This window comes from Providencia sp. PROV141, assembly GCF_028481645.1.
Lineage (GTDB): Bacteria > Pseudomonadota > Gammaproteobacteria > Enterobacterales > Enterobacteriaceae > Providencia > Providencia rettgeri.
This window is the reverse complement of sequence record NZ_JAMPPR010000006.1, coordinates 173,015-230,685: the sequence shown is the minus strand read 5'-3', so window position 1 is coordinate 230,685 and position 57,671 is coordinate 173,015. Positions and strand designations below refer to the sequence as shown.

The following is a 57,671-nucleotide window of genomic DNA, read 5'->3' as shown; positions in this document are numbered from 1 at the left end:
AGACTTACCTTCAGGCACGCAGGTTGCCATTGTTGGGGAGTCAGGGGCAGGAAAAAGCACGTTATTACGGACAATTGCGGGTTTATTCAGCCCACAGCAAGGAATATGCGAGTCCAACGGTGAGGCCGTCAGTGTGCAGCAGCTTACGCAATTGGTTTGCTTGCAAAGCCAAGAAGATATTTTATTTAATGCGACCGTCTTAGATAACATCACGCTATTTGACCCTAACTTCCGCGAAAAAGATAAAAAAAGAGTCGAAGTGCTGCTTGATAAATTGGCACTCGGTGCAGTGATTAATCAATTACCTGGTGGGGTTAATGCGTTGATAAGAGAAAGCCATGCGGCGCTGTCGCTTGGGCAACGTCAACGTTTGTTATTGGCTCGTTCGTTATACAGTGCCCGTCCTATTTTATTATTGGATGAGCCCACTGCCAATTTGGATGAAGAAACGGCGAAAATAGTCATGGCGACCATTCAGTCACATTGCCAGAAAACGGGTAAAACATTGATTGTTGTCACTCACAGTGAAGAGCTGGCGGCTAATTTCGATGCACTTTACCGAATCGTAGATGGGAAATTAAGTCTTGAGAACAACCCCAATAAAGCCCCTTGTGTGGCAACAGGCATGCCTCAATCTGAACCTTCTTTGTTAGCGGCAATAGAAGGAACTTCCTTATGACCTCTCGCCACGTAGCACCAAAATTGGGTTTAACGACTCAACGATTACGCATTTTAGGTGGGTTGGTAGCACTACTTGTGCTGATCGTGGTGATCGGCCGTTTTGTTTGGGAATCACCCGCGCCAGCGTTGCATGAAAACGTAATTTTATCGGTGGAACGTGGCGATATTGAAAAAGTTGTCATGGTCACGGGGACATTAAAGCCCTCAATGCAAGTTAACGTAGGGGCTCAGGTTAACGGGCAAATCAAAAAACTGTATGTAAAACAAGGCGACAAAGTAGTTAAAGGGGAATTGTTGGCAGAAATCGACCCAACTATCCAGCAGTCTGAGCTCAAAAATGCAACCGCTCGGTTATCCAGTGCTCAGGCGCAAAAACGGGCTGCAGAAGCGACATTAATACAGTATATCAAAGCCTATCGGCGCCAAGTGGTGATGCAGAGAGATGGCTCTGGTATTCGCAGTGAATATGAACAAGCACAAGCCCAATATGAGGCGCAATTACAGCAGGTTAATGTCAATGAGGCGTTAATCACGCAATCAGAAATGGACGTGCAAACTGCACAAGCTAACCTCAATTTTACACGGATCATCGCGCCGATTAGTGGCGAAGTACTGGGTATTGTGGCGAACGAAGGGCAAACCATTGTTTCTTCACAGACAGCACCGACCATTTTAGTGCTGGCGAACCTAGATAAAATGCAGGTTCAGACACGAATTTCGGAAGCGGATATTCAAAAAATTCGCCCAAGCCAACCCCTCACATTCTATGTGATTGCGGACCCTGAAACGCACTACGAAAGTACCATGGGGTATGTTCAACCCATTCCTCCCGAAGCCCTTGATGAAAATAACAATAATTCTGGGGGGCAACAGAACAGTGCAATTTATTACAACGGAACATTTGAGGTTGATAACACCGATCGTGCATTAAAGACATCAATGACAGCGCAAGTATTTATTCGTGTTGCACAAGCAAAAGATGCCATACGACTCCCCGTTAGTGCGCTGGGGCGAGCGGTGGGTGCAAACCAATATGAAGTGACCGTGATCAACAATCAAAAACCGGAAATTCGCACTATCAAAGTGGGGATTAATGATCGCCATTTCGTCGAAGTACTTGAGGGGATTAGCGAGGGTGAACACGTTGTTATTCAATCAGATAATGTGGCGAGTTAATGATGGCGACGACACGAAATGTATCTTTAACCCGTCCTCTGATTGAACTTCATCATGTTTACCGTGAGTTTTCAGCCGGTACGCAAACTATTCCTGTTTTGAATGATATTTCGCTATCAATTAACCAAGGAGAAATGGTCGCGATTATTGGCGCATCAGGTTCAGGTAAATCGACTCTGATGAACATCATTGGTTGTTTAGATAAACCTTCTCAAGGAGAAGTGTTTATCAATGGGATTGCGGTTCATGAGGTGAACAGTGACCAGCTGGCGGAATTGCGTAGCCAATATCTTGGATTTATTTTTCAACGTTATCACCTGATGCCCTACCTGACTGCAGAGGAAAATATTGCGATCCCAGCTTTGTATACGGCAATGCCAGAAGATGAGCGGAGCGCACGAGTTGCTTTATTAGCAGAAAAGTTAGGGTTACAAACACGCTTGGATCACAAACCTTATCAGTTATCTGGTGGGCAACAGCAGCGTGTTAGTGTCTGTCGCGCCTTGGTCAATGGTGCACAAATCATTCTTGCGGATGAACCTACAGGGGCATTAGATAGCGCCAGTGGCCACGCATTGATGGATATTTTACATCAGCTTCATCTCGATGGGCACACTGTTGTGATTGTGACCCACGATAAAAATATCGCCCAGCAAACTCAGCGAATTATTGAAATTAGTGATGGAAAAATTGTTTCTGATAAGCAGAACCAAGCGCAGACAGACACAAAACAGCGGCATCAGCTTCCTGCTGTTGAAGATAATGGCCGTGCATCGATGTGGCGCAATATTATTGAGTCCATTCGTATGGCATGGCGGGCCTTACTCGGTCATCGCATGCGTGCATTTCTGTCGATGTTGGGAATTATCATTGGTATTTCTTCGGTGGTGTCATCAATGGCCGTGGGGGAAGGAGCAAGACGCTCCATCATGGATGAAATCGGGAAGCTCGGCAGCACGACTCTGGAAATTCGCCCCGGTACTGGGTGGGGGGCTAAGCGGCCTGATATGGAGCGTGCGTTATCGTTAAATGATGTTAAAAGTTTAAAGCAACTGCCATGGATTGAGTCTGTTTCCCCCGTCGCGAGTAGCATGACGATGGTCGTTAATAAAGGCTTGGATAACTCCATCATGCTTAATGGTGTTTCAGAAGAGTATTTTGCGGCACAAGGGTTTCAGCTTTTACATGGCAGTTTATTCAGTACGCTCGATATGGCTGACAGCGAGCCCGTTATTGTATTGGATGAAGGAAGCCGAGAAGTACTTTTTCAGCCAGAAGAAGAACCGTTAGGGCAAATTGTGCAGATTGGCCATTCACCATGGCGAATTATTGGTATTGCCCGTAAACCGGGGCCCAAAATGTCGAGCGGCTTTGTTATGGGGTGGGTACCATACTCATCGTTGCAGCAACGTGTGGTCGGGGACAAACCCATTGAGTTTATTTCATTGCGCTTCCCTGAAAGCTTAACCTCTCAACAAGCTGAATTACAGGTTGAGCGTTTGTTACTACGCGAACATGGTAAAAAGGACTTTTTTATTCAGTCGGATGACCAGCTCGCCAATGCATTACAAAAAACATCCGATTCGATGTCATTACTGATCACTTCGATTGCCGCGATTTCTTTATTGGTTGGGGGGGTTGGGGTGATGAATATCATGTTGGTTTCTGTAACGGAACGAACTCATGAAATCGGGATCCGCCTTTCCGTCGGTGCGCGTCCTCAAGATATTATGAACCAATTTCTGATAGAAGCCGTGATGATTTGCTCGCTTGGCGGGTTAATTGGTATTGTCGGTTCATGGTTAACGGGGTGGATTTTCTCTTATTTCACCACTGAATTTACGATGGTGTTTACTCTGTTCCCTGTTTTATTAGCGTGCGGTTTCTCAGCTTTAATTGGTTTGGTTTTTGGTTATTTTCCTGCTCGCCGAGCTGCCAAACTCAACCCAACGGAGGCATTGGCACGCGAATGAATATCAAATCACTTTATATTATTTCTGCTTTATTTTTGCTTAATGGCTGCGGCAGTTTTACGCGTACCGAATACCAACGCCCTGAACTCACATTGCCTCAGAAGTGGGATGATAAAATACGCCAATCTGGTGCGAATGACGTGATTACGTCAGTGCAGGGGGGGAATGTTGCTGGAAATTGGTGGGATAAGTTTAAAGATCCTCAGCTATCCCAACTGATCAATCAGGTATTAGAAAATAATAATGATTTAGCCACAGCGGCAATTAAATTAAAGCTTGCGCGAAGTACTGCCGGGCTAGCAAATACCAATATAACCCCAGATTTCTCCCTTGGGGGTTCAGCAAGTAATACAAAATCTATACGCCATGGAACCTCCCCTCAAGAGAGTTATAGCTCAAATCTAACCTTAAATTATGAAATCGATTTATGGGGAAAACTGGCACGTATTCGTGAAAAGAATGAGTGGGAAGCAATAGCAACCGAACAGGATTACCATGCAACAGCATTAGTGGTTATTAATACGACCGCACAATTATATTGGAATATTGCACTGTTAAATCAACAGATTGATAACCTGATAGCGAGCCAAAAGATTGCAGAAAAAAGCCAGCAGCAAATTAAGTCATGGTATTTAGCAGGAAAAGTTAGCCAGCTGGATTTCTTACAATCACAGCAAACGGTGATTAGTCGAAAAAATGAATTGCGACGACTCATTAAAGAACGTGACAGTTCCCGCAATGCATTAGCGCTATTGTTAAACCGCCCTGCGGAGCAGCATGTGCGTGAGCTTAGCGCACTTAATCGAAATCAACGGATTGAAATTCTTAACGCGACACCGTTGGCCGTATTAGCACAGCGACCGGATATTCAAGCTGCCGAGTCACGTTTACGTTCCGCGCTTGCTGATTCTGACGCTGCTAAATTGAGCTTCTACCCGACACTCTCTTTGCAAGGTGCGCTTAATGCGGGTAGCCAGCTGTTTTCTCAATGGTTTAGTGACCCGACACGTGTTGTTGGGGGGGCGATTTCTTTGCCATTTATTCAGTGGAACACCGTGAAATTGACCATTGAACAATCCGACTTACAAGTACAACAAGCTGCGGTGGCATTTCGTAGCGCGGCTTATACCGCCTTGTCAGAAGTCGATAATGCGATGGAAGCCCGTTTTGCCGCGGATGAAATTCGTCAGCAATTGCAACAGTCATTATCACTTAGCCAGCAGCGGCTAAAACTAACCAACAGCCGTTACCGAGCCGGTGCTGTGGATTATCAAACACTGCTTAATGCGCAAGATGACCTTTTAACTATTGAGAACTCATTAGCGCAAAATCAATACGATTATCTTTATGCAACGCTACAACTTTGGCTAGCACAAGGTGGCGGTAGCACTCGACAGGAGGACAACCCATTATGAACCAAAAATCTCACTTTAAACGCGTTGTTGTCACAGGCTATGGGGCTGTCACTCCTTTGGGGGATACGGCTTCAGCATGTTGGCAAGCGATTATGGATAAAAAGCTCGGTTATCGTTACGTTGATAAAACTGCGCAAAATATCCACAGTCATTTTTTAGGGCTTATTGATAATGAACCCAGCTTAAAAGGGGTTCCCGCGGCTATTCGTCGTCGTTTACCACGCCATACGCGTTTAGCCTTGGGGGCAGCGCGGGAAGCCATGGATATGGCCTTCGCAGGCACGCCATTAACTGATTTTTATGACCCACTGATGTGCGGTGTCATTATGGGAACGGGATGGGCAGGGCTTGATGAAAGTTATATGTCAGTAAGTGAATTTGAAGCGACAGGGATGACCTCGCCTTTCAACTGTTTTTATGCAATGCCAAATGTGACAACGGCGGCTTGCAGCCAGTTTTGGAACCTGCGTGGATATCAAAATACCACCATTGCGGCTTGTGCGACAGGCACTATTGCGATTGGTGATGCTTTTGAAGCAATTCGTCATGGACGAGCCGATATGATGCTCGCTGGTGCAGGGGAGTCCTTGCGGACAGATTGTGCTGTATGGAATATCGATGTCCTTGGCGCTTTAACTCGTGAAGCGGAAGACCCGACTCGTGCCAGTTGCCCATTTAGCGCAGACCGTAGTGGTTTTGTCCTTTCTGAAGGTGCGGCTGTGTTGTGTTTAGAAGAGCGTGAGAGCGCTATTTCTCGTGGCGCCACTATTTTGGGCGAGATTACGGGGTATGCAAATTTTTCTGATGCCTTTGATTTTACCTCACCAGCAGAAGATTGTGTTGCCCGAGTGAAAACCATTGAAATGGCTTTACAACAAGCGGGAGCCGCTCCTGAATCTCTCGATTATATCAATGCCCATGGAACCTCAACGGCTCTTAATGACTTAAATGAAACAGAATCATTGAAAAAGGCATTAGGCGCGGCAGCTTACCAAGTCCCAATATCCAGTACGAAATCCTATACCGGACATTTAATTGCCGCTGCTGGCAGTTTTGAAACCATTATTTGCTTGCAAGCGATGGCGCATGGTGTGATGCCCGCAACCGCGAACTTGCACCACTCGGACCCGCAATGTGACCTCGATTATATCCCTAATGAGCACCGCATTGGTGAAGTTAAGCGTGCACTAAACCTGAGTTTTGGTTTTGGTGGGGCAAATGCGGCACTGATTTTAGAGAAAGCGTCATGAGGACTTTACGCTATACCCTTGAGGATGCAAAACAGTGGGCCTCATTTTCTGGTGATGATAACCCTATTCATTTCGATCTTGAATGGGTCAAAGCAAAGGGTGGAGATCAACTGAGTGTGCATGGCATGCGTGCACTACTCGATGTAAAACAATTCGCAAGTGAATCATTAAATCACCCATTATTGGCTTCAAAAGAGGTTACCGCCCCTGAGTTTATCAAATGTGTTGTGCGGCTGCGCAATCCCCTGTGGAACGATAAAGATTATCAATTAGTTGCACGAAATAAAGCGGGGTCTGTGGCTTTACTCTCTTCTGATGAACAACAAAATTGCTTAACTTGCCAATTGTCTATCACCCCTCCACCGCTATTACATGAAATTGCGAATGAAATAATGATTTCGACCGCAGAGATGGTGAAATTGCAGTCAATATTTTCTCAGTTTTCCAACGAAATGTATGAATGGCAGTTTATTGACGCAGTTTTGTTCTGGTACTTAATTCATGATAGCTCGTTATTTGAACAACAAGAGATTGCACAATGGCTGCCGGTCGGCTCAACATTGAAAGATATTTTTTGCCGTTATCCTATCGTACAAACCCATCAAGAGGTGGTGTTTGACCGTGAACTTCTAACGAAATGGGTTCCTATCACCTCTCCTGAGCCTATTTATCTACGTATTTTACCGGCCTTAGTGATCGCGGATAGTGAGAGTGGTCGATTAGTGAGTATCAGTATCGCTGCTCGTTACAAAGAAAAAATAATAAATAATTCAATAACATTGAAAGTTAATTCAATAACTCAATAAGAATGCAAGGATAAAACAAATGAGCCAATATCAAGAAATTTATACCAAAATTAGTGACATGATCTGTGACGCAAAAGATTTAGAAGCAGAAGAGCTGAATGCGGATATGACTTTAGTCCAGTTAGAGTTCGATAGCTTAGATTATGTTGAACTGATGGTGCTTGTTAAACGTGATTTTAATGTTGCTTTAGATGCGGAATTTTTCCTAGAACATCCAGAAATTTCGGTGAAAGCGTTGTGTGAACATATTGATAAGGAGTCGAAATCTTAAAATGACAAATAATCAATGGATACTCGTGACGGGGGGAAGCCGAGGAATTGGGCTTGCACTGGTTAGCGAATTGCGACGCCACTGGAATGTGGTTTTTACTGGGCGTAGCGTTGATGGTGTTAATGAAACTCAAGCGAACCTTGAAAACCCCGATTTAGGTACATGGGTGAAAGGATCCCCGTGTGATGGTAAGAATGAAGCACAAGTTGATGCGCTTTCTAGCTCGTTATTGGAACAATTTGGAGCGCCTACGGCGATTATTCATAATGCAGGTATCACTAGGGATGCCTTACATATTCATCAAGATGCTGAAATCTGGCGAGACGTGCTAGAGAATAACGTCATTTCCGTGATGAATTGGCACCGTAAATTATTACCTGCCATGTTGATGGCGGGGAGTGGCTCAATCGTATTGATGTCATCAATTACTGGGTTAAAAGGCAATATTGGCCAAACAGCTTATGCGGCGAGCAAATCGGCGATGATGGGGTTGACACGTTCATTGGCTCATGAAGTTGGGCGTTTTGGGTTACGTGTGAATTGTATTGCTCCGGGGCTTATTGATAGTGATATGACCCGATCAATGCCTGAAGCTAAATTAAAAGCGATGTGCCAAAACATCCCTTTACGTCGCTTAGGGCAACCTCAAGAGGTGGCAGAGCTAGTTGAATTTTTGATTGGTAATAACAGCCAGTACCTAACCGGGCAAACATTGGTCTTAGATGGTGGGTTAACGGCGTAATCAACGGTTTTAAGTGCTGTTAAAAGAAAAAAGCAACTAGATTCGGTTGGTTTCTATGTTTCCCCTTAAACGTTTCAGTAAATTTTCGTTTAAGGGGATTTTTTATGTGTTTAAACAACCTTATTTAAGGTGACTTATTCGCCTGGTGTATGGCTTTCATGCAGTGATGTGTGGGTAGTAAAGAGCTGTAATATGACACCAAGTAGTGCGCAGCCAGCCATCGCAAAGAAGGTATAAATATAACCTAAAGAGCTATTCCAGCCGCCCCCAAGATTAATTAACCAGCCCATTAATAACGGTGATAATGCGCCCCCAATAAACATGGATGTGGTGATAATACCATTTGCAGTAGAAATGGATTGGTCATTAGCATTATCAGATGCCATGGCGTAGTAAATTGGCCAAACGGCATTGGCTACCAAGCCGAAGAACAGTTGTATCGCGATAATTTTTGGCATTGACGTTGCGAAGTAAAATAAAGCGATACCAATACTCATCCACAAACCGCAAATAATTAAGGTTCTTTTTCTACCGAGAATGTCGGATAACCAAGGCCAAATAATTTGCCCGAGCACGCCTGTTAATGTGAAAATAATACTCAGCCCTGCTGAGGCGGCTAAAGATAACCCAGAGACATGATATAAATAGGAAGGCAATACCATGCTGATCCCCATATAAACAATCTGAGTTAATAATGTGTTCCCTGCTGTTAGTGCAATATTTCTATTTTTTAATGTGGCGAGAAAAATTTTAACACCTTGGCCTTTTTGTACTTGGGTGCTACTACTTTCTGCGGGTTTGGTCATGCCTGATTTTTCAATATGTTCATATAATATTGAAATTCGTGCCGCGGTCGAATATTTAGCCCAAAAAATCATAATAGGCAGCGCGACCACGAGTGGTATAAAGAAGCTATATCGCCAGTTCGCTTCCCCAAATTCAGAAATAATAAAACTTGCTACAACGCCACTTAATAAAGCCCCGATGGGATATCCAGTATGGTGTACACCGAGAGCAAAACCTCTTTTTTCTTTCGGCCACCATTCTGCCGTATTACTTACTCCAACCGGCTCACCCCAACCTGCGCCGAGATTCACACCAAACCGTAATAGGATAAAATAGGTTAAGTTATGGCTAATGGCTTTAAAACCAGAAATAAATGAAATAGCGGTATAACCTAATACTAAAGGAACTTGAAAACGAGCGCGTTTCCAACCCGAACCATATCGGTCACTGAGAACTGAACCGGGTATATCTAAAATAGCGAGGGCTATCATAATAATAGCGACAATATTCCCCCATTCCTCAGGGCTTAAATTAAATTCCTGAGAAATAACAGGGCCTAGCCTTAATATCATTTCTCTATCATAAGCATTTAATAACCAAATAAGCCAACAAACAAATAATGAAACCCATGAGAAACGGTGTATTTTTTTAAATGATATTTTATGATTTGAAGCGTTATTTTTAATCATAATTGCAGCTCTTTTATAAGTATAATAATTTGAGAACCCGTGATATTCACTTGTGATTTAAACGTTATTTAACCCCCAAATCGTTTTTCAGGAATACCGGTTACACCAAGATTATGTATAGAGAAGACACTTCCGCGTAACTGGCCATCTTCAGGAAAGCGCGGTAATGGTGGTCTTGCCATTGATGTGACATATAAAATATCTAAGTTTTCACCACCAAAAGCGACGCTGGTGACTTTCTTAACAGGCATTTCGATAATTCTGTCAATCTCGCCAGAAGGGCTATATCGAACAATTTTTCCTGCATAAACAAGGGCATTCCAAAGATAGCCTTCACTGTCAACGGTCGCACCATCAGCAGCCCCGCCCGATGAGGTGTCAACGGCACAAAATGTTTGGCGGTTACTGATATTGCCTGTTGAGCCGTCATAATCGTATTTCCATATTTCACCTGTCCATGTATCGGCGAAATAGAAAATATCGCCTTTAGGCGACCAGCAAGGCGCATTCGAGACAATGATATTTTGTTCAATTTTATGAAGGGAATAATCCGTATCTAGCCGATATAACGCACCTGACGCAGTCTCTTCTTGCATATCCATTGAGCCGACAACAAAGCGTCCTTGTCTATCAACTTTTCCATCATTGAATCGATTATGGGGTTTATCACTTTCCGGTGAATGTAGAAGGTTTGTTTCACCCGTAGTGAAATCAAGGAGATAAATTCCTTTTTCGAGTGCAACGACTGCGGAGTTTCCATCTTTACACAAAGCCATTGAACCGATTTTTTGCCTAACATCCCAACTTTTAATTTCAGTTCCACGTTCTGTGCAGGAAAATACGCGACCATCTAAACTGTCAATCCAATATAAGCGTTGCTGTTGCGTATCCCAAACAGGGCCTTCCCCTAAATTATTCTTTAAATCTAATAATATGTTTATTTTCATTTTTACAGTCCTATTAATAATACCGATTGATTAGAAGGAATGTATCTAATTAATTTAGATATGATGTGATATATATGATTGGTTGTGGTTGGAGGTAATCTTAATAGTAGGGAAGTGCCATTAAAATAATGTGAAGATAGCTGTGTTTATTATACGGCTAATTGTTAATTTGATTGTTCATTTGCACAATAGAAGCAAATGGCACAATGTATTAAGCAGAAAATAATAGGTATATAAAAAGACTTTGAAATAGTTAAATCAACTAATTTAAAGAAATAACTTCGCTATATTTATTTTAATTAAATTAATTTTTAATGATAAAAACTGGGATGATTTTATTTTCAGTGCTGTTTAATGATTATGAATAGATAAAAACCATATACTTTGTATTGGATTATTGATCGTGCACAAATGCCCTACCAAGCCTCAGCGATAGAATGGTCATTGAGAGTAGATAAGTAAATTAAAGATAAAGATAAAAATAAATTTCAGAAAACCATTTTAAAACGCTGAAGCAATGTAAAGTGAGGCAGATATGAGTAAAGCATTATCTGAGGGAGTACTCCAATCGGAGATCAGCCGCAGGAAGCTAATGCAAACCAGTACCGTCGGGGGACTCGCACTTGCAAGTGGAGCGCTAAGTTTACCTTTTAATAGTGTTGCTGAAACCAGTGAAATCACACCCAAAACAGCCATACCTGAAGAAAAAATAGTTTGGAGTGCATGTACCGTTAACTGTGGGAGTCGCTGCCCGCTGCGTATGCATGTGGTTGATGGTGAAATCAAATATGTCGAAACCGACAATACCGGTGATGATGTTTACGGTAATAAGCACCAAGTTAAAGCCTGTTTACGTGGGCGCTCAATGCGTCGTCGTGTCTATAACCCTGACCGCTTGAAATACCCAATGTTGCGCGTTGGGGCGCGTGGTGAAGGTAAATTCAAACAAATCAGTTGGGATGAAGCCTACGATTTAATCAGTGATAACCTAAAACGAATTATTGCCGATTATGGTAATGAAGCGGTGTATTTGAACTATGGAACGGGCACATTAGGTGGCACAGTCGCACGTTCATGGCCGCCAGCGAATTCACCCATCGCCCGTTTGATGAACTGTATGGGCGGCTATTTAAACCATTACGGAACCTACAGTACGGCACAAATCAGCTGTGCAATGCCGTATACCTATGGTAGCGGGGCGGGTAATAGCGTTTCCGATATCGAAAACTCAAAGCTGGTGGTTCTATTCGGTAACAACCCTGCAGAAACCCGTATGAGCGGTGGTGGGATTACTTATCAATTAGAACAAGCCCGTGAGCGTTCTAATGCAAGAATGATTGTGATCGACCCGCGTTATACTGATACAGCAGCAGGGCGTGAAGATGAGTGGATCCCAATCCGCCCAGGAACAGACGCCGCATTGGTAGCAGGGATCGCCCATGTGTTGATTACTGAAGGTATGGTTGATCAACCCTTCTTAGACCAATATTGTGTGGGTTATGATGAGAAAACCCTGCCAGCAGACGCCCCAAAAAACAGCCACTATAAAGCGTATATTTTAGGCCAAGGGGATGATGGCGTAGAAAAAACACCACAATGGGCTGCGCAGATTACCGGTATTCCGGCTGATAAAATCATTAAACTCGCGCGTGAAATCGGTTCTGCAAAACCTGCTTATATTAGCCAAGGTTGGGGGCCACAACGTCATTCGAATGGTGAACAAACCGCACGTGCGATTGCGATGTTGCCGATTTTAACCGGTAATGTTGGCATCAATGGCGGTAATACAGGGGCTCGTGAAGGGAATTATGATATTCCATTTGAGCGGATGCCAACGTTAGAAAACCCAGTCAAAGCAAGCATTTCTGTATTTTTATGGACTGATGCAATAGAGCGCGGCCCAGAAATGACTGCAACTCATGATGGCGTACGCGGTAAAGATAAACTGGATGTTCCGATTAAGTTTATTTGGAACTACGCCAGCAACAGCTTAATTAATCAACACTCTGATATTAATAAAACGCATGACATTCTTCAGGATGATAAAAAATGCGAAATGATAGTAGTGATTGATAACCATATGACCGCCTCAGCGAAATATGCGGATTTAGTCCTACCAGATTGCACTGCCTCTGAACAAATGGATTTTTGCTTGGATGGCGCCGCCAGTAATATGGGGTATGTCATTTTCGCTAGCCAAGCTATCGAACCGCGTTTTGAGAGTAAAACAGTGTATGAAATGTGTACACAAATTGCGCGTCGCATGGGTATTGAAGAGAAATTTACCGAAGGGCGAACCCAAGAAGAGTGGCTACGCCATTTGTATGAAATCTCACGACAAAAGTTACCTGAGCTACCTGATTTTGAGACATTCCAGCAGCAAGGAATTTATAAAAAAATGGACCCGCAAGGGCATTTTGTGGCGCACAAAGCTTTCCGTGAAGATCCTATTGGTAATCCATTAAATACCCCCTCAGGAAAGATTGAGATCTATTCATCACGCTTAGCGGATATTGCGAAAACATGGACGCTAGCGGAAGGTGATTTGATATCAGCACTCCCAATGTATTCCCCAGGCTTTGAAAGCCATGATGATAAGCTCACCGAAAAATATCCACTGCAATTGAGTGGTTTCCACTATAAATCACGAGTTCACTCCACCTACGGTAACGTTGATGTGATCAAGGCGGCTTGTTTACAAGAGATGTGGATCAACCCTATTGATGCAAAACGTCGCAATATTAAAGATGGCGACATGGTGCGAATTTACAACGATAGAGGGGAAGTGCAGATTGCTGCCAAAGTGACTCCACGCATCATCCCAGGCGTTGTCGCAATGGGGGAAGGGGCTTGGTACGCGCCTGATGAAAACAAGGTGGACCATGGTGGTAGCCTAAACGTCCTGACGACTCAACGCCCGTCACCGTTAGCGAAAGGTAATCCGCAACACAGTAATTTGGTTGAAGTGGCAAGGGTATAGGGGATAAATCATGACAACACAATATGGTTTTTATATTGATTCCGCACGGTGTACGGGATGCAAAACATGTGAGTTAGCGTGTAAGGACTACAAAAATTTATCTCCTGCGGTGAATTTTAGGCGCATTTATGAATATGCAGGGGGAGATTGGCAAGAAGATAACGGTGTGTGGCATCAAAACGTATTTAGTTATTATTTGTCGATTTCATGCAACCACTGCGAAGACCCTGCTTGTGTCAAAGTGTGCCCAAGCGGTGCGATGCACAAACGTGAAGATGGCTTTGTTGTTGTAGATGAAAGCGTGTGCATTGGTTGCCGCTATTGTCATATGGCCTGCCCATATGGTGCACCGCAATTTGATAGCGAAAAAGGGCATATGGCCAAGTGCGATGGTTGCTATGAGCGTGTTGCGGTCGGTAAAAAACCGATTTGTGCCGAGTCTTGCCCACTGCGTGCATTAGACTTTGGCCCCATTGATGAATTACGTGAAAAACATGGTAATTTGGCCGAGATTGCGCCACTACCTGAAGCGCACTATACCAAACCCAATCTTGTCATTAAACCGAATGCCAATAGTCGCCCTGTCAATGATACGACAGGCCATTTAGCCAATCCTCGGGAGGTATAACATGGGCAATGGATTACATGAATGGCCGCTAATTTTATTTACGGTATTAGGCCAAAGTATTGCAGGTGGTGTGATTGTAACCGGGCTTGCATGGTTATCGACAGACGATAAACCCCAAAAACAGCGCATTGTGAATGCGATGTTGGCATTATGGGTATTGATGGGCTTAGGCTTTCTCGCTTCTATGATGCATATGGGCTCACCGATGCGCGCATTTAACTCGATGAATCGTGTATTTGCCTCGTCACTGAGTAACGAAGTGTTATTCGGCTCTATTTTCTTTGCGTTGGGTGGCCTATGGTGGTTGTTATCCGCAATCAAAAAGATGCCAACAGGACTCGATAAGGTGTGGTTAATCATCACCATGTTGATGGGATTGCTATTTGTTTGGGCAATGACACGAGTCTATATGATAAGCACAGTTCCGACATGGAACACGCCACATACCACTATCGGCTTCTTTATGACTCTGTTTGTTGTGGGGCCAATTTTAGGTACTTTACTATTACGCGTGGCTAAATTTCCATTTAATAGTGGTAAATTAGCGGCAATTAGCATCGTTGCTTATATCGTGACTATTGCATCAGTACTACTGCAAAGTGGTGAGATTGCGCTAATCACCACCTCAGTACAAAAAGCCGTGGATTTAGTCCCTGATTTTGGTGTTTTACAAGTGGTACGTATTGTGGTGACAAGTCTTGGGCTGTTGTTATGGATTTTACCTGTTGTGCGACAAAATCAGCCTTCGGTGCTGAGCTTACTTCTTGGTACCGTGCTGGTACTGGTTGGTGAATTTATTGGTCGTGGGCTATTCTATGGTTTACATATGACAGTCGGCATGGCTGTAGCTTAATTGGTAAACTTTCAGCGCAGGGTGTGATTTCCCTGCGCTGATAACTTCAGAGACAATCAATATGCAACAAGCGCACTTTCTTGAACACGTCGCAGTGACAGGGCGGGTTTTGGGATCTTTATTTTATTTCTCCCCAGAGAATGAAAACAATGCAGAAATTATCGCGATTTTACAAGAGTCGACTTGGCATGAAGAATGGCCATTTGCTTTACCTTCCTTAGTGAAAATTAGCCAGCTTTTGCAATCCAGTGCTCAGGAAAATGAACCACTGAGTGAAGCATGGCAGCGCTTGTTTATTGGGCCTTATGCTTTAGCAGCTCCACCTTGGGGTTCGGTTTGGCTAGATAAAGAAAAGATTGTTTTTGGCGACTCAACCGTTGAGTTGCGCCAGTGGATGCGTACTAAAGGTGTTGAATCCGTAACGACACAAAAAGAGCCTGAAGACCACTTTGGGTTGATTTTGATGTTAGCGGCTTGGCTGGCTGAGCAAAATCGCAGAGCGGATTTAGAAGAGTTGCTCGCTTGGCATTTATTACCTTGGTCGGCACATTTTCTCGAAGTGTTGATAGATTCGGCTAACAGTGATTTTTACCGTGCATTGGCAATATTAGTGAAAGAAACACTGGATGGTTATCAACAGCAATTGACTTTACCTATATCAGAGAAAAGCGTGTACCTCACCAGAAATAGTACCCTGTAGCATTCTGTTTTTCATTGGTAATAAATTTATCTAATTCAATTACCTGCAATAAATCTATGGATAATGGTACTATTGATTATTGCTGCGATTTTTAGGTGACTAACTCAATATGAATGATGCGCATTTATCTCTGATCCAACAACTTTGCACCCGTCTTGCTGAAATAGACAATACACCTTTATATGTAAAATTTGCTGAAACGGTGAAATTTGCCGTGCGAACAGGGGTTTTGCATCAAGGTGATATGCTGCCCAGTGAAAGGGAATTAGGTCAGCAGACAGGGGTGTCGCGTATTACCGTTCGAAAAGCGTTAGAGTTACTTGAACAAGAAGGCGTTATCATTCGGTCACAAGGTTATGGCACCCAAATTAGCGATAAGTTTGAGTATTCACTCAAAGAAGCTAAAGGTTTTTCACAACAAGTGGTTTTACTTGGAAAAAAACCCAACACACTTTGGGTCAATAAAAGTATTGTACCTTGTTCACAGGAGGTGGCAGAGTCACTCGCGCTCCCCATCAATAGTGATGTATTTATGTTAAAACGTATTCGCTATGTGGATGAACAGCCTGTCTCTATTGAGGAGTCATATGTTCCTATTGGGTTGATTGGTGACGTAGACGATATTGGCTTATCTTTGTACGATTATTTCCGCAGCCAAAATATTTATCCTACGCGAACAAAGAGCAAGGTGAGTGCTCGAATGCCAGATGAAGACTTTCAAACGCACATTAAATTAGAAAAGACCGTGCCTGTTTTAGTGATTAAGCAGGTGGCTTTCGACCATAAAAATGTGCCCATTGAATACAGTTTTAATCAATGTCGCAGTGATATGTATGTATTTGTCTCTGAAGAATAAAAAAGAGGCTAGGCCTCTTTTTTCTCTGATGATTAATATTGCTGTAAATATGTGGTGAGTTGCTCTGACGAAGGTGCACAATCTCCTCCGCGATGGCTAACAACATAGGATGCGACCGCATTTCCGAGTAATACGGCATCTTGTAGTGCCCAGCCGGACGCCAATGCCGCAATCACGCCTCCTGCATGGCTATCTCCTGCTCCAATGGTATCGACAACGGTGGTTTTAAATGGTGCCACCCAGCCTGATGAACGACCACTTTCTTGAAAGAACGCACCTTCTTTGTCGACTCTAACAATTACGGGAACTAAAAATTGAGAATGCCAAATATTGGCTAATGCTGCTGTATCCATTCCTTGGTGTGCGATATCAGGGAATAACGTGACGATATGTTCGACTTCTTGGCGGTTCAACGAAATGATTGGTTTTAAAGCCATTAATCGTAATAATTGTGTTTTCGAAAGGTCGGCGATCCGAGGGCCAAAATCGATAAATAAAGTGACGTTATCGGAGAGTGACTCCAGCCATGAAAGCAGAGTTTCGCCACATTTTGCGGCTAATTGGTAGCCAGAAAGGTAGATGATGGTGTTAGATGTAATTGGCAAATCATCTAGGGTTTGGCGCTCCCATTGGTTTTCTACACCGCTAATGGAAAGAAATGTCCTTTCTCCATCGGGTTCAACCAAGGCTAAACACCAGCCATTGTCACCTTTATTCGTTTCTATAACTGAACTCACACCTTTTTTATTGAGTTGGTTGCGGATGATATCTGCCCACACACCTTGCCCAATAGGTAATGCATTGAGTGACTGGATACCAAGACGTTGCAAGGCCACCGCAATATTCAGAGCACATCCACCGATATTGACACTCTGCTGGTGCAATTCGATATCACTTCCGCGATAAGGCAGTGAATATGCATCTGCAATCACATCAATAACGGCTGCACCAATTAGGCAGACAGGACGATGCTCTGCTTGCAATGGAAGATGGGCAATAAGTTCAGCGGTTTTCATAAGCTTTTTCTCTTGCAGTTCTCAGTACCATAAAGGCTTGGCTATATTGTACAAAATCAAGTTGGTTCACATCATCTAATTGTTTTTTGAGTTGTTTGTCGATGGCATCAACGCCGTGGAGTGCGCCACAAATGGCGGTGGCCATTGCCCCTATGGTGTCGGTATCACCTCCTAAATTAGCACACAGAATGGCACAGCGGTTGGGATCAGTTTCCGCTAATTCAACCATAGCAATGGCGGCAGGAACGGACTCAATGGTGCTAGTACCAGCGCCAACGAGTTGATAAAGCTGTTCCATTGCTTGTTCGGGACCAACTGCATTTTTCACTGTGTGTAAAGCAAGTTCAATACGTGCAGCTATTGAGGGGCTAAAGGTTGTGACATGCTTTTCTTGTGCTAACTTCGCTATAGCGGGTAATTGGTCACGAATTTGCGACCAGTTTTCGCCATCTATCGCTTTAGAAATCGCCCAAGCAATAGCAACTGCCCCTGCAATTGCCACATCCGATTTATGCGTTGGCGATGAGGCGAGTGTAATTTCATCAATAAATTCATCAATAGAATGCGTTGGCAGTAAACAACCGAGTGGGGAAACTCGCATTGCGGCACCATTTGTCATGCCATTGTTTTCTAACTGAGAAATCGGGGTTCCTTGTTTTATTGCTTTTAATGCAATTTTAGAGGTCGGTCCTAAGACATTTTTGTTAAAGGCATCAAATTGCTCTGCCCATTTTAAAATATTACGGCCAATAAGTTCAGGATTTACTGTGCCATCACATTCTATAATCGCGTCCGCAAGAGCGAGCGCCATTGAGGTATCATCTGTAAATTCTGCCGTATTGAAGTAGCAAGCTGCATTATTCTCTTTTGGCCCAGGTAAGAAGCGGTCTATCCAACCAAAATGTGCTTTAACACGAGAACGAGGCCATAATTCAGAAGGCATTCCCATTGCATCACCTAAGGCTTGGCCATAAAACGTGCCTAAAATACGGTTCTCTTTGTTCATTATAATTCCTTCAATTTTGGCTAAAAACAGCGCCCTTATGTGTTGGCAGTCGGTCAATAAAGGCGTTTAATTAATGATTGCTTAACTAATTGGATGTGGGTTTTACGCCACTTTTATTAATATCAATTTCTTGAATATCACGGCTCGACTCTTTAAACATCAACATGAAAACAATCGTGATTACGACGATCATGGCAGCGCCGAAGCCCCACATACCGGCCCAGTTAAAGGTTTGGCCGTTGACAGGTTCACCGTAAGAAAAAAGTTTTTCCATCATTTGCCCACCTAGGCTATAACCCAGTAAGCTACCAAAGCCTTGGCAACAGAGAGTAATTAAGCCTTGAGCCGCTGTCCGCATATGTACAGGCGTCTTTTTGTCGACATAAATATATGCGGTGACATAGTAAAAATCGTAGCTAACTCCGTGTAATAAAATACCAAGGAAGAGTAATCCATAGGTGAATAGATGGTCTGCATCACCATAGATAAAGAAAGCATAACGGATAGCTGCGGTGATTAAACCAAGGAGTAATACCTTTTTGATACCAAAACGTTTGGTAAAGAAGGGCAAAGCAAGCATAAAGAAGATTTCAGAGAATTGCCCCAAGGTCATCCATCCGGTGGCATTTTTCATCCCAACCTCAGTAAGGTAGCCGTTAGCAAAAATATAGTAAAAGGCTAAAGGCATGGCGAAGAGGAATGAACACACGAAAAACACTAAGAAATTACGGTCTCTTAACAGCACAATGGCATCCAATCCGAGCATGACTTTAATACTCATTTTGCCAGTTCCTTTTGGTGGGGTGTCTGGCAAGAAATAGGTAAAAAAGCCTAGTAAAGCCGAGCTAGCGGCTGTCACTAAGAGTGGAATATTAGTTGCAGAAATATCACCAAAGCCCATCATGGAAGGTAAAAATCCACATGCAATACCTGATGCAATCCAGCCGATAGTCCCCATTACACGAATACGAGGGTAGTCACGTTCCACATCTTCCACATTGGAAAAAGCAATACTATTGGTGAGCGCAATGGTTGGCATATAAGTTAGTGCATACGCTAAGAGTAGAGGGAAAAAGCTAGAAAATTCAGTTTGCTGAGCTGCGAAAAACATAAAGACTGCCCCTGCAAACATCAGTACTGCCAGAACTTTTTGCGCGGCAAAAAATCGGTCAGTAATTGAGCCTACAAGGATGGGGGAGATAATTGCAGCAATGGCTGTACAGGCGTAAGACCATGCTATTTGAGAAGGGGTGAAGCCACTTTTATTCAAAAATAGCCATAAGGGAACAAACCAAGCCCCCCATATAAACCATTCAATGAACATCATGAATGAGAGTTTTGCTGTTGTTTTTTTCATCTTTCATTCCTTTATACGGCTAATTATAGGTATTGTAGGGTACAATAATGACAATATCATTTAATAATACCTTTTAAATACCATTTGATGAAAACTTTGAGCTAGATAACATTGTTTCGTATAAATAGGGAAGCAGGGGTCGTTCAAGTAATAACACAGTGGGAAAGAGATACACGATAACGTGAATTGCTTTGAATATAGATTAAGTCAGGGTTGTAGGCAGCCTATACGGCAGTTTTAAATAAAAAAATAGCACCGCTATTATTTGAGCGGTGCTATTGGTTTTTCATATCAATCAGCTATTGATATTTACTGTTGTGATTCACCTTGTTGTACATACGGTGTGTACACACCTGTTAAGCTTTCAAGAAAGGCAACAATGTCGTCGACATCTTTTTGTGGCAGTTCTTTACCGACTTGATAACGCAGCATCAGTTTCACTGCTTCATCTAGGGTGGCAACATCCCCTCGGTGGAAGTAAGGCGCGGTTAATTCAACATTTCTCAGTGTTGGCACTTTTTGGCGTAACTTATCACGCTCATCAGAGGTGACATTCATGCGACCAATATCTTGAGCAGTGATTTCACCGAACTCATAGTCTTTTTTCAGGCCCAGAGGTTCGAAGGAACGACCACCTAAGATCACGCCACCATGGCAGGTTGCACATTTGTTCTCTTTAAATAACTGGTAACCATGGAGCTGTTGTGCGGTTAATGCAGTTTTGTCGCCTCTTAACCAATTATCAAACGGAGAGTCTGGAGTGATTAAGGTTTTTTCGAACTCTGCAATCGCATCTGTGATGGTATCACCTGTAAACCCTTCTGGATAAACTGCATTAAAATCTTGTTTTAAGACAGGGTCTTTATCCAATTTTTCAATGATTTCATCCCATGATTTTGATGCCATTTCGATAGGATTTAATGGTGGCCCACCGGCTTGTGCTTGTAAATCAGGCGCTCTACCATCCCAAAATTGCTCGACATTAAATACGGAGTTAAACACCGTTGGCGCATTGATTGGACCCACCGCGCCACCAACCCCAATTGACGTTTTACGGCCATCAACACCACCTGCATTGAGTGCGTGGCAGTGCGCACAAGAAATCGTGCTATCCCCTGACAGGCGTGCATCATGATACAAGCGGAAGCCTAATGCGACTTTTGCATCATCGACATCCAGTGATTTTGGAATTGGTTGAATCGGTTCGTTACGGTGCTCAGCAGCGGTATCTTGACTGGCATAGTGCTCTTCTCGCTGTTTAGCTATCCAATTCAAGAGGTTATTACGCTCTTCGTCACTGACGCTACTTGCCCAATGAAGTGCAACATAACGAGTTGGTGGCATGGTGTGGTTCTGCATAACCCACTCAATTTTATTTAGCTCACTTTGTGGTACAGGTTCTCCTGCGATGAGTGCAGCGCGTGCTGCCTCAAGGTTGAATGATTTATAACCTAGCTGAATGTCGTACTCCATCAATTGCTTAGCGATGGGGAATGATGCGTAGGCAGGTAAATCAGTTGACGGCGTATGACAGTAATCGCATCCCTTTTCAGCGAAGAATTTGAGAACTTGATTATTTTCTGCAATTTTAGATGTCTGAATGTCATTATTTTCTCTTCGTTGATTATCGTGATACCACACATATCCAGATAACCCAAAATAACCGAGTAAAAGCAAAAATATGACAGCGACCGTAATACGAGTAAGTTTTTTCATTACACTATCCTTGAAAGATTGCGGTCAAATATATTTAAATATTTTTTAATTAATATAATTCTACAGCCGGACTATCATGTATAAATAAGGTTGAGAGGTTCTTGATTTTTATCAATGATGGCCATCGGTTTAAGCAATTGCTGAAATAAGATTTACCTATCAATAAGAAGAAAATCAAAAAATAAACGTATAATTAATTTTTATTTGATTGAATTTAAAGGGTATTATTTAAATATAATCTTATTGTAATAAATTCTTAGTTCAATTTAATTGGTGGGTATTTATAAATAATAAATTCTGAATTATTAAAATAAATTAAGTAAAACTAATCAAAAACTTTAGTTTTATACTTTTTTTATTGTTGTGGATTAAATGCATATTATAAAATGAGCAAAATATAAATTATTCAAGAAAGCAATATTCTGAAAAATTATTGATTTTAGATAACTATAATATTAGTAAATGAAAAGTAATGATCTACATCATCGTTTTTGTGCTTTCACCATTTTGTCATAAAATAAACATATTGTTGTTATGAATCTGACTTAAGTTCGTCGTAACTCAGTTAGGAGATAGCATTATGTTTAGTGTCGATACCCTGCTGCACGATATTTTTCCTCATCAAACACCAGGCAAATGGAAACGTCGTTTATTAAAAAAGCTGTTGTTTGAACAAGAATTTCACCAATTTGCGCAAGATTATCCGCACTTAAAGGGCTTGGATCTTATTGAACAAATCATGGAGTTTTTTGATATTTCTTGCGAAATGGTTGAGGGTGATTTAGAAAATGTTCCGACTCAAGGCCCTGTTGTCTTAGTTGCTAACCACCCGATAGGTTCACTCGATGGTCTTGCCTTATTACGTGCAGTTGCTGCCGTTCGTCCTGATGTCAAAATCGTGGCAAATCAGTTCCTCAATTATATAGAGCCACTAAAAAGCTTATTTATTTCAGTGGATAATATGAATAACCGAACCAGTCGGCAGCAAGTTGAAGCAATCCAACAGCATTTGGACAAGCAAGGGGCATTAATTGTGTTTCCTGCGGGTGAAGTCTCTCGGTTTGGCCGTAAAGGGGTTTGTGATGGTCACTGGCGTACAGGTTTTTTGCGTTTAGCCGCAAAGGCCAGAGCACCTATCATCCCTATTCATATTCAAGGGCGAAATAGCCATTTATTCTATTTAACCTCGTTGGTTTACAAGCCGTTATCGACTTTAATGTTAGTCAGGGAAATGTTTAAGCAGCGAGGAAAAAGATTAAAAATTCGTATTGGTGGCAGTATCCCATTTATTCATTGGCATGATGGGCATACAGCGGCTCATGAGCTAGCAGGGCGCTTTCGTCGCCATGTCTATTTGTTGGGAAAAGGTAAGGAAGGGCTATTTACCAGCGAATCACCAATTGCGTTGCCAGAAGACAGAATTGAATTAAAAAAAGCGTTGGTGGCATGTGAGCGGCTAGGAACATCCCCTGATGGGAAAGCGATTTACCTTTATCACCGAAACCAAGAAGTAAGGTCGCCGATTTTGCGAGAAATAGGGCGATTACGCGAAATTGCATTTCGTGCTGTAGGGGAAGGCTCAGGTAAGCGCCGTGATTTAGACAGCTATGATAACGATTATTATCATCTGGTATTATGGGACGAAAGTGAACTTGATATTGTAGGGGCTTATCGGTTTATACCCACTAAAAAGCAAATTGAGACCAAAGGTTTGCAGGGTATTTACAGCTCTAGCTTATTTCATTATGACCAAGCCATGATGCCAATATTAGCGCAAGGTATTGAGCTTGGTCGGAGCTTTATTCAGCCTAAATATTGGGGAAAACGGGGTTTAGATTATTTATGGTTAGGTATTGGCGCGTATTTGGCGAAATACCCACAATATCGTTATCTTTTTGGCCCAGTATCTATTTCTGGCTCAATGCCGATTGCGGCGCGTGACTTACTGATTACTTTTTATCGGCTCTATTTTTCGGCGCAACACAGCATTGCACAGTCACATCAGCCATATCCAGCTTCTTTGCCACAGGTATTAGCCCAATTTTCAGGGGACAATTACCACGAAGATTTAGTTAAATTGAAAAGCTTACTCAATAACATTGGCTGTTCGATTCCGACGCTTTATAAGCAATATACTGAATTATGCGAGCCGGGAGGCGTACAGTTTATGGATTTCGGTACAGACCCCGCATTCAATGATTGTATCGATGGCTTGGTACTGGTGGACTTAACCAAATTAAAACCCGCACGTTATCAGCGATATATAGGGGTACATTTGGTTTCACAAGAAGAACATAAAGGGCAGATGAAAGAGGGGGATTAACCCTCTTTCATTATTTACTTAGCGATTATTTTGAAAATTGATGACCAATCCAATAGATAACAGAGGAAGAAATTAACCCTGCAACCACGACGGAAAGCTCAGGAGCATAAGCATTAACGATTAAGGCAATCCCTGAGGCGAGTATCCAAGAGATGAAAGCCAGTGGTTGCCATTTTTTTGCTTCATTATTTTTACGCTTAAGTACCAGCTGATCCATAATGATAATAGCGGCGATTGGCGGCACAATTAAACCCAGTAAATTCAACCAGGTTTGAAACGCATTCCAAATCCCAGTCACAGCAACAATAATCCCAATGGCACCTAAAATAATGGTTAAGGTTCTCATCTTTCCTTTCGTAATATGAGACCAGCCCACAGCTCCATTATATAAACAGTGAGTACAGCCCACACCTAAGTTAACAAATACAAAAATAATCGCGAGGATAGAAAGTAGTGGGCTTGAATTTGCTAAAATAGTGATGAAATCACCGCCAGTGACTCTGGGGTGCATGACTACACCTGTTGCCACAATAATTGCTCCAATCACTTCCGCAAAAAATTTAGAAATGGGGAACGCGGTAAAGGCTGCTAGAAAACCTTGTTTGCCATTTTTTGCCCAACGGGTAAAGTCGGCTGTCATGGTGCCTGAGTCCGTAAATGTAGAGAAAATCATTGTAACTGCAACACCAAATGATAGTGCTCCAGCCCCTGCAAGAGGTTGGTAATTGATAATATCTGATGAGCCACTTTTCATCGCGATGTAAACGGAGATTAACCCTAAAATCAAATACATCGGTGCAGCGATATACCCTAAAATAGCGAGGGCTTTAATACCAATAAACGTTGCGCCAACATATAATACACCGCCTAAAATGGTCATGAGTAATAAATCCTGCCCAAATGAGCGAAACATCGTATCGCCTGTAAGACCGACCATCAATGCGAACCAGCCGATAACGACCGTAGCGAGCAGTCCTGAAACTGCAATATAGCCGCGCTGCCCAAAGGTTCTTTTGGCTGAAATTGCAAAATTTTCACCTGTCTTCCCTGCTAAATAGCTCAATGACCCAATCACTAAACATAGCAATAAGTTACCCACTAAAATGGCGGCAACGCCCATTTTAAACCCTAGCATGGCAGTTACAACACCACCAATAACGGCACTAGTTAAGACTAATGGGAAGCTATACCAAACAGCGGAAACAGATGCAAAGCTTTTACGATGTTCAAGGGGAACGGGGACATGTTCATACTCGGAATCTAATAAGACATTATCTTTTTCTTTAATTGACATAATTAGGTGAACCTCATTTTAATTAAAATTAATTGGCGTACCTATAAAAATTAATAATAAAATTTTTATAATTTAAATTTTATGAATGTGAATGAACTGATTAAATAAATCCCATGGCGAATAAATAACTTTATTAACCTGTAATTGATTGATTTTTTGGGTTTGTTTTGATGGTGTAGCAAGAATAGCAACAGTTGATATGGAATAGAATCCATTTGAAAAAGATTCATCAATAGGGTGGGCGATTGTTGATTAGTTTTCAATAAAGGTTCATTTATGTGACCATACGCATTATTAATTGATAAATTAAAGTCGTTTTTAGATGGTATTTAAATTATAAATTGGAATTATTATTTATTATATAAATAGTAATTTCTTATTTGTGATTTACATCAAAATAAATAATTGTTAATTGTTAATTGTTAATTGTTAATTGTTAATTGTTAATTGTTAATTGTTAATTGTTAATTGTTAATTGTTATTTTTATGTTTTCTTTAAATAACATAAATATATTATCTATTATTAACAATGAAAATATTTTATGGATTTTCAGGTGTAGGGGATATAGGTAAAGAGTACAAAGTAAGCATTTACTAACTTACTTGTACTCTTTGCACTAATGATACATATAAAAACTTATCAATTAACTTATATCGCTCGCATCGTGGCGTTCGCGTACTTGCTGTGTAGGGTCGCCTTGTAGGCGATTAACCCGGCGGCCTCGCTGTACTGCTGGGCGTGCATAGATTTCATCAGCCCAACGAATAACATTTTTATATTCATGGACAGATAAAAATTCTGCGGCATCATAAAGCCAACCTTTCACTAATGCACCGTACCATGGCCAGATGGCGATATCAGCGATGCTGTAGTTTTCCCCTGCAACATATTTATGTTCTGCTAAACGCTTGTCTAACACATCTAATTGACGTTTAGTTTCCATGGCAAAGCGGTTAATTGGGTATTCAAATTTTTCAGGTGCGTAGGCATAAAAATGCCCAAAACCGCCGCCAGCAAAAGGTGCTGAGCCCATTTGCCAAAATAACCAGGATAAGGTTTCAGCTCGTTCCGGCTGAGTTGTGGGTAAAAAAGCAGAAAATTTTTCGGCTAAATAGGTCAGAATCGAGCCTGACTCAAATACTCGGATAGGCTCCTTGCCGCTTCTGTCGACTAAAGCGGGAATTTTTGAGTTAGGGTTAATTTCAACAAAACCAGAACTAAATTGGTCGCCTTCACCAATGTTAATTAGCCAAGCGTCATATTCTGCCTCTTTAATGCCAAGGGCTAATAACTCCTCTAACATGATAGTGACTTTTTGCCCGTTCGGCGTTCCTAAGGAATATAGCTGTAGTGGGTGCTTACCTATAGGTAAAGATTTTTCGTGAGTTGCACCGGAAATGGGACGATTAATATTGGCGAATTTTCCGCCGTTACCTTGCTCCCACTGCCAGACTTTTGGCGGAATATAGGGGGTGTTTGCCATGAGTTATCTCCTTAACCGTTTGCAAAGGTGGTGATTGTTTTCTCATCAATCTTTTCATTGTGAAGGTCTTTCACTGTAGCAAGCTCTAATGAATTCGCCACTGTTTTTATCGTATTTGGTTTGGTAGGAAGGCTAAATAGCACAGAGTGCAAGAACATATAGAAGATAAACAGATGAGTTAAGTATTCGCGCTGAGCGACTTTTTAGTCTGGGAGTTATTGTTTATACGCACAATGATAGTTGAGTTATTCATCGAAATTAACACATGTTTTGAATGGTTAGGTAATAACAAAAGGTAAATATGCTCGTGCATAATAAAAAATCAGCGCTTGAAATAAGACTTAAGTGAAAAAATTGTTAACAAACGCGTTGTGCAGATCACTAATTCAAATAAAAAAAGGGTGTGAATAATTTGTGAAGATTGGCACTAATTTGCTGGAGTGTATTTTATACATTGATAGCATATCAGTCATATTCAGGTGTATCGGAGTGTGTCCATGCTTGCGCCAAATTCAAACATCTATCAAAGCTTATCACAAAGAGCAAAAGTGCAGCCAGACGCTGTTGCGATTGTATTTGAAGAGCAAAGTTGGAGTTATCACCAATTACTTGAGAAAGTAAACCAAACAATGTTATGGCTAACTACCGCCGCACAGTTGAAAAAAGGTGATCGGATAGTACTCGGCTGGGGTAATACAATTGAATTTTGCCAATTATTTTATGCCGCTGTAGGGTTGGGTATTCAGGTAATTCCTTTAAGTACTAAAATGAAAGAGTTTGAAGGCAAAGAGCATTTATCTTGTATTAATGCGGATGCTATTTTTTGGGATGACACATATCAACCATGGTTAGCTCAGTTCAGTACAAAAGGGATGAGTCTTTCTCAGTGGCGTAATCTAATACTTACTGAAGAAATTAACTTTATCAACCAAGTTAATGAGGAAGACCCCGCGGTTGTGATATTTACCTCAGGTACAACAGGTGCACCAAAAGGTGCAGTGATCACGCACAAGAATATATTGTCTGCAGTATATGCCTACCAGGAAACATTAAAGTTATCTGAACATGATAAAACAATTTTAGCGGTACCGATTTATCATATTACTGGGCTTTCTGCTATTTTAGCGTTATTTATTCATATTGGTGGAACTGTTTATCTTCAAAAGAGATTTAATGCAAAAGATATTATTTCAACAATTGCAAAAGAAAAAATCACATTCTTACACGGTTCACCAACCGTATTTATATTATTAATTCAAAAAATAAAAGAAAATAAAGGGATTAATCTAGAAAGATTTAACTCATTAAAAATGATTGCTTGTGGTGCAGGTCATTTGAATGAAGGCACGATTAAAGAGCTTTCTTATCTATTCGCTAAAACATCCATTCATTCTATTTATGGTTTGACAGAGACATCATCCCCAGCCACCGTATTTCGTGAAGATATTCGATACAGTGATAAAAAGGCGAGCTCAGGTACACCGGTTCCTGGATTACAGGTGGCCATACGAGATGATAAAGGTGAAGATAAGCCCGCTAACAGTACCGGTAATATCTGGGTTAAGGGAGATGTTGTTATCCAACGTTATTGGCCAGATAGCCCTGCGAACACCACGTCGTTTAATGATGGTTGGTTTTTTACTGGCGATATTGGTTATAGGGATGATGATGGTTTCCTTTATATTCAAGATCGAATTAAAGACATGATTAACCGTGGTGGGGAAAAAATATATTCTATTGAAGTCGAAGATTTGATTTCTAATTACCCAGGCGTTAATGAGGTCGCGGTCATTCCAATTGAAAGTACAATATATGGCGAAGAACCCATTGCATTTATTATTCCTGAGAACCAAGTATGTTTAACCAGTAAAGAAATTATTGAATGGTTAAAAGATAGAGTGCCAACGTATAAAGTTCCAGTAAGAATTATGTTTACACGTAATTTCCCTAGAACTTGGAATGGGAAAATAAGTAAGAAAGATTTGAAATTACGCTATTACTCTTTAAATAACTAAAATCTAAATTAGTTTTTAATTAATCAAAAAGGGGCTATGAAATATTAGCCTTCAGGTAGGTTTTATCATGAATAATAAATTTATTTCTAAACAAGATGCCGCTAAATTAATTAATAATGGTGATACGATTTGTACTGTGGGAATGACATTAACCAGTGCTGCTGAATCTATTTTATCGGCAATTGAACAACGTTTTTTATCCGAGGGCGTACCAAATCAATTAACTCTCGTTCATGCGGCTGGGCAATGTAACCGTATTCGCGGGAATCAACACTTTGCCCATGAAGGAATGGTGAAACGGATTATTGGTTCCCATTGGGGGTTAGCACCTAGATGGATGCAGATGATTAATGACAATCAAGTCGAAGCGTATTGTCTTCCGCAAGGGCAAATGGTGCATTTATATGGCGCAATGGCCGCAGGTTTACCAGGGCGCTTATCCAAAGTGGGGCTAGGGACATTTATCGACCCTGATCTCGAAGGGGGGAGGATGAACGTTAAAACGTTGGCGCTTCCTCCTTTAGTTGAAAAAGTGAATTTCAAAGGGGAAGAATGGTTATGGTATCCAGAAATTCCTTTAGATGTGGTGGTGATCAGAGGAACCCATGCGGATAGTAAAGGTAACCTGACCACCGATGAAGAAGCCATGGCGTTAGAGGTTTTACATGCGGTACTGGCTGCTAAACGCTTTGGTGCCAAAGTGATTGCACAAGTGAAGTATTGTGTCGAAGAAGGAACTTTGCATCCTAAACGTGTCACGGTTCCCGCTAGCTTTATTGACCACATTGTCGTGTGTGATAACCCTGAAGAAGACCATCGCCAATCCTCAAGCTGGTTTTTTGACCCAACGCTATGCGGCGATATTCGCACGCCTATCCAACAAACTACGCCATTACCTTTAGATATTCGCAAATTGATTGGGCGAATTGCATGCCGTTATCTATATGAAAACTGTGTGATTAATTTAGGAACGGGAATTCCAAACGATGTTATTGGTTCAATTATTCAGGAAGAAAATGCAACCAAGCGTGTTGATATTACCGTGGAGTCAGGGATTTGGGGGGGCGTCCAAGCTGGCGGTATTGATTTCGGCATAGGCCGCAACCTGTCAGCGATGATTAGTCACCAAGACCAAATGTTGTACTACAACGGTGCAGGCGTTGATATCACCTATATGGGCGCAGGGGAAATGGATGCCAGTGGCCATGTTAATGCGACGTTGTTAGGCAATATTTGCCCTGGTGCAGGTGGGTTTATTGATATTACCCAAAATGCTCGGCACGTAGTGTTTTGCTCAACGTTTACGGCAAAAGGGTTAGATATTCGTTGTGAAAATGGGCAATTAGTTATTGTGCGGGAAGGGGATATTAGAAAGTTAGTTAACCAAGTACGGCAAATTTCATGGAATGCGGATGTCGCGCGAAATATCAACCAAACCATGCATTTTGTCACGGAGCGTGCGGTGTTCACTTTAGGGGGGAAAACCCCTGTATTGGTTGAAATTGCCCCCGGTATCGACCTAGAGCGTGACATTCTTGCCCATATGGACTTCGTACCTGAAATTTCTCCAGACCTGAAAGTGATGGCCTCTTCATTATTTGAAGAGGCGCCTTTTGGTCTGGTTTCGTATTTGTAGTTTCAATATTAAAGAGGAATTTATCCATGTTAGTAAAAGATAAAGTTGCCATTGTGACGGGTTCTGCAAGAGGTATTGGTTTTGCGATTGCTCAGGTACTTGCAGAAGAAGGGGCAAAAGTTGTTATTTCTGATTTAGCCATGTCATCAGGTGAAGAAAGTGCAAAACAGCTACAAGAACAAGGCCATCAAGCCATTTTCATTCCTTGCGACATTGCTAAACGTGAAGAGGTGAATGCCTTATTTTCTAAAGCATTAGCACATTTTGGGGCGATTGATGTACTGGTGAATAATGCGGGGATTAACCGAGATGGCATGCTGCATAAATTAACGGAAGATGATTGGGACAAAGTGATTGATATCAATCTGAAAGGGACATTTAACTGCATGCAAGAAGCGGCAAAATTAATGCGTGAGCAAGGAAGTGGCCGAATTGTCAATATTTCCTCGGCGAGTTGGCTTGGGAATGTTGGGCAAGCCAATTATGCCGCGTCCAAAGCCGGGGTTATTGGTCTGACTAAAACGGCTTGCCGTGAACTAGCTCGTAAAGGTGTCACAGTAAATGCGATTTGCCCAGGATTTATTGATACGGATATGACACGTGGTGTACCTGAAAAAGTTTGGGACATCATGATCAGCAAGATCCCTGCGGGTTTTGCTGGCGATCCACGTGATGTCGGCCAATGTGTTGCATTCTTAGCCTCTGATAAAGCGCGTTATATCAATGGGGAAGTGATCAATGTTGGCGGCGGAATGGTGTTATAGGGGGAAATAATGAAACAAGCGAATGATATTGTCATTGTCAGTGGTGTGAGAACAGCAATTGGCACGATGGGGGGAAGCTTTGCAAATACGCATCAACACGACCTTGGGGCCGTGGTTATCCGTGAAGCTGTGAAAAGAGCTGGAATTGCTCCCGAAGATGTCGATGAAGTCATTGTGGGTAATGTTGGGCAAATCGCAGAAAGTGGTTTTATCGCTCGCATTTGCCAGCTACGAGCAGGGCTACCAAAAGAAACTACAGCATATTCGGTTAACCGCCAATGTGGTTCCGGGTTACAAGCTTTAGCCGATGGCATGATGTTACTGCAGACCTGTCAATCCGATGTTGTGGTGGCATGCGGTACAGAAAATATGACGATGCTGCCGTACTACTTACGCAAAGCGCGTTATGGCTACCGCATGGGGAATGATGTGCTCGAGGATGGATTAACGTCCATCCTAACTTGGCCTGAAGGCCCTTATCACAACGGAATGACTGCAGAAAACGTTGCAGAACAGTTCAATATTACCCGCGAAGAGATGGACGATTTTGCATGGGACAGCCAGCAAAAAGCGTTAAAAGCGATTCAAGCAGGTTATTTTGCTGACCAAATATTACCAGTAGAAATACCAGAAGGCCGTAAAGGCACACGTATTTTTGATACCGATGAACATCCACGTGATACACCACGTGAAAAATTAGCTAAGTTGCGCCCTGCATTTAAAGCCGACGGCGTGATCACGGCGGCAAACTCGTCAGGGATTAATGATGGCGCAGCGGCGTTAGTCATGATGCGACGTGAAGAAGCGGAAAAACGTGGTCTGACCCCACGCATGAAAGTGGTCGATTGGGCAGTTGCGGGTTGTGAAGCGGCCATTATGGGCTTTGGGCCTGCGCCAGCGACGCGCCGACTAATGGAAAAGCTCAAGATGAATGTAAAAGACATTGACTTAATTGAGCTAAATGAAGCATTTGCGGCACAAGCTATCGCAGTTATGAATGATTTATCTCTTGATAGCACTAAGGTGAATGTGAATGGTGGCGCGATTGCTCTGGGTCACCCAGTGGGCGCCAGTGGGGCTATTTTGCCCGTGAAGTTAATGTATGAAATGGAACGCCGTCAGGTTGCCACCGGGTTAGTCACGATGTGTATTGGTGGTGGCCAAGGGATTTCAATGTTGTTCGAAAGAGAATAAGAAAAACTGCAAGCAGAAAGCCCGACGTGGGGCGTCGGGCTGTTGCTGAAGTAAAAGCTACAGGTATGGGGCACTGATAACCAAGAGCCGTACCTGTTTCACTACAACATGAGGATCTTATCTATGTTTTCTACAAATGCAAAGTTAGATTTTGCGGCTCAGGGGAAAAAAACCAACGCAAAGATATACCGTAACCTGATGCCGTTGTTGATTTTAGCGTACATTATTAGCTTTATTGACCGAACGAATATTGGCATGGCAAAAAATGCGATGTCGATTGATTTAGGATTATCTGCAACCGCATTTGGTATCGGAGCAGGGCTTTTTTTCCTAACCTACTCAATTCTTGAGATCCCAAGTAATTTGATCATGGAAAAAGTAGGCGCGCGTTTTTGGATCACGCGGATCATGATCACGTGGGGGTTATTATCTGCGGCGATGGCGTTTGTGACAGGGCCGACTTCTTTTTATATCTTACGGTTATTACTGGGAGCCGCTGAAGCAGGTTTATATCCCGGGGTTATTTTATATATGACATATTGGTTTAGCCAAGAGGAACGAGCTAAAGCAACAGGGTTATTTTTACTTGGGGTCTGTCTTGCGAATATTATTGGAGCACCGCTAAGTGGCTTATTGCTGAGTATGGATGGCTTATTAGGTTTCCATGGCTGGCAATGGATGTTTATTATTGAAGGTTTGCCTGCGGTGATCCTCGCATTTGTTGTGTGGTTTGTGTTGCCGAATAAACCGGAAGATGCGAAATGGTTAGATGAGGATGATCGGAATTATATTAAATTTAAACACGACCAAGATAAAAACAGCATTAGTGTGAGTAATAGTAAGTTCTCACTCAAGTCGGCATTCAAAAATAAAGCCTTTATGATGATTGTTGCTATCTATTTTACTCACCAGTTCTCCGTCTATGGTTTAAGTTATTTTTTGCCTACTATTATCGGTGAGTATGGCAAACTGACACCGATTCAAATTGGCTTATTAACAGCGATCCCTTGGATTTCAGCTGCAATTGGTGGCATTTTTGTAGCGAGAAAAGCGAATACACCGCGTCGGTCATCGCGCATTTTAATTTCAGGTTATGCCGTGATGGCGGTTGGATTAGTGATAGGTGCGCTGGGAGGCCCAGTTGTCGGCTTAATAGGCTTTTGCTTGACTGCATTTATGTTTTTTGTGGTTCAATCTATTATTTTCTCTCTTCCACCCACTTATATGAGTGGCAGCATGCTGGCAGGAAGTTTAGCATTATTGAACTGTCTAGGATTATTTGGTGGTTTCCTCGGCCCGTTTATTCTTGGATTTTTTGAGGATTATACCGGAACAGCGACTTCTGGATTATGGTTTGGTGTCGGTTTGTTAGTTATCGGAACGATTATTGCTTCACGAGTGAATACTAACGGTATGAGCGAACCCCAACCATTACAAGTATCGGCTTCAGTGGAAAGCAAATAATTCAACATCGCCATTTACAATAGGAAAGTCTGCATGAAAATTGTTATCGCACTTGATTCCTTTAAGGGAAGTTGTTCTGCAAGGTTAGCATGCCAAGCCGTTGCTGAGGGTTTCAAGCGTGTATCCTCTGAATTAGATATGACGTTATTACCCATATCTGATGGCGGAGAAGGTTTGTTGGAGTCACTGGAACATAGCCCTGCGCTTTCTGGTGTAACACCTTACATTTTTAGCTGTACTGGACCTTATGGTAGTAAGGTTGATGCAGGATTATTAGTGCTGGAGGGAAAAACTGCTTTTATTGAAATGGCACAATGCTGTGGGCTGGAATTAGTTCAACGCGAGCACCGTCGCGTTGAAAATGCCTCAACTTATGGCTTGGGTGAAATGGTCAAGCATGCATTAGATATGGGTTGCTCTCGTATTGTTATAGGGATAGGAGGAAGTGCAACTAATGATGGTGGTGCAGGGTTTGCTCAAGCACTAGGTGCTTTGTTTTATGATAAAAATTCTCAGCTTATTGAGGCGCCAATTTGCGGTAAAGACCTCATTAATATTGCAAAGATTGATTTTGATAAATTTGACTCGCGAGCCGCTAAGGTTGAATTTAATGTCTCTTGCGATGTTGAAAATCCTTTATTAGGCAATAACGGTGCGACTTATATTTATGGTCCCCAAAAGGGAGCGGACAAAGCCACACTCGACCAGCTTGAAATGGGGATGACCCACTATGCGAAATTAATGTCAGCCATAACGGGAAAAGATGTTTCGCTGGAGGCCGGCAGTGGTGCAGCGGGTGGATTAGGTGCTGGGCTTCGTTGGTTTGTTTCGGCAAAGCTCGAAAAAGGAATCGATCTCGTTTTGGGGCTCCTTGGTGCAAAATCCTATATTCAACAAGCGGATTTAGTCATTGTAGGAGAAGGGCGGCTTGATAGCCAAAGTGCGAACGGTAAGGCTCCTGTCGGAGTGGCTCGTATGGCCAGCCAGTATGGTGTGCCTGTTATTGCGCTTTGTGGAGGATATAGTGAAGATAGCCGTATCCTATATCAACATGGCATTAGCGCAATGTGGTCATTGTGCCCTGGGCCGATTTCCCTTGAGCAAGCCATGACAAATGGTGAGCGTTACTTGGCAGATACAGCAGAAAATTTGCTGCGAACCGTACTCGCGAATCCGAATAAGCAAATAAAACCCTAAAGTGAGGCGGTAAGATGCTACTGACTGAAAAATTAGCCAATGATATTGTCACACGTGCAATGGGGATTATCCATCACAACGTCAATGTGATTAATAGTCAGGGCGTGATTATCGCCTCAGGGGAAAAAAAGCGTATTGGTGAAATTCATGAAGCCGCAGTGGAAGTGATTCGCTGCGGCAAACGGATCACTATTTACAATGAAAATGAAGCGCGAGCTTATTCGAATGTAGCTCCGGGGATAAACCATCCGATTGTTGTGGCAGATAAAGTGGAATTAGTCATTGGGGTGAGTGGTGACCCTGTTGTGATCCAGCGTTATGCCGAGCTTGCCATACTGACGGCTGAGCTGCTAATTCAACAAGAAATTGAGCGGCGTAGTATTAATTGGCAGCACCGTTTGCGTGATATGTTATTTGTCCAGTTTATAGAAAGTACAACGCAAGCACAGGGGCGCAGTGCGTTACTCAAACTGCATAACTCTGGTTTTGCATTCACTTTACCGACTATTCCTGTGATTATTAATATTGAAGCTATTCAGTATCGTCCTGAAATACTCGATACGATCATTACTGAATTATCAGCCATGGAAAAAAGTGATGTGTTATTACTTAATAGCCGCGAAATTTTGATGCTATTTCCATCAGCGTATTATCAACATGAATCATTTATTCCTAATCTTCATTTCATTCTAGATAGCCAGCTTAGCCAATATTATATTGGTGTTGGTGTTCAAGCAGATACGCAGGAACATGTGAGGGATGCCGTTCATTTTGCACGTTCAGTCATTGAAGTTGGCCGGCTAACGGTGCCCGATAAACAAGTTTTTCTATTTAAAGAAATGGCATCGTTGTGCCTCTTTAATGAATTGGAAAATAGCTATCTATTTAATTTCTTTTTGGATATTTGCCATAAAATATTGTTGCATGATTCGGGGGATATTTTGATTGAAACCCTTGAGTTATTCCTATCGCAAAATGGAGAAATAGGCAGTACCGCACAGCAATTAGGCATTCACAGAAATACATTAAGTTATCGGTTACAGCAAATTAAAAAGCAAACCAGCTTGGACCCGACAAGGTTTACGGATCTGATTCAATTGTCTGTTGCTATGCATGGCTATCGTCGACGTTACCCAAAACAACAGCCATGGCTTGATGCATTAAGTTAAGGTGCTGTGTCATTACTTTTGTTGTAAAACCCAAATAGCCGCTTCAACACGCGATTTTAAATTGAGTTTCTTTAGTAGGTGTTTGACATGAACTTTGACGGTGCTCTCTGTGATTTGTAATTTATTAGCAATCATCTTATTTGATAGCCCTTGAGAGATTAAATCTAGGATATGGGTTTCTCTTGGGGTTAATGCCGATAAATTATGCTCTGTAGAGGCTCGGTTATCTCTTAAGGATTCAGCTAAAATGGAGGTGAGCGTTGGGCTAACGACCATTTTTCCACTTGCTGCTTCTTTTAATGCAATAATTAATTTTTCGGGTTCCATGTCTTTCAGTAAATAGCCATCAGCACCTCGTTTTAATGCATTAATTAAGTCTTCACCGTAATTGGATACTGTAAATAAGATAATACGGCCTGAAAGTTCGCGGCTACGTAAATTGTCGAGTACTTCAAAGCCATTCATACCCGGCATATTGAGATCTAATAGAATTAAATCGGGGTCTTGCTCTTCAGCAATTTTAATACCCGTTATTCCATCGTCTGCTTCACCAATTACCTTTAATGTGGGTTCTAAACTAATTAATTGTTTAACACCGTTACGTAGCATTGGGTGGTCATCAATCAGTAAAATGGTGGATTGCCCAGTTAGTTTATTTTCATTTTTCATTAATGAGTTACTCCAATTCAATTAAGCCACAGTCAGTGGAAATACGACATTTACAGTAGTGCCTCCTTGAACTCTTGGCGAAATTTGATATTTCCCATTTAGGCTCAGAGCTCTCTCTCTCATAATAATCAATCCGTAATGGTTATTTTTTGTTGGCTGAGGCTGAATCCCTTCCCCATTATCTTCTATCGTCATAGTGATTAATCCGTTATTTTCAATTAATGAGACTTGTGACCAGTTTGCATTAGCATGTTTGAGAATATTGCTTAAAGCTTCTCGGATTATCTGGATAATATGGATAGATTGATGTGGAGAGAGGCTTTTTGCTGGAATTTGGTAATTTAATCCAATTTGAAAACCAAGGCGCTGACTGAATTCTTGGATTGTGCTTTCTAAAGCAGGAAATAAGCCGGGTTCAGTTAATTTTAGCCTGAAGGTTGTTAAAAGTTCACGTAATTGGCTATAAGCGGAATTTATTTCATTACGCATTTCGTTTAATAGTTCTTGGTGCTTAGTTGGCAATGTTTTAGGTTGCATTTGCAGATAACTAATTTGCATTTTGAGACAAGATAATGATTGCGCGATGGAATCATGTAATTCTCTCGCAATCGCCGAGCGTTCATCCATAATCAGTAACTGCTGTTGTTGTTCTAATTGGTGCTCCATTGCTAGCATTCCCGCAATTTGTTTAACTAACATCAGCACTAAATTATTTTGCTCTTCAGATAATGGCTGATTTATATCTATTTCAGCCAAAATCATGCCATAACGCTGTAAATTATCGGAAATCTCCCATGATATTACTTTAATGTGTTCAGCTACCTTGGGTGACTTGAGTGAGTCTTCCTTGTTTTCTGGACAATAAATTTCATGAAAGCAGGCATCATTATTTTCTTCGTATAGTCTCAAGCTGATATTCTGTAGCGGTATTAAGTTTTTAAGCTCAGATAATACTTTTTCTAACCTGACTGATAGTGGCCCAATGGCATGTAATGTGCGATTAGATTGGTATAAATAGAGTAATACTTTATTTTTATTTTGCAGGTCAGTCGTTTTTTCGATAACTCGAGATTCTAATTGATGGTAACTTTGTGCAAGCTCATCCGACATTTGATTTAACGTTTGGCCCAGTGAATTTAGCTCATCTTGTTTTTTGCCTACAGGAAAGCGCTGACTAAAATCTTGGTGACTAATCGCATTCACCATATGAAGTAACTTAAGCCAAGGTGTATAAATTTTCTTTCTAAAATGGCAGATAGCAAAAATAAGCAGCAACGAAACGAGGCTAATAAATACCATTTGAGTGATTGCTACATAGGTTATCTTTCGTTCTGTTTTTTCATCAATATTGCGAACTAATGCATCAAGCTTATTAACAAAAGTAACGACCGCAAGCCGTGCATCATTAGGCGAAACTGCATGGTTAAGTGCAGGTTTTAATTCTGTAACCCAATATTGATAAATCTCAGAAAATTGCGGTTTTAAATCTTCTATTTCGACGACTTGTGTCAGTTCATCGCTTAATAAATTTTTTTCAAGTTCACTTACATATACGTCAGAATATTGGTTGAGTGGTACTAATGAAAGTAAATGATAGCTTTGCATCCGCAATGAGCCTGATTTATTAATTGCATGTGCATTTCCTTGCACACTAATGATCATACTATTTGAGATTGTCATGCCAATAATACCGAGTACGGCAATCAATAACATTAAACCAATAACTTGGTTAATGATTGAAAATCGGTGATAAGCAATAGACATAAATAATCCTTTCTACGGTACATGTTTATTATTTTTGATAACGTAGATATTGTTTATCTATTATATAAAATTGAATATGCCACTTCGGTATTACTCCTTAATATCCCATTGAGATATTCGCTTTAAATCCCAATATATAAAATTACTGAGTAATGAATTTTTTTGTTTTAATTCAATTTGTTATTGGTGTGTACTCCTAATACTCCTCTGGTGGTTAACGAAAAAAATCCCGCATATTTCATTTAAGTCTCTCTTGATTTAGATCAGCTTCACGGTGGTCTATTCGCCACACACTGCGAGCAGAAATTGTATTTATCGGGGTGATTTATGTCTCAACGAGATAATGTTAATAACGTAGTTGCACCGTCAAATAACGGAGTTATACAGGATTGGCGTCCTGAAGATACTCAGTTTTGGCAGCAAACGGGGCAGCGTATTGCAAATCGTAATTTATGGATTTCTATTCCATGTTTATTGCTCGCATTTTGCGTATGGATGTTATTTAGTGCAGTTGCGGTTAACTTAAATAAAGTGGGTTTTAATTTTTCGACAGACCAATTATTTTTATTAACCGCATTACCTTCCGTTTCAGGCGCTTTATTAAGAGTCCCTTATTCATTCGTTATTCCTATTTTTGGTGGGCGTCGCTGGACGGCGATTAGTACACTATTTTTAGTGATCCCATGTATTTGGCTAGGTTATGCGATTCAAAACCCAGCCACGCCTTATCAAGTCTTTGTCATTATTTCCCTACTTTGTGGTTTTGCTGGCGCTAACTTTGCATCCAGTATGGCCAACATCAGCTTCTTTTTTCCTAAAGCTCGCCAAGGCGGGGCACTTGGTCTAAATGGTGGGTTAGGCAATTTAGGCGTCAGTGTCATGCAATTGGTGGCTCCTTTCATTGTAGGCGTCGGCGTATTTACTTTTGTGGGTGGAACTGGAGCGACTCAGCCGGATGGCTCAACGTTGTGGTTAGAAAATGCCGCTTGGATTTGGGTGCCATTTCTGCTGCTTTTTACTGTGATGGCTTGGTTTGGCATGAATGATTTAGCGGCGAATAAGGCATCTCTTAAAGCGCAATTACCTGTTTTGAAACGGGGTCATCTATGGGTATTAAGCCTGTTATATCTGGCGACATTCGGCTCGTTTATCGGTTTTTCTGCCGGTTTCGCTATGTTATCGAAAACACAGTTTCCAGATGTCATTATTTTGAAGTTTGCCTTTTTTGGTCCTTTCCTCGGAGCACTAGCTCGTCCAGTCGGCGGCATGTTGTCTGACCGTTTTGGCGGTGTGAAAGTCACATTACTGAACTTTGTGGTCATGGCTGTTTTCTCCGGCTTGCTATTTTTTACGTTACCAGAAAACGGTCAAGGAGGCTCTTTCGGGGCGTTTTATGGCGTATTTATGGTGCTGTTTTTAACGGCAGGGCTAGGCAGTGGCTCAACCTTCCAAATGATTGCTGTCGTTTTCCGTAAATTAACTATGGACAAAGCCATCTTAAGAGGTGCTTCAGAGCAAGAAGCCCAAAAAGAGGCGGTAACAGAAAGTGCTGCGGCTCTAGGGTTTATCTCTGCAATTGGGGCAATAGGTGGCTTCTTTATTCCAAAAGCGTTCGGTACATCACTAACACTGACGGGTTCACCGGCAGATGCGATGAAAGTGTTTTTTGTATTTTATCTTTCCTGTGTGTTTATCACATGGCTGGTATATGGCCGTAAACACAAATAATAACAAGTCATAAAAATCAATTTTAGCAATGTACGGCGCCGGTCGCCGTCTCTTTGGAGGCAATCCGATGAGCAAGTTTTTAGACAGATTTCGGTATTTTAAGCAGTTAGGCGAGACCTTTTCAGGTGATCACGGGCAAGAATTAAATGTAAACCGTGATTGGGAAGATGGTTATCGTAGCCGTTGGCAGCATGACAAAGTCGTGCGTTCCACCCATGGTGTTAATTGTACTGGCTCTTGTAGCTGGAAAATTTATGTCAAAAATGGATTAGTCACTTGGGAGACCCAACAGACGGATTACCCACGTACTCGTCCAGACCTACCTGATCATGAACCAAGAGGATGCCCTCGTGGGGCGAGCTATTCATGGTATTTATACAGCGCAAACCGTGTTAAATACCCAATGATGCGCAAGCGCTTACTTAAATTGTGGCGTGAAGCAAAAGCAGAGCAGCAAGACCCTGTTGCAGCGTGGCTATCTATTATCAATGACCCACAAAAGGCACAAAGCTATAAACAAGCTCGTGGTCGTGGGGGTTTTGTTCGTTCAAGTTGGCAAGAAGTGAATGAACTGATTGCAGCGGCAAACGTCGCGACGATTAAAGAATTTGGTCCTGACCGCATTGTTGGCTTTTCTCCAATTCCCGCTATGTCAATGGTTTCCTATGCCTCAGGCGCCCGTTATTTATCCCTTATCGGTGGAGCTTGCCTGAGCTTCTACGATTGGTATTGCGACTTACCGCCAGCATCCCCAATGACGTGGGGCGAGCAAACGGACGTACCAGAATCAGCGGACTGGTATAACTCATCCTACATTATTGCTTGGGGCTCGAACGTCCCGCAAACCCGTACGCCAGATGCTCACTTCTTTGCAGAAGTCCGCTACAAAGGGACGAAAACTGTTGCTGTCACGCCAGATTACGCAGAAATCACTAAATTCTGTGACCATTGGTTGAACCCGAAACAAGGAACAGATAGCGCCATGGCAATGGCGATGGGGCATGTGATCCTCAATGAGTTCCATGTAAAACGTGAAGCAGAATACTTCCGTGAATATGTGCGTACTTACACTGATATGCCTATGTTGGTGATGCTCGATAAGCACGAAAATGGTGCCTATGTTGCTGGGCGTATGCTGCGTGCTTCGGATCTCGTTGATTCTTTAGGCGAAGAGAAAAATGCCGAATGGAAAACCATCGCGATTGATGAAGAGACGGGCGAATTATGTGCTCCACAAGGTTCAATGGGGTTCCGTTGGGATAATAGCCAAAAATGGAACTTAGAACCGCGTGCAGGGCAAGATGCGCACCAGGTCAAAATGCAACTCAGCCTTGCGGATACGCACGATGAATTTGTTGAGGTTGGCTTCCCATACTTTGGTGGTTTAGAAAGTGAACATTTTCAAAGCGTTGAACTGAAAGATATCTTACTGCATAAATTACCCGCGAAACGTATTCAGCTTGCCGATGGCAGCGAGTCACTGGTTACTAGCGTGTATGACTTGATGCTTGCTAACTACGGCATTGACCGTGGTTTCGGTGATGAAAACTGTGCGGTTGATTATGATGATATGAAAGCGTATTCCCCTGCATGGGCTGAAAAAGTCACTGGGGTGAGCCGCCAAAATATCATTCGCATCGCCCGTGAATTTGCGGATACCGCAGAGAAAACTCACGGACGTGCGATGGTGATTGTCGGGGCAGGGATTAACCACTGGTATCACATGGATATGACTTACCGTGCGATTATCAATATGTTGATTTTCTGTGGATGCGTGGGGCAAAGCGGTGGTGGCTGGTCTCACTATGTTGGGCAGGAAAAATTACGCCCACAAACAGGCTGGACGCCACTTGCTTTTGGCCTTGATTGGCAGCGCCCACCACGGCACATGAATAGCACATCATTCTTTTATAACCATTCAAGCCAATGGCGCTATGAAACGGTGGGAACAGAAGAGTTGCTGTCGCCTCTAGCCGATAAACATGCCTTTAGCGGCAGTTTGGTTGATATGAATGTACGTGCAGAACGCATGGGGTGGCTGCCGTCAGCACCACAATTAAATGTAAATCCATTAAATATTGCGAAGAATGCACAAAATGAAGGTATGTCACCCACAGACTATACCGTTAAGCAATTGAAGGAAGGGAATATTCGCTTTGCAGCAGAACAGCCTGATGACCCACAAAACTTCCCTCGTAACCTGTTTATTTGGCGTTCAAATTTATTGGGGTCCGCAGGGAAAGGCCATGAATATTTATTGAAATATTTATTGGGTACTGAAAATGGTATTCAAGGCAAAGACTTAGGCCAACAAGGCGGCGTCAAACCGGAAGAAGTGGAATGGCAAGATAAAGCAGCAGAAGGGAAGGTTGACTTAGTGGTGACTCTCGATTTCAGAATGTCGAGCACCTGCCTGTTCTCAGACGTTATTTTACCGACCGCTACTTGGTATGAAAAAGACGATATGAATACCTCGGATATGCATCCATTTATTCACCCATTGTCAGCAGCAGTCGACCCAGCTTGGGAATCCAAAAGTGACTGGGAAATTTATAAGGGGATTGCCAAAGCATTTTCTGAAGTCAGCATTGGGCACTTAGGCAAAGAAACGGATGTAGTGACGTTGCCGATTCAACATGATAGTGCAGCCGAGATGGCACAACCTTTTGATGTGAGAGATTGGAAAAAAGGGCAATGTGAGCTTATTCCAGGAAAAACTGCACCGCACATTATTTGTGTCGAACGTGACTACCCCAATACTTACGCGCGTTTTACCTCCCTTGGCCCATTAATGGACAAATTAGGGAACGGTGGGAAAGGCATCAGTTGGAATACGCAAGATGAAGTTGATTTCCTGAAAAAACTGAATAAAACCCAGCAAGAAGGGATCAATGCAGGCCGCCCTAAAATTGACACTGCCATTGATGCAGCGGAGGTCATTTTAACACTCGCGCCTGAAACCAATGGGCAAGTAGCAGTAAAAGCATGGGATGCATTAAGTAAGGTTACAGGGCGCGACCATACGCATTTAGCGCGCTACAAAGAAGATGAAAAAATCCGTTTCCGCGATATTGTGGCACAACCACGTAAGATCATTTCCAGCCCGACGTGGTCAGGTTTAGAAGATGAACATGTTTCCTACAACGCTTGCTATACCAACGTGCATGAAATGATCCCATGGCGGACGCTCAGTGGTCGTCAGCAATTGTATCAAGATCACGAATGGATGCGTGCCTTTGGGGAAAGCCTTGTGGTGTATCGCCCACCGATTGACACACGAGCGGCTCAGCCTCTTATGGGGAAAAAATCGAATGGATTCCCTGAAAAAGCACTGAACTTTTTAACACCGCACCAAAAATGGGGGATCCACTCTACTTACAGCGACAACTTATTAATGTTGACGTTAGGCCGCGGTGGCCCAGTTGTTTGGCTTAGCGAAGAAGATGCCCGCGAACTGGGTGTTGAAGATAACGATTGGGTTGAAGCTTTTAACAGTAATGGGGCATTAACCGCCAAAGCGATCGTTAGCCAACGTATTCCTGATGGCATGATCATGATGTACCACGCCCAAGAACGGCTGATCAACTTACCCGGCTCTGAAATTACGGCTCAACGTGGCGGAATTCATAACTCGGTCACGCGTGTTTGCCCGAAACCGACCCATATGATCGGTGGCTATGCGCACCTTGCCTATAGCTTCAATTACTACGGAACAGTAGGTTCTAATCGTGATGAATTTGTGGTTGTTCGCAAAATGAAACAGGTTGACTGGCTGGATGGTGAAGGTGATGCCTACCAGCAAACCTTGAGCGGAAAGGAGAAAGCATAATGAAAATTCGTTCTCAAGTCGGCATGGTGCTAAACCTTGATAAATGTATTGGTTGTCATACTTGCTCAGTGACCTGTAAAAACGTGTGGACTAGCCGCGAAGGGGTAGAATACGCATGGTTTAATAACGTCGAAACCAAACCGGGTATTGGTTATCCCCAAAATTGGGAAGACCAAGAGAAATGGAAAGGCGGCTGGATCCGCACCATTAAGGGTAAATTGGTTCCACGGATGGGAAACAAAGTGGGGGTTTTATCGAAAATCTTCGCTAACCCAGATGTACCTGCCTTGGATGATTATTATGAGCCGTTTAATTATGACTACGGCCATTTAAAAAATGCCAAAGAAGGCAAGCACGTACCGACAGCACGTCCTCGTTCATTAATTACTGGCGAGCGAATGAGTAATGTCAAAATGGGACCAAACTGGGAAGATGATTTAGGCGGTGAATTCGCCAAACGAGCCCAAGATAAAAACTTTGAACATATTCAAAAAGAGATGTATGGGCAGTTTGAGAATACATTCATGATGTATTTACCACGCCTTTGTGAACATTGTTTAAACCCAGCGTGTGTCGCGACTTGCCCAAGTGGGGCAATTTATAAGCGCTCAGAAGACGGTATTGTGTTGATTGACCAAGACAAATGCCGCGGCTGGCGTATGTGCTTAACCGGTTGCCCGTATAAAAAAATCTATTTCAATTGGAAAAGTGGTAAATCAGAAAAATGTATTTTCTGTTATCCACGTATTGAGTCAGGCATGCCAACGGTCTGCTCTGAAACCTGTGTTGGTCGTATCCGTTATTTAGGTGTATTGCTGTATGACGCGGACAAAATTGAGTCGGCGGCCAGTGTAGAAAAGGAAACTGACCTTTACCAGAGCCAACTTGATGTTTTCCTTGATCCTCATGATCCAAAAGTGATTGAAGAAGCGCAAAAACAAGGGATCCCATTAAGCGTGATCGATGCGGCACAGAAATCCCCAGTGTACAAAATGGCGATGGAATGGCGCTTAGCTCTGCCACTGCACCCTGAATATCGCACGTTACCAATGGTGTGGTATGTGCCACCTTTGTCACCGATCCAGTCAGTAGCGGATTCAGGGCTCTTAGCCAATAACGGTGTATTGCCAGATGTAGAAAGCTTACGCATTCCAGTGCAATACCTTGCTAATTTATTAACGGCGGGAGATACGGAACCGGTGTTATTGGCGTTAAAACGTATGTTAGCAATGCGCCATTTTAAACGGGCAGAAACCGTGGAAAACCAATGTGATACCAGCGCGTTAGAGCAAGTTGGCTTAACACAAGCTCAGGCACAAGAAATGTACCGTTATTTAGCCATTGCTAACTATGAAGACCGTTTTGTCATTCCATCCAGTCATCGAGAATTGGCACGCGAAGCATTCCCTGAAGCCAAAGCTTGTGGCTTTAGTTTTGGTGATGGTTGCCATGGCAGCGATAGCAAAGCGAATTTATTTAATAGCAGGCGCATTGATGCCATTGATATCACACCAAAAAATAATCAGGAGAAAGCACTATGATGACACTAAAAGTGATTTCTCGGTTATTGGAATACCCTTCGGAAGCGCTTTGGTTACATCGCGATGAGCTCATTGAAGCACTAGAACAGGCTGATGAGCTGCCAGTCACACGGGCTGTTCAATTGATGGTGTTTGTGCGCGAGTATCTCAACGAAGACTTACTTGATATGCAGGCGCAATATTGTGAGCTGTTTGATAGAGGGCGCGCAACATCATTATTGCTATTTGAGCATGTACATGGTGAGTCCCGAGACCGAGGACAAGCGATGGTTGATTTAATGGCTCAATATCAGCAACACGGTTTGCAAATTGATTGCCGTGAATTACCCGACCATTTGCCCATTTATTTGGAATATCTAACGGTATTACCGAGTAATGAAACTCTCGAGGGGCTACAGGATATTGCGCCAATTTTAGCGTTGCTAGGAGAAAGGCTGAAACAGCGAGAAAGCCGTTTCTCCGTTTTATTTGATTTTTTACTTGAGCTTTCTCATAGCGATATTGCGGCGGAGCAATTAAGCAAACAAGTGGCAACCGAAGTACGGGATGACACCCCAGAGGCGCTAGATGCGGTTTGGGAAGAGGAGCAAGTGAAATTTTTTGCCGATGAAAAAACATGTGGTAGCGAAGTGGCGGCACATCAGCATCGCTTCGCCAATGCGGTGGTACCGCAGTATTTGGATCTCAGTGTGGGCAGCCATGTAGGAGTTCAAAAATGAATTTTATCAATCAATTTTTCTTCGATATTTACCCTTATATCGCTGGGACGGTGTTTATTGTCGGTAGTTGGCTACGTTACGATTATGGGCAATACACGTGGCGAGCGGGTTCTAGCCAAATGTTGGATAAAAAGAACATGCGTTTGGCATCAAACTTATTCCATTTGGGGATTATTGGGATTTTTGTCGGGCACTTTTTAGGTATGTTAACGCCTCATTGGATGTATGAATCTTTCTTGCCAATGCATATTAAGCAGCTAATGGCAATGATTGGTGGGGGCGCAGCAGGTGTGATGATGTTAATTGGTGGCGCGATGTTATTGAAACGCCGCCTAACGAATCCAAGAGTGAGAGCAACTTCATCCTTCGGTGACATCATGATTTTAACCTTGCTGGTGGTACAAGTTTGCTTAGGGTTACTTACCATTCCATTCTCAGCACAACATATGGATGGCAGCGAAATGCTGAAATTAGTGGGATGGGCGCAGTCTATTGTGACATTCCATTGGGGGGCATCCAATTACCTAGAAGGTGTTGGTATCGTTTTTAAACTGCATATTGTGTTGGGGATGACGATATTTTTACTCTTCCCATTCTGCCGTTTAGTGCACATTTGGAGTGCACCTATCGAATACCTGACTCGTCGGTATCAATTGGTGAGAAATCGCCATTAGGTTGGGTTCCACAAGGAGGTGGGCCAGTACATTGCTTTTGTACAACTTGTTCTTGTGTAAACAACAAATATTGCTATTTTGGCACCCCATCTCATATGAGATGGGGTTTTTTGTTTTATTTAGTGCTGGTTGGCTCGATATAGCCAAGGCGGCGGGAAATCAGTAAGCAAACGTGGGCAAGTTCTTCATTAACACGGTCTATTTTGGAAACCATTCTGTGAGTCGGCCCAGCGACACTAATCGCGCCGATCACATTACCGGTATAATTAAATATCGGCCTAGCTACGCAGGTAAGCCCTTCTTCATTTTCTTCATCATCTAAAGAAAAACCTTTTATACGGATATCAGCCAAAACTTCATACAGTTTCATGCGGTCGATAACTGTTTTTTCGGTGTATTTGGTTAACGGTTTATCCAGTACTGCATCAATTTCTTCTAACGGTTGGAAGGCTAATAAAGCTTTTCCTATACCAGTACAATAAGCGGGTAGTCGAGCACCCAGTTTTGCGGAGGTTTGAATGGATAGCGTTCCTTCACTTTTATAGAGGTAGACCACATGGCCACTGTTATAAACCCCTAAAAAGCAAGTTTCAAACGTTGAACTCGACAACGTTTTTAAATAAGGGATTGAAACTTCGACTAAATTAACATTCATTAAGCCTTTAATGCCTAGTTCAAGGCTTTTTAAGTCAAGGTTATAGCGTTCTGTAAGATGGTCTAAGCTGACATATTGGCGTTCTTTTAGTGTTTCTAATACGCGAAAAGCCGTAGTTTTTGGAATCTCCGTATTCTTGACCAATTCGGCCAAAGAAATTCCGTCAGAATGGTTACTAATCTCTTCAAGTATGGTCAGTACTCTGTCGATACTCGACGAGTTTGCTTGACTTTCTTTCGTCATCGTAGGCTCCTCACTCACGCTAAGCTCTTTCATTGTACTCATTATTTAAACGTCGTTCCATTTTTACCTCGATGTTATCTTTTTCTCTGAAAAAACATGCAGTACGTAATGTATTGATCTTCATTGAATTTGATTTTTTGATTGTGATCTCTGTCGTTATTCTTATTAAATCGGAACGACATTCCTATATTTTAATGTATGTTATTAAAAAAGGAACGATGTTCCGTTATTTTAAAGGGATAAACATGTTGATAGTGACCATTGATACAGGGACAACGAATACCCGAGTTAGAGCATGGAAAAATAACGCGGTTGTTCGTGAACAAAGTGTTGAAGTTGGTATTAGGGATTGTGCAAAAAATGGCGATAAAACGCTGTTAATTCAATCGATAAAAACAGTGCTAGATAAGCTGTTATCAGGAGTGAATGCTGAAGAAAGAGAAAATTATCAGCTCGTTGCATCAGGCATGATTACATCCGAAATTGGGCTGTGTCACTTACCTCACCAAGTGACCCCGGTTTCAATGCAGCAACTTGCTAAAGCCACAATGCCTTGTGTTATCAAAGAAATCAGTGAAAAGCCGATTATTTTTATACCAGGCGTTAAAAATAACGTGGCAAATATGACGTTTGATTCAATTGAAAGCATAGATGTAATGCGTGGTGAAGAAGTTGAAGTTTTTGGCATTCTAACACAGCAACCGGATCTTGGCCCTGCCTTAGTCATTTTGCCCGGCTCGCATTCTAAGTTTGTACGTCTTGATGAAAATAATAATGTGGTTGCATTGGCAACAACGATGGCAGGGGAGATTTTCGATACATTAACGCACCAGACTATCTTAGCCAGCTCTTTAGAACACCAGTTTGTTCAATGTTTAGATAAAGAATATTTACGCAAAGGTGCTGAGCTTAGTCTGCAAGTAGGGATTGCAAGAAGTTGTTTTTCGGTGAGGCTACTAGACCTTTTCACGGAAGCGACACTTGACCAACGCTCAAGTTTTTTATTGGGAGCTATTTTGGCGTCAGATTTACTCGCAATAAAACATAGCCAAGCTCTTAATATTACTAGCGATATAAAAATTGTTATTAGTGGAAAACCTATTTTGGCGGATGCACTTCAAGAGTTAATTAAAAACGATAGTTATTTCACTGGGGAAATACACCTATTAGACGATAAAAAGGAACAGCCTTTTTCTGGATTGGGTGCAATTTCAATATTAAAAGAAACGCAATACAAATAAATATTATTAATGGTTTTTTATTAGGTGATTGTTATGAATTCTAAAAATGAAATACCGCTTATTGCAATATTACGTGGAATAAAACCTGACGAAGTTTTAGAACATATCGCTATCCTTGCAGATGAAGGTTTTAATTATATAGAAATTCCTCTTAACTCTCCCGAGTGGGAAAAAAGTATTCCATTAGCGATTGAAAACTACGGCGATAAATTAAAAATCGGTGCCGGTACTGTACTCAATAAAAGCAATGTTGAAAAGTTGGCAATAATGAACGCTAAAATTATTGTCACACCCAACATTAATGTTTCTGTGATCACGACTGCTCTTGAAAATAAGATGGAAATATTTCCAGGTTGTGCAACAGCAACAGAAGCTTTTACCGCGATTGACGCCGGTGCTGTTAATTTAAAAATTTTTCCTACAGCGCCTTTCGGGGTTAATTATGTGAAATCGCTGATGTCAGTGATCCCAAAAAATATTGCCATTTATGCGGTAGGAGGCATCACTCCGAATAACTTGCATGAATACCTAAGTATTGGCTGCCATGGTGCAGGGTTGGGAAATGATCTTTATCGAATAGGCCAAACACCAGAGAAAACCAGAGAAAAAGCGAGAGCATTTATATCTGCATATGTCGCATTTAAAAATCAAACTAATTAATCTTAAAGAGATATTCAAATGAAATACGATTATGTTTTTAAAAATGCCACTGTAATAGATGGTAGTGGTAAAAGTGAGTTTGTCAGTGATATTGCCGTTAAAGATGAACGGATTATTAAAATATCAAAAAATATAAGTGAAGATGCTGAAAAAATAATTGATTGCTCAGGTTTAATTTTATCACCTGGATTTATTGATGTGCATACTCATGACGATTTAATTGTGATTGATAAGCCTGAATATATCGAAAAAACATCACAAGGTGTAACGACAATTATTGTCGGTAATTGTGGTATCAGTGCAGCCTGTGCAACATTAAAGGGCGAAGTTCCTGACCCAATTAATTTATTAGGTGAATTAAACGAATTTCAATTTGCTGATTTAGCCAGTTATAAACAAAAAATTAATAATGTGATGCCAACCGTCAATGTTGCGACATTAATAGGGCATACAACCTTAAGAAATAATTGTGTGACAGACTTATTAAAACCCGCGACGCCAGACAATATCGCTCATATGAAGCAAGTATTGGCCTCTGCGTTAGATGGAGGGGCTTTAGGATTAAGCACTGGTTTATCTTACGGTAATGCGATTAATTCTTCGACTGAAGAAATTTGTGAGTTGGCTGAATTATTAGCAGAGCATCAGGGAATTTATACCACTCATATGCGAACTGAATATGACGGTATCATTGATGCGATGTATGAAGCCTTCCATATTGGTCGTCATGCAAAAGTTCCTGTGCAAATTTCCCACCATAAGTGTGCTGGGGCAAAAAACTGGGGACGCACAAAAGAAACGCTTGCCCTCATTGAAAAATACCAAGCCATGCAGGATATCAATTGCGATTGTTATCCATATCGTGCTGGTTCATCAAACTTAGATATCACACAAGTCACTGAAGACTATGACATTCTAGTCACTTGGTCAACGCCATTCCCTGAAGTCGCAGGTAAAACATTAAAAGAAATAGCCGCTATGTGGAGTAGCGATATTTTCCAAGTTGCTGAAAAAATTGTGCCTGCGGGAGCGATTTATTTCCAAATGCACGAAGACGATGTGCGTCGTGTGTTACAGCACCCAAGCAGTATGGTGGGCTCTGATGGCTTACCACGTGACCCTAATCCACATCCACGCCTTTGGGGCACCTTCCCACGAGTTATTAGCCACTATAGCCGTGATGAGCAGCTTTTCCCAATGACCACTGCGATTTACAAAATGACAGGTATGTCAGCACAACGTTTTTCTTTAAAGGATAGAGGCCTTATCCAAGAAAATTATTTTGCAGATATCGTTGTATTTGACCCTGAAAAAATTAATGAAACAGCCACATTCCAAGACCCAAAACAAAAAGCAGATGGCATTGAATATGTGTTTGTTAATGGTGTTCTGACCTATACCAAAAAAGAAATGACAGGGAATAGAGCAGGTAAATTCTTAGAAAGAAATAAATAAAAGAGAGAAAAAAATGATTAAAAGATTCGGAATTGAAGGCTCAAAAGGTACTGGCGGGCAATCTTTACCTTTTGCTAAAGCCGTGTTAGCGGACGGATGGCTGTATGTTTCAGGGCAAACACCCATGATTGACGGGGAAGTGATTGATGGCGGAATTATCGCTCAATCTAAATTGGCTATCGAGAATTGTTTAAACATTATGAAAGATGCGGGATTTGCTACGCAAGATATTGTGCATATGAAAGTGGTATTAAGTGATGCGCGCTATTTCCAATCTTTTAATAAAGTATTTCAGCAATTCTTTGCAGATAACCCACCTGCACGGGTGTGTTTTGTTGCTGACCTTGTCGTCGATTGTATGGTTGAAGTGGATATCACCTGCTTCAACAGCAAATTCAAATCTTAATTGCTAAGGCGATGAGAGGCTACTATGGAACATGATAATTTCTTAATGTGGTTTTTGTTATATGCATTTGTGATGATGTCTGTGGGTTGGTACGTCACAAGGCATCAAAAAACGGGTGAAGACTTCATTCTTGGGGGCAGAAAGCTCCCAATGTTACTCACTCTCGGTTCAACCGTCGGTACGATGGTGGGAACGGGCTCAAGTATCGGTGCAGTCAGTTTTGGTTATTCCAATGGCTGGGCGGGAATGTTGTATGGGATTGGTGGAGCGACGGGGATCTTACTAACGGCTTGGTTATTTGCGCCAGTAAGAAATTATCGCTTTATGACCATGAGTGAAGAGATTTGCTATTACACAGGTGGCAGCCGTCTAGTGAAAAACTTGGTTGCATTATTAATATTCTTAGCATCGATAGGCTGGCTTGGCGCTCATATTCTTGGCGGCGGCTTATACCTAGCATGGGCGGCAGATATTGATATTACTGTTGCGAAGATCATTATTGCGGTTGGCTTTGTTTTTTACGTGGGGATTGGTGGCTATAAAGCGGTTTCATGGATTGATACACTTCAATCAATTGTTTTATTCCTCGGGTTTATCATTCTAGCGGTTGCTTCGGTAAGCTATGTCGGTGGTTGGGATGTTGTTGTTAAGAGTACAGACCCTGACGCCTTTACTTTATTTGGTATTGGTAAATTAGGCGTTTTACCTGCGATATCATTGGCTGTGGTCATTGGCATTGGTGTGTTAGCGACACCATCATATCGCCAACGTATTTATTCAGCGGCATCAACTAAAGCTATCCGTCAGTCCTTTATTATCACAGGTTTACTGTATATGGGGTTTTCGTTCCTACCTGCGATTATCGGGATGGCAACGCATGTGATGGAGCCGAATTTAGAAAACAGCAGCTTTGCTTTCTTATATGCAACTAATGCTTTACCGCATGTGTTAGCGATGGTGGTATTGATTGCAGGTATGTCTGCCAATATGTCATCAGGCAGCTCAGATGCTATCGCGGGTGTTTCTATTATCCTACGTGATATCTATACAATGGTAACAGGTAAGATGCCTCCACCAGAGAAAGCGATCAATTTATCTCGTATCTTCTTACTTGGCGTCATCTTGTTAGCACTTATCTTTGCATTAACTTCGAATGACATTATCGGCTACATTACAAAAATGATATCAATGATTATGTCAGGCCTGTGTGTGACCGTGTTGTTGGGTAAATTCTGGCATCGGTTTAACTGGCAAGGCTGTATTGCTGCATTGGTTGCGGGGAGTTCAACATCATTAACGATTATCTTGACGCCAGAGTGGTCTGCAAAATTAGGTAATCCAGTAATCCCTGCATTAGCCATCAGTTTGCTCTGTGCGGTTGTTGTGACATTGATAACACCAAAAAATAAACTCAGTCGTGAAGAAGTACTAGAAAATATTACTCACGAGAGAGAAAACACAGCCAAAAGCCAGTAACCAGCAAGTTGAGGAAAAAAAATGACGAAACTGAATGTGTTAGCAGGCGTAGGGCATAAATCAGCCTCATTAAATCAAGAGGGTATTTCGGTAAATATTCTACATGAGGATGTATGCTTGCCTGCGGTGGTAGTGAAGCGTAATGAACTGGAAAATAATATTGCATGGATGCAGCATTATTCGAATGTGGCGAATGTTTCGTTGTCCCCACACGGTAAAACCACCATGACGCCTGCCATTTTTAAACGACAAATTGCTCAAGGTGCATGGGGGCTAAGTGTAGGAACAGCTTATCAAGCCAAGGTGGCAGTGGAGTCAGGTGTTCAGAATATCATTATTGCGAATCAAGTCGTGGGTAAAACCAATATTCGATTACTTGCAGAGTTAGTGCAATTAAATCAAGCCAATATTTATTGTTGTGTTGATAACGTGACTCATGCAAAACAGCTGGCGGCCTTTTTTTCATCGTTAGATTTAACCATAAATGTTCTGATTGAGTTAGGGGTTAATGGTGGACGCTGTGGGTGTCGAAGTGAAGAAGAAGCCATCACATTGGCAAACGAGTTAACCAAACTTCCTTCTTTGATGATTGCTGGCATTGAATTCTATGAAGGCGTTATTCATAGCGATGATGCCCAAAAGGATATTGAAGAGATACAGCAATTTTTACAGCGAGTGTTAACCACCAGTCAAAAACTGGATAACTTAGGCGTATTTGCACGTTATTCAGGGGAGTTATTAATCACTGGGGCAGGTTCAGTTTGGTATGATCTGGTCAGTAAAAAAATGGCAGAGTTTCATCTTTCTAAACCTATTCGGTTTGTGATCCGCCCTGGATGCTATATTACACATGACCACGGTATTTATGATGAAGCCCAGAAAGCATTGAAAGTTAGGGATAGTATGGCCTGCCAGTTAGATGGCGATTTGATGCCAGCGATGGAAATTGTGGCATTAATTCAGTCAGTACCTGAGAAGGGACGAGCGATTGTTAATTTTGGCAAAAGGGATGTCGCCTTTGATGCAGGTTTACCTCAGCCTCTAATGCAATATCGAGAGGGGAAGCCAGTCTATTTTCAAACGAATAGTGCAAAAACAGTCGGATTAATGGATCAACATGCCATTTTATCTTTTGATGAAAATTGTGATTTCCAAGTTGGCGATATACTGATCTTTGGGACATCTCACCCCTGTATTACATTTGATAAATGGAAAGTGATTTATCTTGTTGATGATAAATATGATGTTATAGAGGAAATGCCAACCTTTTTCTAATGTAGAGTTATTAACTCACTTTATTTTAAATCGGTCACTTGTTTTAAGTGGCCGATTTTTTTATTCATCACATTCTTGTGATCGAATTCATAACAAATTGTGCATTTGCACAACTATATTCAATTTTTAACATTGAAAACTAGTCATTCTTACAATGCCTTCCTGATAAGTGAATTATATAATTTTATTAAATCAAAAAGTCTAATTGATATTCATTTTGTTGATTAATTGGGTGGTGATAAAAATGACAGTTAAAATCGTGTTTCTCGATCATGAAACTTTCCCTGAAGGAATAAATATTAAGGAAATAAATAAAGAATATAGTTTAGAACTGTATGGGAAAACATCGGAAGATGAAATTATTGAGCGAGTAAAAAATGCAGACATTATTATTACCAATAAAGTAAAAATTACTAAAAAAGTTATTGAAGCTGCAAAGCAACTCAAATTTATTTCTGTCGCTGCAACAGGAACGGATGTGATTGATATTGGTGCTTGTAATGAGCGTAATATATTAGTTTCTAATATCAGAAATTATGCAATAAATACAGTTCCTGAGCATACGTTTACCTTGATTTTAGCCTTACGTCGTAGCTTATTAGCCTATGCACAATCAGTACGAAATGGTCGTTGGCAAGAGTCAGGCCAGTTTTGTTATTTTGATTATAAAATTAATAATTTATCTGGGTCGACGCTTGGTATTATTGGTGATGGTGTCTTAGGTAAGGCAGTTGCTGATATCGCAAAAGCTTTTGGTATGAAGGTGCTATTTTCCACATACAAAGGCACAAATAATATGGGCCCACTATATACACCATTTGAAGATGTTATTGCGAAAAGCGATATTATCTCTATTCATTGTCCATTACTCAAATCCACTAGGGATTTAATTAGTTTTCCAGAATTCGAGCAGATGAAACCGTCTTGTATTTTAATTAATACTGCACGAGGTGGGATCGTTAATGAAGAAGCATTATATGGCGCTTTAATAAATAATAAAATATTAGGTGCTGGGTTTGATGTTTGTATTTCAGAACCACCAGAAAAAGAAAGTTATATGATGAAATTAACTCAGTTATCAAATTTTATTCTTACCCCTCATATCTCATGGGCTAGTTTTGAAGCCATACAAACCTTATCAGACATGATGATGGACAATATCGAAGCCTTTTTATCTGGCCATCCTCAAAATTTAGTTAATTAATTCACTCATTGATTTAAAGAGGTCATCAATATGTTTTTAGGAAAAGAAATCCGTTTAAAAAGATTATTAAATAAAAAATCTGGTCGTCTTCTTGCAATTACTATGGATCATCCGATTACACGTGGTGTATTACCGGGAATTGGTGATATTAAATCTGTCATGAAACAGGTTGTTGCGGGCGCACCTGATGCCATTACGATGCATAAAGGTATTATTGAAAAGGTTTATCCTCCGTATGTTGCTTCCGATGTTTCTATCATCATGAAAGCGACAAGTTATTCCATACCCTACCATGAAGCTTATGACACACCCGTTGCTGACGTTGAAGAAGCGATTCGTTTAGGAGCCGACGCCATTTCCGTCGGCTGTATTATGGGTGGACCAGAACAGGCACAGCAATTGACATTTTTAGGTCAAGTATCGAAAGCCGCTGCTTCCGCAGGACTGCCTTTAGTCGCACATATTTATCCAAAAGGCCCAATGATTGAAGACAGTTTTGATGCGAAAAATCTCGCTTACTGTGTTCGCGCAGGTGCTGAGCTAGGTGTCGATATCATCAAAACACTCTGGTCTGGTTCCCCTGAGACATTTAAATCTGTCGTTGATAGCTGCCCAGCGATGGTTGCTTTAGCTGGTGGCGATATGGGGAGCGATCTTGTTAGTTTCCTAACAAATACACGTAAAGCATTAGATATTGGTGTTGGTGGTGTGACGTACGGGCGTTTCGTATGGCAGCACGAAAACCCAACAGCAGTCATTAAGGCTCTGAATGCATTAATCAATGATGATTGTTCGGTTGACCAAGCTATCGCGGAATACAAGCAAGCGGGTGGCAAATAACCAACGTTCATAGCTGTTATGCATGGGGAGGAAAAAATGAAAGCAGCGGTATTGTATGCGCCTAATGAACTTAGAGTGGTAGACGTTAAATATCCACAAGTTGGTAAAGGCGATGTAGTTATTAAAGTCAAGGCTGCCGCGATTTGTGGAACTGACGGACGGATTATTTCCGGTAAAAAAACCAAAGGTGTACGTTACCCTTCTGTAATAGGACATGAATTTTCAGGGGAAATTGTCGAGGTTGGTGAAAATGTGACCGAACTAAATGTAGGAGATGCAATCGCTGTTGACCCTGTCGTGCCATGCCGTTCTTGTGTTTATTGTCGTATCGGTAAAGAAAATGTCTGTTTAAACCGCCAAGCAATCGGTTATGAATTTGATGGCGCTTTTGCGGAATATGTTCGAATACCCGAGGTTGCTTTGTCATCGGGTAATGTCTTTAAGATACCGCAAGGAATGTCTTTTGAAGCTGCAGCATTAGCTGAGCCGTTAGCTTGCTGTATCAATGGACAAAAAAATGTGGGTATTGAGCTCGGTGATACTGTGGTCATTATTGGTGCTGGGCCTATTGGGTTAATGCATGTGCAACTTGCGCGTTTCTCAGGTGCGACAAATATTATTGTTAGTGAACTCAATGAACAACGCCAGCAGGCTGCGTTAAATTGCGGTGCCACACGTGTCGTCAATAGCCAGCAAGAAAACTTACTGGATGTGGTAAAAGGCTTGACGGAAGGGGTGGGGGCAGATGTTGTGATTATTGCTATTGGCATCCCTGGATTAGTTAATCCTGCATTGGAACTCGCTAGAAAAGGAGGACGAGTTAACCTGTTTGCTGGCTTTTCAAAGGATGATATGGCGCAAATTGATGTCAATATTATTCACTACAACGAGCTTATTCTTACAG

At 41.8% G+C, this 57,671-nt stretch carries 46 protein-coding genes (2 of these 46 running past the window's edge); 35 read left to right on the top strand and 11 right to left on the bottom strand.

Annotation, left to right across the window (positions count from 1 at the left end):
- The 8 genes in view from PSF09_RS05170 to PSF09_RS05135 are tightly spaced (at most 19 nt apart) and all read left to right on the top strand, a layout consistent with a single transcriptional unit that may run on beyond the window.
- Nucleotides 1-679, top strand: the 3' portion of a protein-coding gene (locus PSF09_RS05170) for a peptidase domain-containing ABC transporter (RefSeq protein ID WP_272683577.1). Its footprint begins 1,526 nt before the window's first position; only the last 679 of its 2,205 coding nucleotides appear in the window; its start codon lies beyond the left edge, outside the window; the stop codon is at nucleotides 677-679.
- On the top strand, nucleotides 676-1,857 hold the full coding sequence (locus PSF09_RS05165; protein WP_272664484.1) for an efflux RND transporter periplasmic adaptor subunit: 1,182 nt from the start codon (nucleotides 676-678) through the stop codon (nucleotides 1,855-1,857). Before PSF09_RS05170 ends, PSF09_RS05165 begins: the two co-directional genes overlap by 4 nt.
- Complete coding sequence (locus PSF09_RS05160) at nucleotides 1,857-3,830, top strand: ABC transporter permease (protein ID WP_272664483.1); 1,974 nt, start codon at nucleotides 1,857-1,859, stop codon at nucleotides 3,828-3,830. Before PSF09_RS05165 ends, PSF09_RS05160 begins: the two co-directional genes overlap by 1 nt.
- A gap of 2 nt (nucleotides 3,831-3,832) precedes the next feature.
- The gene (locus tag PSF09_RS05155; protein WP_272683612.1) at nucleotides 3,833-5,245 is read left to right on the top strand and encodes an efflux transporter outer membrane subunit; all 1,413 of its coding nucleotides are present in this window, start codon (nucleotides 3,833-3,835) and stop codon (nucleotides 5,243-5,245) included.
- Entirely contained in the window at nucleotides 5,242-6,495 is a 1,254-nt protein-coding gene (locus tag PSF09_RS05150) for a beta-ketoacyl-[acyl-carrier-protein] synthase family protein (RefSeq protein ID WP_109912777.1), read from the top strand. The genes PSF09_RS05155 and PSF09_RS05150 overlap by 4 nt, the downstream gene beginning before the upstream one ends.
- A complete protein-coding gene (locus PSF09_RS05145) occupies nucleotides 6,492-7,301 on the top strand; it encodes a MaoC family dehydratase (protein WP_272683576.1) in 810 nt (269 codons plus the stop codon). Before PSF09_RS05150 ends, PSF09_RS05145 begins: the two co-directional genes overlap by 4 nt.
- Before the next feature lie 19 nt (nucleotides 7,302-7,320).
- The gene (locus PSF09_RS05140; RefSeq protein ID WP_210837181.1) at nucleotides 7,321-7,572 is read left to right on the top strand and encodes an acyl carrier protein; all 252 of its coding nucleotides are present in this window, start codon (nucleotides 7,321-7,323) and stop codon (nucleotides 7,570-7,572) included.
- A 1-nt stretch (nucleotide 7,573) separates the two neighbouring features.
- Complete coding sequence (locus tag PSF09_RS05135) at nucleotides 7,574-8,314, top strand: SDR family NAD(P)-dependent oxidoreductase (RefSeq protein ID WP_272683575.1); 741 nt, start codon at nucleotides 7,574-7,576, stop codon at nucleotides 8,312-8,314.
- 134 nt (nucleotides 8,315-8,448) lie between these two features.
- Here the strand turns inward: PSF09_RS05135 and PSF09_RS05130 are convergent, their stop codons facing one another.
- Both PSF09_RS05130 and PSF09_RS05125 read right to left on the bottom strand, forming a co-directional pair.
- On the bottom strand, nucleotides 8,449-9,789 hold the full coding sequence (locus PSF09_RS05130) for an MFS transporter (protein ID WP_272683574.1): 1,341 nt from the start codon (nucleotides 9,787-9,789) through the stop codon (nucleotides 8,449-8,451).
- Between the two features lie 68 nt (nucleotides 9,790-9,857).
- A complete protein-coding gene (locus PSF09_RS05125; RefSeq protein ID WP_272664478.1) occupies nucleotides 9,858-10,736 on the bottom strand; it encodes an SMP-30/gluconolactonase/LRE family protein in 879 nt (292 codons plus the stop codon).
- 535 nt (nucleotides 10,737-11,271) lie between these two features.
- Between PSF09_RS05125 and PSF09_RS05120 the strand changes: the two genes are divergently transcribed.
- The 5 genes from PSF09_RS05120 to PSF09_RS05100 all read left to right on the top strand — a co-directional run bounded on the left by PSF09_RS05120 (nucleotide 11,272) and on the right by PSF09_RS05100 (nucleotide 16,753).
- Nucleotides 11,272-13,716, top strand: a complete 2,445-nt coding sequence (locus tag PSF09_RS05120) for a DMSO/selenate family reductase complex A subunit (protein ID WP_272683573.1) — start codon at nucleotides 11,272-11,274, stop codon at nucleotides 13,714-13,716.
- A gap of 10 nt (nucleotides 13,717-13,726) precedes the next feature.
- Nucleotides 13,727-14,344 (top strand): DMSO/selenate family reductase complex B subunit, encoded by a 618-nt coding sequence (locus tag PSF09_RS05115; protein WP_272683572.1) that lies wholly within the window; start codon nucleotides 13,727-13,729, stop codon nucleotides 14,342-14,344.
- 1 nt (nucleotide 14,345) lies between these two features.
- Nucleotides 14,346-15,197, top strand: a complete 852-nt coding sequence (locus PSF09_RS05110) for a DmsC/YnfH family molybdoenzyme membrane anchor subunit (RefSeq protein ID WP_272683571.1) — start codon at nucleotides 14,346-14,348, stop codon at nucleotides 15,195-15,197.
- A gap of 61 nt (nucleotides 15,198-15,258) precedes the next feature.
- Complete coding sequence (gene dmsD, locus PSF09_RS05105; protein ID WP_272683570.1) at nucleotides 15,259-15,897, top strand: Tat proofreading chaperone DmsD; 639 nt, start codon at nucleotides 15,259-15,261, stop codon at nucleotides 15,895-15,897.
- Between the two features lie 109 nt (nucleotides 15,898-16,006).
- Nucleotides 16,007-16,753 (top strand): GntR family transcriptional regulator, encoded by a 747-nt coding sequence (locus PSF09_RS05100; RefSeq protein ID WP_047757123.1) that lies wholly within the window; start codon nucleotides 16,007-16,009, stop codon nucleotides 16,751-16,753.
- A gap of 32 nt (nucleotides 16,754-16,785) precedes the next feature.
- Here the strand turns inward: PSF09_RS05100 and PSF09_RS05095 are convergent, their stop codons facing one another.
- From PSF09_RS05095 to PSF09_RS05080, 4 genes are all read right to left on the bottom strand, one after another.
- Entirely contained in the window at nucleotides 16,786-17,769 is a 984-nt protein-coding gene (locus PSF09_RS05095; RefSeq protein WP_272683569.1) for a PfkB family carbohydrate kinase, read from the bottom strand.
- Nucleotides 17,756-18,775: an ADP-ribosylglycohydrolase family protein gene (locus PSF09_RS05090; protein WP_272683568.1), complete on the bottom strand. Its 1,020-nt coding sequence runs from the start codon at nucleotides 18,773-18,775 to the stop codon at nucleotides 17,756-17,758. The genes PSF09_RS05095 and PSF09_RS05090 overlap by 14 nt, the downstream gene beginning before the upstream one ends.
- Before the next feature lie 85 nt (nucleotides 18,776-18,860).
- Nucleotides 18,861-20,132 carry a nucleoside permease gene (locus PSF09_RS05085; protein ID WP_004259450.1) on the bottom strand — a complete coding sequence of 424 codons (1,272 nt, stop codon included), beginning with the start codon at nucleotides 20,130-20,132 and terminating at the stop codon, nucleotides 18,861-18,863.
- Nucleotides 20,133-20,441: 309 nt separating this feature from the next.
- On the bottom strand, nucleotides 20,442-21,848 hold the full coding sequence (locus PSF09_RS05080) for a cytochrome-c peroxidase (protein WP_115168044.1): 1,407 nt from the start codon (nucleotides 21,846-21,848) through the stop codon (nucleotides 20,442-20,444).
- Nucleotides 21,849-22,428: 580 nt separating this feature from the next.
- Between PSF09_RS05080 and PSF09_RS05075 the strand changes: the two genes are divergently transcribed.
- Entirely contained in the window at nucleotides 22,429-24,171 is a 1,743-nt protein-coding gene (locus PSF09_RS05075) for a lysophospholipid acyltransferase family protein (RefSeq protein WP_272683567.1), read from the top strand.
- Between the two features lie 25 nt (nucleotides 24,172-24,196).
- On the opposite strand, the gene PSF09_RS05070 is transcribed toward PSF09_RS05075, so the two are convergent.
- Both PSF09_RS05070 and yghU read right to left on the bottom strand, forming a co-directional pair.
- Nucleotides 24,197-25,465, bottom strand: a complete 1,269-nt coding sequence (locus PSF09_RS05070) for a cytosine permease (protein WP_272683566.1) — start codon at nucleotides 25,463-25,465, stop codon at nucleotides 24,197-24,199.
- 644 nt (nucleotides 25,466-26,109) lie between these two features.
- Complete coding sequence (yghU, locus tag PSF09_RS05065) at nucleotides 26,110-26,949, bottom strand: glutathione-dependent disulfide-bond oxidoreductase (RefSeq protein ID WP_272664469.1); 840 nt, start codon at nucleotides 26,947-26,949, stop codon at nucleotides 26,110-26,112.
- 497 nt (nucleotides 26,950-27,446) lie between these two features.
- Here yghU and PSF09_RS05060 point away from each other — a divergent pair, with 497 nt between their 5' ends.
- The 7 genes from PSF09_RS05060 to PSF09_RS05030 all read left to right on the top strand — a co-directional run bounded on the left by PSF09_RS05060 (nucleotide 27,447) and on the right by PSF09_RS05030 (nucleotide 36,388).
- Entirely contained in the window at nucleotides 27,447-28,964 is a 1,518-nt protein-coding gene (locus PSF09_RS05060; RefSeq protein ID WP_272683565.1) for a class I adenylate-forming enzyme family protein, read from the top strand.
- Between the two features lie 67 nt (nucleotides 28,965-29,031).
- Nucleotides 29,032-30,600 carry an acyl CoA:acetate/3-ketoacid CoA transferase gene (locus PSF09_RS05055; protein WP_272683564.1) on the top strand — a complete coding sequence of 523 codons (1,569 nt, stop codon included), beginning with the start codon at nucleotides 29,032-29,034 and terminating at the stop codon, nucleotides 30,598-30,600.
- A gap of 26 nt (nucleotides 30,601-30,626) precedes the next feature.
- Nucleotides 30,627-31,364: a 3-oxoacyl-ACP reductase FabG gene (gene fabG, locus PSF09_RS05050; protein WP_272683563.1), complete on the top strand. Its 738-nt coding sequence runs from the start codon at nucleotides 30,627-30,629 to the stop codon at nucleotides 31,362-31,364.
- 9 nt (nucleotides 31,365-31,373) lie between these two features.
- Complete coding sequence (locus PSF09_RS05045) at nucleotides 31,374-32,558, top strand: thiolase family protein (RefSeq protein ID WP_272664465.1); 1,185 nt, start codon at nucleotides 31,374-31,376, stop codon at nucleotides 32,556-32,558.
- Between the two features lie 123 nt (nucleotides 32,559-32,681).
- Nucleotides 32,682-34,022 (top strand): MFS transporter, encoded by a 1,341-nt coding sequence (locus PSF09_RS05040; RefSeq protein WP_272683562.1) that lies wholly within the window; start codon nucleotides 32,682-32,684, stop codon nucleotides 34,020-34,022.
- Between the two features lie 33 nt (nucleotides 34,023-34,055).
- Nucleotides 34,056-35,219 (top strand): glycerate kinase, encoded by a 1,164-nt coding sequence (locus tag PSF09_RS05035; protein WP_272664463.1) that lies wholly within the window; start codon nucleotides 34,056-34,058, stop codon nucleotides 35,217-35,219.
- A 14-nt stretch (nucleotides 35,220-35,233) separates the two neighbouring features.
- A complete protein-coding gene (locus tag PSF09_RS05030) occupies nucleotides 35,234-36,388 on the top strand; it encodes a CdaR family transcriptional regulator (RefSeq protein ID WP_272664462.1) in 1,155 nt (384 codons plus the stop codon).
- 12 nt (nucleotides 36,389-36,400) lie between these two features.
- On the opposite strand, the gene narL is transcribed toward PSF09_RS05030, so the two are convergent.
- Nucleotides 36,401-37,057 (bottom strand): two-component system response regulator NarL, encoded by a 657-nt coding sequence (narL, locus tag PSF09_RS05025; protein WP_272664461.1) that lies wholly within the window; start codon nucleotides 37,055-37,057, stop codon nucleotides 36,401-36,403.
- A gap of 21 nt (nucleotides 37,058-37,078) precedes the next feature.
- The gene (gene narX / locus PSF09_RS05020) at nucleotides 37,079-38,821 is read right to left on the bottom strand and encodes a nitrate/nitrite two-component system sensor histidine kinase NarX (RefSeq protein WP_272683561.1); all 1,743 of its coding nucleotides are present in this window, start codon (nucleotides 38,819-38,821) and stop codon (nucleotides 37,079-37,081) included.
- Nucleotides 38,822-39,148: 327 nt separating this feature from the next.
- On the opposite strand from narX, the gene PSF09_RS05015 reads away from it, so the two are divergent.
- From PSF09_RS05015 to narI, 5 genes are all read left to right on the top strand, one after another.
- Complete coding sequence (locus PSF09_RS05015) at nucleotides 39,149-40,549, top strand: NarK family nitrate/nitrite MFS transporter (protein WP_272664459.1); 1,401 nt, start codon at nucleotides 39,149-39,151, stop codon at nucleotides 40,547-40,549.
- A gap of 67 nt (nucleotides 40,550-40,616) precedes the next feature.
- On the top strand, nucleotides 40,617-44,378 hold the full coding sequence (locus PSF09_RS05010; RefSeq protein WP_272664458.1) for a nitrate reductase subunit alpha: 3,762 nt from the start codon (nucleotides 40,617-40,619) through the stop codon (nucleotides 44,376-44,378).
- The gene (narH, locus tag PSF09_RS05005) at nucleotides 44,378-45,919 is read left to right on the top strand and encodes a nitrate reductase subunit beta (protein WP_109912751.1); all 1,542 of its coding nucleotides are present in this window, start codon (nucleotides 44,378-44,380) and stop codon (nucleotides 45,917-45,919) included. Before PSF09_RS05010 ends, narH begins: the two co-directional genes overlap by 1 nt.
- Nucleotides 45,916-46,638, top strand: coding sequence for a nitrate reductase molybdenum cofactor assembly chaperone (narJ, locus tag PSF09_RS05000; RefSeq protein WP_272664457.1), 723 nt, complete (start codon nucleotides 45,916-45,918; stop codon nucleotides 46,636-46,638). Before narH ends, narJ begins: the two co-directional genes overlap by 4 nt.
- Nucleotides 46,635-47,312 (top strand): respiratory nitrate reductase subunit gamma, encoded by a 678-nt coding sequence (gene narI / locus PSF09_RS04995; RefSeq protein WP_004907792.1) that lies wholly within the window; start codon nucleotides 46,635-46,637, stop codon nucleotides 47,310-47,312. The genes narJ and narI overlap by 4 nt, the downstream gene beginning before the upstream one ends.
- Nucleotides 47,313-47,427: 115 nt before the next feature.
- On the opposite strand, the gene PSF09_RS04990 is transcribed toward narI, so the two are convergent.
- Complete coding sequence (locus tag PSF09_RS04990; RefSeq protein ID WP_004907793.1) at nucleotides 47,428-48,210, bottom strand: IclR family transcriptional regulator; 783 nt, start codon at nucleotides 48,208-48,210, stop codon at nucleotides 47,428-47,430.
- A gap of 32 nt (nucleotides 48,211-48,242) precedes the next feature.
- Here PSF09_RS04990 and PSF09_RS04985 point away from each other — a divergent pair, with 32 nt between their 5' ends.
- From PSF09_RS04985 to PSF09_RS04945, 9 genes are all read left to right on the top strand, one after another.
- On the top strand, nucleotides 48,243-49,451 hold the full coding sequence (locus tag PSF09_RS04985; protein ID WP_272683560.1) for a 2-dehydro-3-deoxygalactonokinase: 1,209 nt from the start codon (nucleotides 48,243-48,245) through the stop codon (nucleotides 49,449-49,451).
- 33 nt (nucleotides 49,452-49,484) lie between these two features.
- Nucleotides 49,485-50,111 (top strand): 2-dehydro-3-deoxy-6-phosphogalactonate aldolase, encoded by a 627-nt coding sequence (locus PSF09_RS04980; protein ID WP_210837588.1) that lies wholly within the window; start codon nucleotides 49,485-49,487, stop codon nucleotides 50,109-50,111.
- 18 nt (nucleotides 50,112-50,129) lie between these two features.
- Complete coding sequence (locus PSF09_RS04975) at nucleotides 50,130-51,566, top strand: N-acyl-D-amino-acid deacylase family protein (protein WP_272683559.1); 1,437 nt, start codon at nucleotides 50,130-50,132, stop codon at nucleotides 51,564-51,566.
- Nucleotides 51,567-51,579: 13 nt separating this feature from the next.
- Nucleotides 51,580-51,972 carry a RidA family protein gene (locus PSF09_RS04970; RefSeq protein WP_004259329.1) on the top strand — a complete coding sequence of 131 codons (393 nt, stop codon included), beginning with the start codon at nucleotides 51,580-51,582 and terminating at the stop codon, nucleotides 51,970-51,972.
- 24 nt (nucleotides 51,973-51,996) lie between these two features.
- Nucleotides 51,997-53,448 (top strand): sodium:solute symporter family protein, encoded by a 1,452-nt coding sequence (locus tag PSF09_RS04965; RefSeq protein WP_272683558.1) that lies wholly within the window; start codon nucleotides 51,997-51,999, stop codon nucleotides 53,446-53,448.
- Between the two features lie 21 nt (nucleotides 53,449-53,469).
- A complete protein-coding gene (locus PSF09_RS04960; RefSeq protein ID WP_272683557.1) occupies nucleotides 53,470-54,723 on the top strand; it encodes an amino acid deaminase in 1,254 nt (417 codons plus the stop codon).
- A gap of 244 nt (nucleotides 54,724-54,967) precedes the next feature.
- On the top strand, nucleotides 54,968-55,927 hold the full coding sequence (locus PSF09_RS04955; RefSeq protein ID WP_272664453.1) for a D-2-hydroxyacid dehydrogenase: 960 nt from the start codon (nucleotides 54,968-54,970) through the stop codon (nucleotides 55,925-55,927).
- A gap of 30 nt (nucleotides 55,928-55,957) precedes the next feature.
- The gene (locus PSF09_RS04950; protein WP_004259316.1) at nucleotides 55,958-56,767 is read left to right on the top strand and encodes a class I fructose-bisphosphate aldolase; all 810 of its coding nucleotides are present in this window, start codon (nucleotides 55,958-55,960) and stop codon (nucleotides 56,765-56,767) included.
- Nucleotides 56,768-56,803: 36 nt separating this feature from the next.
- Nucleotides 56,804-57,671 carry the 5' portion of a zinc-dependent dehydrogenase gene (locus tag PSF09_RS04945; RefSeq protein ID WP_272664452.1) on the top strand. Its footprint extends 173 nt past the window's final position, so 868 of the gene's 1,041 nt are visible here — the first part of the coding sequence; the start codon lies at nucleotides 56,804-56,806; the stop codon falls past the right edge of the window.

Excerpts from the sequence above, each read along its gene's own strand:
- PSF09_RS04965 (WP_272683558.1), top strand. The coding sequence starts at position 51,997 with ATGGAACATGATAATTTCTTAATGTGGTTTTTGTTATATGCATTTGTG.
- PSF09_RS04955 (WP_272664453.1), top strand. The coding sequence starts at position 54,968 with ATGACAGTTAAAATCGTGTTTCTCGATCATGAAACTTTCCCTGAAGGA.
- PSF09_RS05010 (WP_272664458.1), top strand. The coding sequence starts at position 40,617 with ATGAGCAAGTTTTTAGACAGATTTCGGTATTTTAAGCAGTTAGGCGAG.
- PSF09_RS05090 (WP_272683568.1), bottom strand. The coding sequence starts at position 18,775 with ATGAACAAAGAGAACCGTATTTTAGGCACGTTTTATGGCCAAGCCTTA.
- PSF09_RS05120 (WP_272683573.1), top strand. The coding sequence starts at position 11,272 with ATGAGTAAAGCATTATCTGAGGGAGTACTCCAATCGGAGATCAGCCGC.
- PSF09_RS05080 (WP_115168044.1), bottom strand. The coding sequence starts at position 21,848 with ATGAAAAAACTTACTCGTATTACGGTCGCTGTCATATTTTTGCTTTTA.
- PSF09_RS05115 (WP_272683572.1), top strand. The coding sequence starts at position 13,727 with ATGACAACACAATATGGTTTTTATATTGATTCCGCACGGTGTACGGGA.
- yghU (WP_272664469.1), bottom strand. The coding sequence starts at position 26,949 with ATGGCAAACACCCCCTATATTCCGCCAAAAGTCTGGCAGTGGGAGCAA.
- narX (WP_272683561.1), bottom strand. The coding sequence starts at position 38,821 with ATGTCTATTGCTTATCACCGATTTTCAATCATTAACCAAGTTATTGGT.
- PSF09_RS05095 (WP_272683569.1), bottom strand. The coding sequence starts at position 17,769 with ATGAAAACCGCTGAACTTATTGCCCATCTTCCATTGCAAGCAGAGCAT.
- PSF09_RS05070 (WP_272683566.1), bottom strand. The coding sequence starts at position 25,465 with ATGTCAATTAAAGAAAAAGATAATGTCTTATTAGATTCCGAGTATGAA.
- PSF09_RS05015 (WP_272664459.1), top strand. The coding sequence starts at position 39,149 with ATGTCTCAACGAGATAATGTTAATAACGTAGTTGCACCGTCAAATAAC.
- PSF09_RS05030 (WP_272664462.1), top strand. The coding sequence starts at position 35,234 with ATGCTACTGACTGAAAAATTAGCCAATGATATTGTCACACGTGCAATG.
- narL (WP_272664461.1), bottom strand. The coding sequence starts at position 37,057 with ATGAAAAATGAAAATAAACTAACTGGGCAATCCACCATTTTACTGATT.
- PSF09_RS05035 (WP_272664463.1), top strand. The coding sequence starts at position 34,056 with ATGAAAATTGTTATCGCACTTGATTCCTTTAAGGGAAGTTGTTCTGCA.
- PSF09_RS04980 (WP_210837588.1), top strand. The coding sequence starts at position 49,485 with ATGAATTCTAAAAATGAAATACCGCTTATTGCAATATTACGTGGAATA.
- PSF09_RS05150 (WP_109912777.1), top strand. The coding sequence starts at position 5,242 with ATGAACCAAAAATCTCACTTTAAACGCGTTGTTGTCACAGGCTATGGG.
- PSF09_RS05165 (WP_272664484.1), top strand. The coding sequence starts at position 676 with ATGACCTCTCGCCACGTAGCACCAAAATTGGGTTTAACGACTCAACGA.
- PSF09_RS04975 (WP_272683559.1), top strand. The coding sequence starts at position 50,130 with ATGAAATACGATTATGTTTTTAAAAATGCCACTGTAATAGATGGTAGT.
- PSF09_RS05055 (WP_272683564.1), top strand. The coding sequence starts at position 29,032 with ATGAATAATAAATTTATTTCTAAACAAGATGCCGCTAAATTAATTAAT.
- fabG (WP_272683563.1), top strand. The coding sequence starts at position 30,627 with ATGTTAGTAAAAGATAAAGTTGCCATTGTGACGGGTTCTGCAAGAGGT.
- PSF09_RS04970 (WP_004259329.1), top strand. The coding sequence starts at position 51,580 with ATGATTAAAAGATTCGGAATTGAAGGCTCAAAAGGTACTGGCGGGCAA.
- PSF09_RS05125 (WP_272664478.1), bottom strand. The coding sequence starts at position 10,736 with ATGAAAATAAACATATTATTAGATTTAAAGAATAATTTAGGGGAAGGC.
- PSF09_RS05140 (WP_210837181.1), top strand. The coding sequence starts at position 7,321 with ATGAGCCAATATCAAGAAATTTATACCAAAATTAGTGACATGATCTGT.
- PSF09_RS05100 (WP_047757123.1), top strand. The coding sequence starts at position 16,007 with ATGAATGATGCGCATTTATCTCTGATCCAACAACTTTGCACCCGTCTT.
- PSF09_RS05130 (WP_272683574.1), bottom strand. The coding sequence starts at position 9,789 with ATGATTAAAAATAACGCTTCAAATCATAAAATATCATTTAAAAAAATA.
- PSF09_RS05135 (WP_272683575.1), top strand. The coding sequence starts at position 7,574 with ATGACAAATAATCAATGGATACTCGTGACGGGGGGAAGCCGAGGAATT.
- PSF09_RS05045 (WP_272664465.1), top strand. The coding sequence starts at position 31,374 with ATGAAACAAGCGAATGATATTGTCATTGTCAGTGGTGTGAGAACAGCA.
- PSF09_RS05075 (WP_272683567.1), top strand. The coding sequence starts at position 22,429 with ATGTTTAGTGTCGATACCCTGCTGCACGATATTTTTCCTCATCAAACA.
- PSF09_RS05060 (WP_272683565.1), top strand. The coding sequence starts at position 27,447 with ATGCTTGCGCCAAATTCAAACATCTATCAAAGCTTATCACAAAGAGCA.
- narH (WP_109912751.1), top strand. The coding sequence starts at position 44,378 with ATGAAAATTCGTTCTCAAGTCGGCATGGTGCTAAACCTTGATAAATGT.
- PSF09_RS04960 (WP_272683557.1), top strand. The coding sequence starts at position 53,470 with ATGACGAAACTGAATGTGTTAGCAGGCGTAGGGCATAAATCAGCCTCA.
- PSF09_RS04950 (WP_004259316.1), top strand. The coding sequence starts at position 55,958 with ATGTTTTTAGGAAAAGAAATCCGTTTAAAAAGATTATTAAATAAAAAA.
- PSF09_RS05160 (WP_272664483.1), top strand. The coding sequence starts at position 1,857 with ATGATGGCGACGACACGAAATGTATCTTTAACCCGTCCTCTGATTGAA.
- PSF09_RS05085 (WP_004259450.1), bottom strand. The coding sequence starts at position 20,132 with ATGAAAAAAACAACAGCAAAACTCTCATTCATGATGTTCATTGAATGG.
- PSF09_RS05145 (WP_272683576.1), top strand. The coding sequence starts at position 6,492 with ATGAGGACTTTACGCTATACCCTTGAGGATGCAAAACAGTGGGCCTCA.
- narJ (WP_272664457.1), top strand. The coding sequence starts at position 45,916 with ATGATGACACTAAAAGTGATTTCTCGGTTATTGGAATACCCTTCGGAA.
- narI (WP_004907792.1), top strand. The coding sequence starts at position 46,635 with ATGAATTTTATCAATCAATTTTTCTTCGATATTTACCCTTATATCGCT.
- PSF09_RS04990 (WP_004907793.1), bottom strand. The coding sequence starts at position 48,210 with ATGACGAAAGAAAGTCAAGCAAACTCGTCGAGTATCGACAGAGTACTG.
- dmsD (WP_272683570.1), top strand. The coding sequence starts at position 15,259 with ATGCAACAAGCGCACTTTCTTGAACACGTCGCAGTGACAGGGCGGGTT.
- PSF09_RS05040 (WP_272683562.1), top strand. The coding sequence starts at position 32,682 with ATGTTTTCTACAAATGCAAAGTTAGATTTTGCGGCTCAGGGGAAAAAA.
- PSF09_RS05110 (WP_272683571.1), top strand. The coding sequence starts at position 14,346 with ATGGGCAATGGATTACATGAATGGCCGCTAATTTTATTTACGGTATTA.